General features: G+C 72.9%; 49 protein-coding genes (1 of these 49 running past the window's edge). 28 read left to right on the forward strand and 21 right to left on the reverse strand.

Translation table 11 applies throughout. The annotated features are described in order from the left end of the window. Nucleotides 1–230 precede the first annotated feature (230 nt). Together ACFYE3_RS04735 and ACFYE3_RS04740 are read right to left on the reverse strand one after the other, a co-directional pair. The gene (locus ACFYE3_RS04735) at nt 231–1,352 is read right to left on the reverse strand and encodes a glycosyltransferase family 4 protein (protein WP_387606530.1); all 1,122 of its coding nucleotides are present in this window, start codon (nt 1,350–1,352) and stop codon (nt 231–233) included. Beyond that, the gene (locus ACFYE3_RS04740; protein ID WP_387606532.1) at nt 1,349–2,497 is read right to left on the reverse strand and encodes an alpha/beta fold hydrolase; all 1,149 of its coding nucleotides are present in this window, start codon (nt 2,495–2,497) and stop codon (nt 1,349–1,351) included. The genes ACFYE3_RS04735 and ACFYE3_RS04740 overlap by 4 nt, the downstream gene beginning before the upstream one ends. Nucleotides 2,498–2,719: 222 nt before the next feature. Between ACFYE3_RS04740 and leuS the strand changes: the two genes are divergently transcribed. The 3 genes from leuS to ACFYE3_RS04755 all read left to right on the forward strand — a co-directional run bounded on the left by leuS (nt 2,720) and on the right by ACFYE3_RS04755 (nt 9,015). Continuing rightward, entirely contained in the window at nt 2,720–5,212 is a 2,493-nt protein-coding gene (leuS, locus tag ACFYE3_RS04745; protein WP_387606535.1) for a leucine--tRNA ligase, read from the forward strand. A gap of 195 nt (nt 5,213–5,407) precedes the next feature. Beyond that, a complete protein-coding gene (locus tag ACFYE3_RS04750) occupies nt 5,408–6,439 on the forward strand; it encodes a helix-hairpin-helix domain-containing protein (RefSeq protein ID WP_387606538.1) in 1,032 nt (343 codons plus the stop codon). Beyond that, nucleotides 6,436–9,015: a ComEC/Rec2 family competence protein gene (locus tag ACFYE3_RS04755; RefSeq protein ID WP_387606540.1), complete on the forward strand. Its 2,580-nt coding sequence runs from the start codon at nt 6,436–6,438 to the stop codon at nt 9,013–9,015. The genes ACFYE3_RS04750 and ACFYE3_RS04755 overlap by 4 nt, the downstream gene beginning before the upstream one ends. On the opposite strand, the gene ACFYE3_RS04760 is transcribed toward ACFYE3_RS04755, so the two are convergent. Further along, nucleotides 9,012–11,771 (reverse strand): cation-translocating P-type ATPase, encoded by a 2,760-nt coding sequence (locus ACFYE3_RS04760; protein ID WP_387606543.1) that lies wholly within the window; start codon nt 11,769–11,771, stop codon nt 9,012–9,014. The two genes, ACFYE3_RS04755 and ACFYE3_RS04760, sit on opposite strands and share 4 nt — an antisense overlap. Before the next feature lie 263 nt (nt 11,772–12,034). Then, entirely contained in the window at nt 12,035–12,283 is a 249-nt protein-coding gene (locus ACFYE3_RS04765; protein ID WP_387606546.1) for a hypothetical protein, read from the reverse strand. 222 nt (nt 12,284–12,505) lie between these two features. On the opposite strand from ACFYE3_RS04765, the gene holA reads away from it, so the two are divergent. After that, nucleotides 12,506–13,507, forward strand: a complete 1,002-nt coding sequence (gene holA, locus ACFYE3_RS04770; protein ID WP_387606548.1) for a DNA polymerase III subunit delta — start codon at nt 12,506–12,508, stop codon at nt 13,505–13,507. 120 nt (nt 13,508–13,627) lie between these two features. Here the strand turns inward: holA and rpsT are convergent, their stop codons facing one another. Together rpsT and ACFYE3_RS04780 are read right to left on the reverse strand one after the other, a co-directional pair. Next, nucleotides 13,628–13,888 (reverse strand): 30S ribosomal protein S20, encoded by a 261-nt coding sequence (rpsT, locus tag ACFYE3_RS04775; protein WP_017833968.1) that lies wholly within the window; start codon nt 13,886–13,888, stop codon nt 13,628–13,630. Nucleotides 13,889–14,089: 201 nt separating this feature from the next. Beyond that, nucleotides 14,090–14,665, reverse strand: a complete 576-nt coding sequence (locus tag ACFYE3_RS04780; protein ID WP_387606551.1) for a type II toxin-antitoxin system PemK/MazF family toxin — start codon at nt 14,663–14,665, stop codon at nt 14,090–14,092. Nucleotides 14,666–14,833: 168 nt separating this feature from the next. Between ACFYE3_RS04780 and lepA the strand changes: the two genes are divergently transcribed. Both lepA and hemW read left to right on the forward strand, forming a co-directional pair. Further along, entirely contained in the window at nt 14,834–16,690 is a 1,857-nt protein-coding gene (gene lepA, locus ACFYE3_RS04785) for a translation elongation factor 4 (RefSeq protein WP_387606554.1), read from the forward strand. Further along, entirely contained in the window at nt 16,690–17,934 is a 1,245-nt protein-coding gene (gene hemW / locus ACFYE3_RS04790; protein WP_387606556.1) for a radical SAM family heme chaperone HemW, read from the forward strand. Before lepA ends, hemW begins: the two co-directional genes overlap by 1 nt. A 107-nt stretch (nt 17,935–18,041) precedes the next feature. On the opposite strand, the gene ACFYE3_RS04795 is transcribed toward hemW, so the two are convergent. Continuing rightward, nucleotides 18,042–18,506, reverse strand: a complete 465-nt coding sequence (locus tag ACFYE3_RS04795) for a DUF4870 domain-containing protein (protein WP_387606558.1) — start codon at nt 18,504–18,506, stop codon at nt 18,042–18,044. Between the two features lie 155 nt (nt 18,507–18,661). Further along, nucleotides 18,662–19,525: a DUF3097 domain-containing protein gene (locus ACFYE3_RS04800; RefSeq protein WP_368831019.1), complete on the reverse strand. Its 864-nt coding sequence runs from the start codon at nt 19,523–19,525 to the stop codon at nt 18,662–18,664. Nucleotides 19,526–19,700: 175 nt separating this feature from the next. Here ACFYE3_RS04800 and hrcA point away from each other — a divergent pair, with 175 nt between their 5' ends. From hrcA to ACFYE3_RS04815, 3 genes are all read left to right on the forward strand, one after another. After that, on the forward strand, nt 19,701–20,708 hold the full coding sequence (gene hrcA, locus ACFYE3_RS04805) for a heat-inducible transcriptional repressor HrcA (protein WP_387606559.1): 1,008 nt from the start codon (nt 19,701–19,703) through the stop codon (nt 20,706–20,708). 72 nt (nt 20,709–20,780) lie between these two features. Then, on the forward strand, nt 20,781–21,932 hold the full coding sequence (gene dnaJ / locus ACFYE3_RS04810) for a molecular chaperone DnaJ (protein WP_387606561.1): 1,152 nt from the start codon (nt 20,781–20,783) through the stop codon (nt 21,930–21,932). Beyond that, nucleotides 21,929–22,708, forward strand: a complete 780-nt coding sequence (locus ACFYE3_RS04815) for a 16S rRNA (uracil(1498)-N(3))-methyltransferase (protein ID WP_387606564.1) — start codon at nt 21,929–21,931, stop codon at nt 22,706–22,708. Before dnaJ ends, ACFYE3_RS04815 begins: the two co-directional genes overlap by 4 nt. A 34-nt stretch (nt 22,709–22,742) precedes the next feature. Here the strand turns inward: ACFYE3_RS04815 and ACFYE3_RS04820 are convergent, their stop codons facing one another. Further along, nucleotides 22,743–23,669: a GerMN domain-containing protein gene (locus ACFYE3_RS04820; RefSeq protein WP_387606566.1), complete on the reverse strand. Its 927-nt coding sequence runs from the start codon at nt 23,667–23,669 to the stop codon at nt 22,743–22,745. A gap of 289 nt (nt 23,670–23,958) precedes the next feature. Here ACFYE3_RS04820 and ACFYE3_RS04825 point away from each other — a divergent pair, with 289 nt between their 5' ends. The 8 genes from ACFYE3_RS04825 (at nt 23,959) to ACFYE3_RS04860 (ending at nt 33,171) form a co-directional block, all read left to right on the forward strand. Further along, nucleotides 23,959–25,044 carry a PhoH family protein gene (locus ACFYE3_RS04825; protein WP_387606568.1) on the forward strand — a complete coding sequence of 362 codons (1,086 nt, stop codon included), beginning with the start codon at nt 23,959–23,961 and terminating at the stop codon, nt 25,042–25,044. Beyond that, on the forward strand, nt 25,044–25,550 hold the full coding sequence (gene ybeY / locus ACFYE3_RS04830) for an rRNA maturation RNase YbeY (protein WP_387606571.1): 507 nt from the start codon (nt 25,044–25,046) through the stop codon (nt 25,548–25,550). Before ACFYE3_RS04825 ends, ybeY begins: the two co-directional genes overlap by 1 nt. A gap of 9 nt (nt 25,551–25,559) precedes the next feature. Further along, a complete protein-coding gene (locus tag ACFYE3_RS04835) occupies nt 25,560–26,888 on the forward strand; it encodes a hemolysin family protein (RefSeq protein ID WP_387606994.1) in 1,329 nt (442 codons plus the stop codon). Further along, entirely contained in the window at nt 26,881–27,957 is a 1,077-nt protein-coding gene (locus ACFYE3_RS04840) for a GTPase Era (RefSeq protein ID WP_387606573.1), read from the forward strand. Before ACFYE3_RS04835 ends, ACFYE3_RS04840 begins: the two co-directional genes overlap by 8 nt. A 150-nt stretch (nt 27,958–28,107) precedes the next feature. Continuing rightward, the gene (locus ACFYE3_RS04845; RefSeq protein ID WP_387606576.1) at nt 28,108–29,571 is read left to right on the forward strand and encodes an LCP family protein; all 1,464 of its coding nucleotides are present in this window, start codon (nt 28,108–28,110) and stop codon (nt 29,569–29,571) included. A 177-nt stretch (nt 29,572–29,748) separates the two neighbouring features. Further along, nucleotides 29,749–31,494, forward strand: coding sequence for a 2-isopropylmalate synthase (gene leuA / locus ACFYE3_RS04850; RefSeq protein WP_387606578.1), 1,746 nt, complete (start codon nt 29,749–29,751; stop codon nt 31,492–31,494). A 127-nt stretch (nt 31,495–31,621) separates the two neighbouring features. Beyond that, the gene (recO, locus tag ACFYE3_RS04855; RefSeq protein WP_387606579.1) at nt 31,622–32,374 is read left to right on the forward strand and encodes a DNA repair protein RecO; all 753 of its coding nucleotides are present in this window, start codon (nt 31,622–31,624) and stop codon (nt 32,372–32,374) included. Nucleotides 32,375–32,376: 2 nt separating this feature from the next. After that, on the forward strand, nt 32,377–33,171 hold the full coding sequence (locus ACFYE3_RS04860; protein ID WP_387606582.1) for an isoprenyl transferase: 795 nt from the start codon (nt 32,377–32,379) through the stop codon (nt 33,169–33,171). Here ACFYE3_RS04860 and ACFYE3_RS04865 read toward each other — a convergent pair. Beyond that, nucleotides 33,102–34,181, reverse strand: a complete 1,080-nt coding sequence (locus ACFYE3_RS04865) for an alpha/beta hydrolase (protein ID WP_387606584.1) — start codon at nt 34,179–34,181, stop codon at nt 33,102–33,104. The genes ACFYE3_RS04860 and ACFYE3_RS04865 overlap by 70 nt on opposite strands. A 93-nt stretch (nt 34,182–34,274) precedes the next feature. On the opposite strand from ACFYE3_RS04865, the gene ACFYE3_RS04870 reads away from it, so the two are divergent. Beyond that, nucleotides 34,275–35,360: a quinone-dependent dihydroorotate dehydrogenase gene (locus tag ACFYE3_RS04870; protein ID WP_387606587.1), complete on the forward strand. Its 1,086-nt coding sequence runs from the start codon at nt 34,275–34,277 to the stop codon at nt 35,358–35,360. Between the two features lie 111 nt (nt 35,361–35,471). Here the strand turns inward: ACFYE3_RS04870 and ACFYE3_RS04875 are convergent, their stop codons facing one another. Further along, entirely contained in the window at nt 35,472–36,032 is a 561-nt protein-coding gene (locus ACFYE3_RS04875; RefSeq protein WP_387606589.1) for a DUF3043 domain-containing protein, read from the reverse strand. Nucleotides 36,033–36,139: 107 nt separating this feature from the next. Between ACFYE3_RS04875 and ACFYE3_RS04880 the strand changes: the two genes are divergently transcribed. The 5 genes from ACFYE3_RS04880 to ACFYE3_RS04900 all read left to right on the forward strand — a co-directional run bounded on the left by ACFYE3_RS04880 (nt 36,140) and on the right by ACFYE3_RS04900 (nt 41,279). Further along, nucleotides 36,140–37,561, forward strand: a complete 1,422-nt coding sequence (locus ACFYE3_RS04880; protein WP_387606592.1) for a dipeptidase — start codon at nt 36,140–36,142, stop codon at nt 37,559–37,561. 84 nt (nt 37,562–37,645) lie between these two features. Beyond that, complete coding sequence (locus ACFYE3_RS04885; RefSeq protein ID WP_368831036.1) at nt 37,646–38,017, forward strand: HesB/IscA family protein; 372 nt, start codon at nt 37,646–37,648, stop codon at nt 38,015–38,017. 251 nt (nt 38,018–38,268) lie between these two features. Then, nucleotides 38,269–39,150 carry an aa3-type cytochrome oxidase subunit II gene (gene ctaC, locus ACFYE3_RS04890; protein ID WP_387606594.1) on the forward strand — a complete coding sequence of 294 codons (882 nt, stop codon included), beginning with the start codon at nt 38,269–38,271 and terminating at the stop codon, nt 39,148–39,150. A 9-nt stretch (nt 39,151–39,159) separates the two neighbouring features. Further along, nucleotides 39,160–40,872: an aa3-type cytochrome oxidase subunit I gene (gene ctaD, locus ACFYE3_RS04895; RefSeq protein ID WP_387606596.1), complete on the forward strand. Its 1,713-nt coding sequence runs from the start codon at nt 39,160–39,162 to the stop codon at nt 40,870–40,872. Between the two features lie 2 nt (nt 40,873–40,874). Continuing rightward, the gene (locus tag ACFYE3_RS04900; protein WP_368831039.1) at nt 40,875–41,279 is read left to right on the forward strand and encodes a cytochrome c oxidase subunit 4; all 405 of its coding nucleotides are present in this window, start codon (nt 40,875–40,877) and stop codon (nt 41,277–41,279) included. A gap of 1,029 nt (nt 41,280–42,308) precedes the next feature. Here the strand turns inward: ACFYE3_RS04900 and qcrB are convergent. The 4 genes from qcrB to ctaE all read right to left on the reverse strand — a co-directional run bounded on the left by qcrB (nt 42,309) and on the right by ctaE (nt 46,627). Further along, nucleotides 42,309–43,970, reverse strand: coding sequence for a cytochrome bc1 complex cytochrome b subunit (qcrB, locus tag ACFYE3_RS04905; RefSeq protein ID WP_387606599.1), 1,662 nt, complete (start codon nt 43,968–43,970; stop codon nt 42,309–42,311). Continuing rightward, a complete protein-coding gene (qcrA, locus tag ACFYE3_RS04910; RefSeq protein WP_387606601.1) occupies nt 43,970–45,064 on the reverse strand; it encodes a cytochrome bc1 complex Rieske iron-sulfur subunit in 1,095 nt (364 codons plus the stop codon). Before qcrA ends, qcrB begins: the two co-directional genes overlap by 1 nt. 73 nt (nt 45,065–45,137) lie before the next feature. Then, nucleotides 45,138–45,929: a cytochrome bc1 complex diheme cytochrome c subunit gene (gene qcrC, locus ACFYE3_RS04915; protein ID WP_387606604.1), complete on the reverse strand. Its 792-nt coding sequence runs from the start codon at nt 45,927–45,929 to the stop codon at nt 45,138–45,140. Nucleotides 45,930–45,988: 59 nt separating this feature from the next. Further along, on the reverse strand, nt 45,989–46,627 hold the full coding sequence (gene ctaE, locus ACFYE3_RS04920) for an aa3-type cytochrome oxidase subunit III (RefSeq protein ID WP_387606606.1): 639 nt from the start codon (nt 46,625–46,627) through the stop codon (nt 45,989–45,991). A 249-nt stretch (nt 46,628–46,876) separates the two neighbouring features. Between ctaE and trpD the strand changes: the two genes are divergently transcribed. Continuing rightward, on the forward strand, nt 46,877–47,935 hold the full coding sequence (trpD, locus tag ACFYE3_RS04925) for an anthranilate phosphoribosyltransferase (RefSeq protein WP_387606609.1): 1,059 nt from the start codon (nt 46,877–46,879) through the stop codon (nt 47,933–47,935). A gap of 142 nt (nt 47,936–48,077) precedes the next feature. Here trpD and ACFYE3_RS04930 read toward each other — a convergent pair whose 3' ends face one another. Then, nucleotides 48,078–48,356 (reverse strand): Lrp/AsnC family transcriptional regulator, encoded by a 279-nt coding sequence (locus tag ACFYE3_RS04930; protein WP_017833527.1) that lies wholly within the window; start codon nt 48,354–48,356, stop codon nt 48,078–48,080. 51 nt (nt 48,357–48,407) lie between these two features. Beyond that, nucleotides 48,408–48,824: a DUF3054 domain-containing protein gene (locus tag ACFYE3_RS04935; protein ID WP_387606613.1), complete on the reverse strand. Its 417-nt coding sequence runs from the start codon at nt 48,822–48,824 to the stop codon at nt 48,408–48,410. Nucleotides 48,825–49,613: 789 nt separating this feature from the next. On the opposite strand from ACFYE3_RS04935, the gene ACFYE3_RS04940 reads away from it, so the two are divergent. Then, nucleotides 49,614–51,059 carry an alanine racemase gene (locus ACFYE3_RS04940; RefSeq protein WP_387606615.1) on the forward strand — a complete coding sequence of 482 codons (1,446 nt, stop codon included), beginning with the start codon at nt 49,614–49,616 and terminating at the stop codon, nt 51,057–51,059. A 10-nt stretch (nt 51,060–51,069) separates the two neighbouring features. On the opposite strand, the gene ACFYE3_RS04945 is transcribed toward ACFYE3_RS04940, so the two are convergent. Further along, nucleotides 51,070–51,444 (reverse strand): hypothetical protein, encoded by a 375-nt coding sequence (locus ACFYE3_RS04945; RefSeq protein WP_387606618.1) that lies wholly within the window; start codon nt 51,442–51,444, stop codon nt 51,070–51,072. 271 nt (nt 51,445–51,715) lie between these two features. Here ACFYE3_RS04945 and ACFYE3_RS04950 point away from each other — a divergent pair, with 271 nt between their 5' ends. From ACFYE3_RS04950 to ACFYE3_RS04960, 3 genes are all read left to right on the forward strand, one after another. Further along, entirely contained in the window at nt 51,716–52,207 is a 492-nt protein-coding gene (locus ACFYE3_RS04950; protein WP_368831048.1) for an NfeD family protein, read from the forward strand. A gap of 63 nt (nt 52,208–52,270) precedes the next feature. After that, the gene (locus ACFYE3_RS04955) at nt 52,271–53,392 is read left to right on the forward strand and encodes an SPFH domain-containing protein (RefSeq protein ID WP_387606620.1); all 1,122 of its coding nucleotides are present in this window, start codon (nt 52,271–52,273) and stop codon (nt 53,390–53,392) included. Nucleotides 53,393–53,535: 143 nt separating this feature from the next. Further along, nucleotides 53,536–53,871 (forward strand): RNA polymerase-binding protein RbpA, encoded by a 336-nt coding sequence (locus tag ACFYE3_RS04960; protein ID WP_031283042.1) that lies wholly within the window; start codon nt 53,536–53,538, stop codon nt 53,869–53,871. 84 nt (nt 53,872–53,955) lie between these two features. On the opposite strand, the gene ACFYE3_RS04965 is transcribed toward ACFYE3_RS04960, so the two are convergent. From ACFYE3_RS04965 to ACFYE3_RS04975, 3 genes are all read right to left on the reverse strand, one after another. After that, the gene (locus ACFYE3_RS04965) at nt 53,956–54,693 is read right to left on the reverse strand and encodes a polyprenol monophosphomannose synthase (protein ID WP_387606623.1); all 738 of its coding nucleotides are present in this window, start codon (nt 54,691–54,693) and stop codon (nt 53,956–53,958) included. Nucleotides 54,694–54,888: 195 nt separating this feature from the next. Next, nucleotides 54,889–56,577 carry an amidohydrolase gene (locus ACFYE3_RS04970; RefSeq protein WP_387606625.1) on the reverse strand — a complete coding sequence of 563 codons (1,689 nt, stop codon included), beginning with the start codon at nt 56,575–56,577 and terminating at the stop codon, nt 54,889–54,891. Between the two features lie 92 nt (nt 56,578–56,669). Continuing rightward, nucleotides 56,670–57,356 carry the 3' portion of a DEAD/DEAH box helicase gene (locus ACFYE3_RS04975; protein WP_387606627.1) on the reverse strand. It continues 2,151 nt past the right edge of the window, so 687 of the gene's 2,838 nt are visible here — the last part of the coding sequence; its start codon lies off the right edge, out of view; its stop codon occupies nt 56,670–56,672.

Here is a 57,356-nt window from a genome sequence, read left to right on the forward strand (position 1 = left end):
CTGCCACGGCCAGTAGGTGCCCGGGCGAAGTGACGGGCATGAGCGATTCCAGGACCAGGGGGCGTTCTTCAGACGGTATGCCGCGGCAGCGGCGGGCAGGGCCACCTCGGTCACCTCGAGCATGTCGGTGCACCGGCGCACCGTGGGCCCCTCTCCGTCGCGGAACGATCCGTCCGCCCGGACTCCGTGGCGCGCTCACCGGCGGGGTGGGTGCCCCATACAGGGGCGGGTCAAGGACAGCGGCGGCGGGCGCGGCGCTCGTGCACCCCGCGGGCGACTGCGAGCAGCTCCCGCGCCGAGGCCTCCCACGAGTAGGCCCGGGCCCGCTCGAGCCCGTCCAGCACCTGGGTCCGGGCCCGGGCCGGGTCCTCGAGCGCGCGCACGGCGGCGGCGAACCCGGCGTCGTCGTCGGGTGCGGCGTAGCCGGCGGCGCCCCCGGTGACCTCCCGGAAGATCGGCAGGTCGCTGCACACCACGGGGGTGCCCGCCGCGAGCGCCTCCACGAGCGGCAGCCCGTAGCCCTCGGCCCGTGAGGCGTGCACCAGGGCGGCGGCCTCGGCGAGCAGGGCGGAGTACTCGGCCTCGTCCACCCCGTCGTGGAACACGACCCGCGCCCCGTCCGGGACGAGGGTCTCCAGCTGGGCGCGGCGGGCGGGGGAGATCCGGGAGAGCAGGTGCAGTTCGTGGTCCGGGAGCCGCCCGGCCACGCGCAGCAGGGTCTCCACGTTCTTGTAGGGCAGGAAGGAGCCCATGTAGAGCAGCGTCCGGCCGCGCCGGGGCAGCCGCTCCAGCGCCTCCGCGGTGGGGAGCACGGAGCCGGGCTGCGGGGCATTGGGCACCACGTGCACGGGGCGGCGGGTGAGCCGGTGGGCGGCGATGAGCTCACGGGTGGTGTGCGAGACGGTCACCACGGCGTCGGCGCGGTCCAGCAGGACCCGCTGGGGCCACCAGGCCCGGTGGTAGAGCCGCCAGCCCGCGCGCACGGCGGCGGGCAGGTCCGCGGGCGGCTGCGGGTGGTCGTAGTAGATGAGGTCGTGCAGGGTGAGGATCAGCCCGTGCCGGCGGCCTGCGGAGCCCATGGTCTGCATGGGGGAGAACACGACGTCGGGCGCGTACCGGTTGAGCACCAGCGCCGTGGCCGCCTCGGCGGCCGACACGGGGGAGGGGCCGGTGACGTGGGGGACGTCCGGCAGCAGCGCGAGCTGGCGGGGATCGCTGACGAGCACGGCCACGTCCAGGCCGGGGATCCCGTCGGCGAGACCGGCCACGGCCTCGGCCAGGCTCGCCCCGTAGCGGCTGATCCCGTCGTGGCGGTCGAGACGGGTGTAGCGGGCGTCCAGGAGCAGCCTCACCGGCGGTGTCCGCGTCGGTGTTCCTGGCGTCCGCGGCGCACGATGCGCTGCAGCCCGGTGAACGGGGTGGTGTCGGGGGCGGGGGCGTCGGCGGGGGGCGCCTGCGCGTGCAGCGCAGGCGGCGGCCCGTCCGGTCCGGGGATCGGCCCGGGGAGCTGCCCGGGGAGCGGCTCGGGGGCGGGGGAGGAGAGGAACTCGTGGACCAGCTCGGCGGTGCGCCCGGGGGCCTCGTAGTGGATGAGGTGGCCCACGTCGTCGAGGACCTCGAGGCGGTGGCGGGGGATCCAGGAGGCCATGGTCCGCTGCGCGGCGAGCGAGCCCAGCTCGTCCTGCGCGCCCACGACCAGCAGGGTCGGCATGGTCAGCTGCATCGCGACCTCCGCGACGGTGTGCGAGATCGAGGACTCGTAGGCCTCCAGCAGCACGTCCCGGTCCGCGAAGGCCGAGAAGTACGCGCGGTGCTGGTGGCGGACGTAGCCGCGGACCCGGGGGTCCTGGGACTTGGTCATGACCCTGCTCATCGCGTCCGTGACGGACCAGCTGGAGAGCAGCCGGTGGCCCAGTCGCCGGGGCAGGATCCGGCCCAGCCGGTAGTAGCCCACCGTCAGGCGGCTCAGCAGCGCCTGCCCGCCCTCCAGGGCGGGCTCGCAGATCGGGTTGACGAGCACCAGCCGCTCGACCATCGCCGGGTGGGCGGCGGCGAAGTGCGCGGCGACCACGGAGCCGAAGGAGTGGCCCAGGACGGCGGCACCGTGCGGGGCGCCGTCGTGCACCGCGCCGTCGGTGAGGGTCTCCACGAAGCCGCGCAGGAAGTCCGCGTACCCGGCGATGTCGTGGGGCCGGTCGGGGAAGGGCTCGGAGCGGCCGAAGCCGGGCAGGTCGGGGACGACGACGTGGTAGCGCTCGCGGAGCCGGTCGGCGATCAGCTGCAGGCCGTGGTGGTCGCCGCGGAAGCCGTGCACCAGCACGAGCAGGGGCTTGGGGGCCCGGTCGACGTCGTAGAACCAGTAGCGCACCTTGTGCCCGTCCAGGACCATGCTGCGCCGCTCGGCCCAGGGGTTCTGCACCGCGCTGTCGGGCACGTCGGCGTCGTGCCCCGTGCCGGTGGTCGCGCCGCCGTGCGGTGCGCCGGCCGCAGCCGCCATGGTTCCTCCCTGCGGGCCCGCCGGACGCCCGGTGCGTCCCGGCCCGCTGTCGATGCTAGCGCCTGCGGGCGGGGGCGCCGGGCGGCCCTGGGCTAGGATGGGAGGGATTCCACCACCGTCGGCGCACCGCCGGGCATCCGTGATGCCCGGGTGCCGCCCACGCGACCGCGCGCCGCCCGTTCCGAGGGCCGGCGGCGGTCCACCACCGCGAAGGCGAGGACCGTGACCGAACAGCAGCACACGACCGAGACCACCGGGTACGACTTCCGCGCCATCGAGGCGGCGTGGCCGTCGTTCTGGGCGGAGCAGCAGGTCTACGCGCCCGTCGACGACGGCTCGCGGGAGCGTCGCTACGTGCTGGACATGTTCCCGTACCCCTCGGGCGACCTGCACATGGGGCACGCGGAGGCCTTCGCGATGGGTGACGTGGTGGCCCGGTACTGGCGCCAGTGCGGCTACGACGTGCTGCACCCGATCGGCTGGGACTCCTTCGGCCTGCCGGCGGAGAACGCGGCGATCAAGCGCGACGCCCACCCGGCGGAGTGGACCTACGCCAACATCGCGACGCAGAAGGCCTCCTTCCAGCGCTACGCGATCAGCGCGGACTGGTCCCGGGAGATCCACACCTCGGATCCCGAGTACTACCGGTGGACGCAGTGGCTGTTCCTGCAGTTCCACCGCAAGGGCCTGGCGTACCGCAAGAACTCGCCGGTCAACTGGTGCCCCAAGGACCAGACGGTGCTCGCCAACGAGCAGGTCGTCAACGGGGCGTGCGAGCGCTGCCACACCCCGGTGACGAAGAAGGCTCTGAACCAGTGGTACTTCAAGATCACCGACTACGCCGATCGGCTGCTCGAGGACATGGCCGCGCTCGAGGGGCACTGGCCCGAGCGCGTGCTGGCCATGCAGCGCAACTGGATCGGGCGCTCCGAGGGCGCCCACGTGCGCTTCGCCATCGAGGGTGCCGGCGCGGGCGGGACGGACCGGGAGGTCACCGTGTTCACGACCCGCCCCGACACCCTCTACGGCGCCACGTTCTTCGTGGTCGCCGCGGACGCGGAGCTGGCCGGGGAGATCGTCGCCCCGGAGCACGCCGAGGAGCTGTCCGCCTACCGCGAGCAGGTCAAGGCGCTGTCCGACATCGAGCGCCAGGCCACCGACCGGCAGAAGACCGGGGTGTTCCTGGGCCGCCACGCCGTCAACCCGCTCAACGGCGAGAAGCTGCCCGTGTGGGCCGCGGACTACGTGCTGGCCGACTACGGCACCGGCGCGATCATGGCCGTGCCCGCCCACGACCAGCGCGACCTCGACTTCGCCCGCACCTTCGGCCTGCCCGTGCGCGCGGTGCTGGACACCGGGGAGGAGGATCCCGCCGTCACCGGGACCGCCACCACGGGCGAGGGCACCCTGATCAACTCCGGCGAGCTGTCCGGGCTGGAGAAGACCGAGGCCATCGAGCGCGCCATCGGCCTGGTCGAGGCCGCAGGCACCGGCAACCGCCAGGTCAACTTCCGGCTGCGCGACTGGCTGCTGTCCCGGCAGCGCTTCTGGGGCGCCCCGATCCCGATCGTGCACTGCGGTGCCTGCGGCGAGGTCCCGGTGCCGGAGGAGCAGCTGCCGGTGCGGCTGCCCGACGACCTGCGCGGGGAGCAGCTGGCCCCCAAGGGCCAGTCGCCCCTCGCCGCGGTCGAGTCCTGGGTGCACGTGAACTGCCCGTCCTGCGACGGCCCCGCGCTGCGGGACACCGACACCATGGACACCTTCGTGGACTCCTCCTGGTACTACCTGCGCTTCGTCTCCCCCAACGACGAGAACGCCGCGTTCGACCTCGAGGAGACCCGCAAGTGGTTGCCCGTGGACCAGTACGTGGGCGGCGTGGAGCACGCGATCCTGCACCTCCTCTACTCGCGGTTCTTCACCAAGGTGCTCTTCGACCTGGGGCTCGTGGACTTCACCGAGCCGTTCAAGGCGCTGCTGAACCAGGGCCAGGTGCTCAACGGGGGCCGGGCGATGTCCAAGTCCCTGGGCAACGGCGTGGACCTGGGCGAGCAGCTCGACCGGTTCGGGGTGGACGCCGTGCGCCTGACCATGGTCTTCGCCTCCCCGCCCGAGGACGACGTGGACTGGGCCGACGTGTCCCCGCAGGGCTCCCAGAAGTTCCTGGCCCGGGCCTGGCGCCTGGCCCAGGACGTGGCCTGCGCCCCCGGGGCCGACCCGGCCGCCGGGGACCTGTCCGTGCGGCGGGCGACCCACCGGGCCGTCGACGACTCCGCCCAGCTGCTCGACGCCGCGAAGTTCAACGTGGTGATCGCCAAGACCATGGAGCTGGTCAACGTGGTCCGCAAGGCCATCGACTCCGGCTGCGGGCCCGCCGACCCCGCCGTGCGCGAGGCCGTCGAGGTCGTCGCGGTCCTGCTGTCGCTGGTCGCCCCGTACACGGCCGAGGACATGTGGCACGCGCTGGGGCACGAGGGCTCCGTCGTCGTCGCCGGCTGGCCCGCGGTCGACCCGGAGCTGCTGGTGGACGACACCGTCACCGCCGTGGTGCAGATCAAGGGCAAGGTCCGGGACCGGCTCGAGGTGCCCGCCGACATCGGCGAGGACGCCCTGCGCGAGCTGGCCCTGGGCTCGGAGACGATCCGCCGCCAGCTGGGTGGCGCCGAGATCCGCAAGGTGATCGTGCGCGCGCCCAAGCTCGTCAACATCGTGGCCTGAGCCGGCGCTCCCGCAGCAGGGAGCACGACGACGACGCCCCGCCGGCTCCGGGTCCCGTCCCGGATCCCGGGTCGGTCATCGGAGCCGGGGGCCGGGCCGGTGCCCGGGCTCCACAGGCGCCCTCCGGGGCCGCCCGCGTCCCCAGCGGGGTCCCCGCCGGAGCACGGGCCCGCCCGGCCGGGGTGAGCTGGGACCATGACCGGTACCGTGCCGCGCGCCCGACGGCGAGCGACCTCCACCCCGCCCGCGACCTCCACCTCGCCCGGGCCCGCCGCGGAGGGCAGCCCCGGCGGCGCGGCAGCGCCCGGTGCTCCGCCACCGGCCGAACGGCTGGCGGCGCTGCTGGCCGAGGCCCGTGCCGAGCCCATCGCCCCCGGGACGGTGCCCTCGCCCGCGGACCAGCCGTCGGGGCCGGTCCCCGCCCACCGTCGGCAGGTCGCCGCCCGGACCCGGGTGCCGGCCTCGCTGCTGCTGATCGGCCTGGCCGCGCTCGCCTGGCCGGCCTGGACGGTGCTGGGGCCCGCGGAGGACGGCGGCGGCGCCCCCGAGACCGCCGGCCGCCCCGTCCTTGCCGAGGCGGATCTGGGCGGCGACACCGAGCGAGGCACCGCGCCGGGCACCGGCCACGACACCGACCACGACACCGGGGACGGTGACCTGTCCGGCGCGGACGCGGGGACGGAGACCGGACCCGGGACGGTTCCGCCGGGGCCACCCACCGCGCCGACGCCTTCGGCGGGTCCGACGCTGTACGTGCACGTGACCGGGGAGGTGGCCCGCCCCGGTGTCGTGTCCGTCGAGAACGGGGCCCGCGTCGTGGACGCGGTCGAGGCCGCCGGAGGGCTCACGGAGGCCGCCGTGACGGACACCGTGAACCTGGCCGCCCCCGTCACGGACGGTCAGCAGGTGCTCGTCCCGGACAGCGCGACGGCACCCGTCCCGGCGCCCGGAGCCCCGGTCGCTCTCGGGACCCCGGGAGCCGGGACCGCGGGAGCGCCGCCCGGGACCGGGGGGCCGGACGGGGCGGTTCCGGGCGGGACGCTGAACCTCAACACGGCCACCGCGGCCGAACTGGACACCCTTCCGCGGGTCGGCCCGGTACTGGCCGGCCGGATCGTGGAGTTCCGGCAGGAGCACGGCGGGTTCGCCGCCGTCGCCGATCTCGACGCCGTGCCGGGGATCGGTCCCGCCCTGATGGAGGCCCTCGGCCCGCTGGTGACCGTGTGAAGCACCCCGCCGTCTGGTGGGCCGGCGCCCTGGAGCACCAGGAGCACCGCGACGCCCGTGCGCCGGGCCGCACCTGGGACCTGCGGCTCGTCCCCGCCGCCCTGGGCGCGTGGCTCACCGGCCTGCTCACCGGGCACCTGCCCCTCGACCGGGTCGCGGCCGCCGGGGCCCTCTACCTGGCCGCGCTGGTGCTCGGCGCCGCCCTGGTCCTCCTCGTGGCCCGCGCCCTCCGCGGGAAGGAGTCCCCCGGAGGGCGGCCCCGCGCCCCCGGGGTGCGGCGGGCCCTGCCGTGGTCGGCCGTGGCCCTGAGCGCCCTCGCGGTCACGGCCGTGCTGCTGAGCGCCGCGGCCGCCCAGCGCGACACCTTCCACGGCCCGCTCGGGGAGGCGCTGGCCGGGGGCGGGACGCTCGCCGTCACGGCGGAGGTGGCCGAACCGCCCCGGCGGTGGACGGCGCCCGCCCCCGAGCCGGCACACGAGGGCGAGGACCGCTCGGGCGTGGTCCTCGTGCTGCGCCTCGAACGGGTCACCCACGAGGGCGGCGGCGGACCCGTCGACGTCACGGCCACGGTCTTCGCGGACGGGCCGGCGTGGGAGGGGCTGGTCCCGGGGCAACGGATCACCGCGGTGCTCACCGCCGGCCCGCCGTCCCCCGGACCCCCGGTGCTGCGCGCCGCCGCCCTGCCGGTGGACCTCCCGGCGCGGGAGCCCGCCCGGCGGGAGCAGGTCCGCGAGCGCTTCGTGCTCGCCACGGCCGGACTGGGCCCCGACGCCGCGGGGCTGCTGCCCGGGATGACCTTCGGCGAGCGCGCCGGGATCGGACCGGAGCTCGAGCAGGCCATGCGCGACACCGGGCTGACCCACCTGACGGCCGTCTCCGGCGCCAACTGCGCCCTCGTCACGGCCCTGGCGGGGCACGCGGCCCTGTCCGTGGGCGCCGGACGGCGCACCTGCCTGGCGGCCGGTCTCGGCGCCCTGGCCGCGTTCGTGGCCCTCGTCGGTCCCGACCCGTCCGTGCTCCGCGCCGCCGTGATGGGAGGACTCGCCGCCCTCAGCCTCCTCACGGGACGCACCGCCGTGTCCCTGGCCACCCTCTCGGGTGCCGTGATCGCCCTCGTCGTCGCCCGGCCCGCGCTCGCCGCCGAGTACGGCTTCGTCCTGTCGGTGCTGGCCACCGCGGGGATCGTGGTCAGCGGACGGCCGCTGACCCGGTGGCTGGGCACCCGGGTCCCGGAGGTGCTCGCCGTGGCGGTCGCGATCCCTGCGGCCGCCCAGCTGTGGTGCGCCCCGGTGCTCGTGCTCCTCCAGCCCGACGTGCCCGTGTACTCCCTGCCGGCCAACGTCCTCGCCGCCCCGCTGGTGCCGGTGGTGACCGTGTGCGGCCTCGCGGGACTGCTGCTGCTGAACGTGCCCGACGGGGTGGGAGCCGCGGCGGCCGTGCCGCCCCTGGGAGTGGGCGCGCTGGGGGCGCGCCTCGTCGCCGGCACCGCCCGGGCGCTGGCCGGAGCCCCGGGGGCCCTGGCCCCGTGGCCCCAGGGCCTGCCGGGCGTGCTGCTGATGACCCTGGCGAGCGCGGCGGCCCTGCTCGCCGTGCACGCCCTCGACGTTCGCCGCCGGCGGCCAGCGCCGACCGCCGGGACCCTGCACGAGGGCCTCGCCCCGGCCCCCGTCCCGGAGGAGCACTGGCGGGTGCAGGCACGCCGGCGCCGGCGCCGGCGCACGGAGGCCGCCGCCGTCGTGCTGCTCGTCGTCGTGCTGCTCGCCGTCCGCGCCGCCGTGGACGCACGCCGCCCGCCGCCGGCGTGGGAGGCCGTGCTGTGCGACGTGGGCCAGGGCGACGCGGTGCTCCTGCGCACGGCGCCCGGGCGGGCCGTCCTGGTGGACACCGGCCCCGACCCGGAGGCCCTGGCACGGTGCCTGCGGCGCAGCGGGGTCGAGCACCTGGACCTCGTGGTCCTCAGCCACGCCCACGCCGACCACACCGGCGGACTGCCCGCCCTCGCCGGGCACGGGAGCATCGGCGAGATCTGGTACGCCACGGCGGCCGCGGCGCCGCCGGACGAGCTGACCGATGCCCTGCCCGGCACCCCGGCCCGCCGCCCGGCCCCGGGGGAGACCCTGACCCTGGGCGGACTGCGCCTGACCGTCCTCGCCCCGGAGCCGACCGCACCGGGGCGCTGGAGCGACCCGTCTTCCTCCGACGAGAACAATGCCTCCCTGGTGCTGCGTGCTGAGCTCACCGGAGAGGACGGCGGGACCCACTCCTGGCTGCTCACCGGTGACCTCGAGGAGGACGGCGCCCGCGCCCTGCTGCGCACGGCCGGTGCGCTCGTCGACGTCGACGTCCTCAAGGTCTCCCACCACGGCGCCCGCAACGGCGGCACCGCGATCCTCGACGCGGCCGGCCCCCGGCTGGCCCTCGTCTCCGTCGGCCGGGGCAACGACTACGGTCACCCCCACCCCCGGATCCTCGCCCACCTGGAGCGCAGCGGGGTGCCGCTGCTGCGCACCGACGAGCACGGCGGTGTGGCGATCGTCCGACAGGAGCAGCGCCTTGTCGCCGTGCCCCTGGGCTAGCGGAGCCGCCGGGGCACCGGTCGTGCCCGTGCACCGGCCGGTCGGCGCCGCGTCCGCCCGATGAGCTTGCGCAACTCCTCGGCCCACAGGACCGTGGACCCGATCGTCACGGCCACGAGCCACTGGGCGCCCGTGAGGGCGGTGGTGTCGAACACGCCCTGCAGGAAGGGGGCGTGCACCACCGCGACCTGCAGGACCACGACCGCGGCCAGGGCCGCCCAGACGGCTCGGTTGGTGAACGTCCGCCGGCTGAACACGGTGCGGGACTCGGAGCGGACATTGAGCAGATTGAAGACCTGGAAGAAGACGAAGGTGGTGAACGCCAGGGCCGTGGCACCGGCCGCGGAGATGCCGGGGAACCACCTGTCGTCCACCAGCAGCACCGCCAGGGTGCCCGCGGTCATCACGGTGGCGGCCAGGAGGATGCGCGCCACCCGCCGCCTCGTCAGCAGGGCCTCGCCGGGCGGGCGCGGAGGCCGGCGCATCACCTCGGGATCGGTGGGATCCACCCCCAGGGCCAAGGCGGGAGGACCGTCCATGATGATGTTCACCCACAGGATCTGCAGGGCAGTGAACGGTGCCCCGCCGGCGAGCCCGGTGACCCCGCAGATCAGGAAGATCATGACGAACCCCCAGGTCGTGGAGAGCTGGAAGCGCACGAACTTGAGGATGTTGTCGTAGATGCCGCGTCCTTCCTCGACCGCGGCCACGATGGTGGCGAAGTTGTCGTCGGTGAGGATCATCCGCGCCGCGCCCTTGGCCACGTCGGTGCCGGTGATGCCCATGGCGATGCCGATGTCGGCCTGCTTCAGGGCCGGGGCGTCGTTGACCCCGTCGCCGGTCATCGCCACCACCTCCCCGTTCGTCTGCAGAGCGCGCACGAACCGGATCTTGTGCTCGGGGGCGACCCGGGCCAGCACCCCGTACCCGGCGGCACGGTCGGCGAGCTCGGTGTCGTCCAGCGCGTCGAGGTCCGCTCCTGACGCGGCCTCGGCGGGGATCCCGAGCGACTGGGCGATGGCCGAGGCGGTGCGCAGGTGGTCCCCGGTGATCATGTGCACCGCGATGCCCGCCCCGTGGGCCGCGGCAATGGCATCGGCGGCCTCCGGCCGCGGCGGATCCATGATGCCCACGAGGCAGTACAGGGTCAGACGCGTCACGAGGCCCCGCAGCTGCGCCCCGTCGTCGGGCAGCGGACCCGCGCCCGGTCCACCGCTGTCGAGGCGTCCGCCGGCGATCAGCAGGGTGCGCAGTCCCTGGCCGGCCAGCTCGTCGACGCCGGCGAGGATGCGGGTGGAGTCCTGGGCCGTCAGGGGCCGGGGGCCCTCGGCGGTGAGGACGGAGTCGGCGCGGTCCAGCAGCACGCCCGGGGCACCCTTGACGAACATCTGGTAACCGGCCGTCGTGGTGGTCCCGAGGGCGGTGGTCCGTTCGTGGAAGGTGGCGTGGAACTTGTAGTCGGAGTCGAAGGGCACCTCCGCCACGCGCGGATGCTCCTGACGGGCTCCCTCGACGTCCATGCCGCCCTTGCCGGCCAGCACCACCAGGGCGCCTTCCGTAGGATCGCCCATCGTCTGCCCGTCCCGCACGGTGGCGTTGCTGCACAGCGCCATCGCGAGGAGGACGTCGGGCGAGGGCCGGACCGGGGCGTCGTCGGGACCGATGATGCGCCCCTCCGTGGAGTACCCCTCACCGGTGACGCGGTACGCGGAGCCGTCCAGGACCAGCCTCCGCACCGTCATCTCGTTGAGGGTGAGAGTGCCGGTCTTGTCCGTGGCGATGTGCGTGGTGGACCCCAGGGTCTCCACCGCCGACAGCTGCTTGATGATCACCCCGCGCCGGGCCAGACGGTGGGCGCCCATCGCCAGGGTGAAGGCGACGACCGCGGGCAGCCCTTCGGGCATGGTGGCCACCGCCAGGGACACCGCCGTCAGCATCAGCTCGGTCCAGGGCTGCCCGCGCACCAGGCCGAGGACGACGACGATGCCCACGACCACGAAGGCGATGAGGGTCAGCAGACGGGCCAGGCGGTCGATCCGGCGCTGCAGGGGAGTCCGGGCCTCGCCGGCGGACTCGAGCATCCCGGCGATCGATCCCATCTGCGTGGCCGCTCCCGTGCCGGTGACCACGGCGACGCCGCGCCCGCGGGTGACCTCGGTGCCCATGAAGACCAGGTTGGACCGGTCTCCGAGAGGCACGTCCGGATCGGGAACCGCGGCAGTGTTCTTGTCCACCGGTTGGGACTCCCCGGTGAGAGCCGCCTCGGCGACCTGCAGCTGTGCCGCCTCGAGCACCCGGGCGTCGGCCGGGACCAGGTCCCCGGCTTCGAGCCGCACGATGTCCCCGGGCACCAGGTCGGCCTGGTCCACCTCCACGTCGCGCCCGTCCCGGCGCACCCGCGCGGTGATCACGGACATCTTGCGCAGCGCCGCCAGGGAGGACTCGGCCCGCGCCTGCTGGACGTAGTTGAGCACCGTGTTGAAGCCGACCACCAGCAGGATCACCACCGGCGTCTTCCACTCCCGGGACACGAGCGCGGAGACGACCGCCGCGACCAGCAGCACGATCGTCATCCGGTCCGAGAGCAGGCCCAGGACCTTGCGCCAGACCGGCACCCCGGCGGCCTCGGCCAGCACGTTGGGGCCGTGGCGCCGGGCTCGCTCCGCGACCTGCTCGCCAGACAGCCCCTGCACCGGATCCACGTCGAGAGCTCCGGTGACGTCCGCGGCGGGACGGGTGTGCCAAGGAATACTCACGAGGGCCTCGCTTGCTCGACAGTGCCCTCAGACTAGCGCCGACGGTCGTGGCCGGTCGGAGCGAGACGGCACGGTGACGACACCTGTCGCCATCGGTTCCCCGACCCTCCCCGACAGGGAAGCGGGCGACCCCGGAGGTGCTGCGGTTCCGTGCCGCCGGTCCGCGCGCTCCCTGCGTCCCGTCACGGTGGTCCGCCCGTCGGCGGAGGGGCCGGGACGCACGTCACCGGTGGCTGGGCCGGGAGGACCCCCGAGGCGGTGTGTCAGCAGGTGCCGCTGCGGCGCCGCGCCACGACGGCGGAGCCGACCACGGCCAGCACACCCGCCCCGGCCACGGCGTAGCCCGGGGCGCCGGACGTGGCGGCGGGCGCGGTCTCGGCGACAGAGCCGGTGACGGGACCGGCGGCGGGACCGGTGACGGGCCCGGTCTGGTCGGCCCCCGCGGGGGAGACGGCCATGCCCAGGACGCCCAGGGCGAGTGCCGGGACAGCGAGGCGGGGAAGCACGGTCATGGGAATCCTCCGAGGGGGGTGACGGGTCTCACATGCCGTTCCCGACCGTACAGGAGGCCGGCGGTCCGTTCCACCGTCCTCCGGGACCGGCGAGCCCCCGCGCCGTCCCGCCCGGCCGCCGACCGGGGGCCCGCCACCACATGTCGCCCGGACGTGGGAAGCTGGAACCCACCCCGCCCAGCACGCGGCCCGACCCGGCCGCCACGACAGGAGGACGCGGCCATGACCCCACCGCGGCGCCCCACACCCACCGCCGGACCCACCTGGCGCGACGTCGAGCCCACCCCGCTCATCCTGCTCACCGGCCCCGAGGACTACCTCGCCGCCCGCGCCCGCGACCGTGTCCGCACGGTCCTCAAGGACCGGCGCGGCCCCGTCGAGCTCTCCACCGTCGACGCCGCCGCCTACGCCCCCGGGCAGCTCGCGGCGCTCGCCAGCCCCTCCCTGTTCGACGACGCCAAGCTCCTCCACGTCACCAACCTCGCCGCCATGAACGACGACTGCCTCGCCGACGGCCTCGCCTACGTCCAGGCGCCCGACCCGGACGTCGTCGTGCTCTGGGAGCACAGCGGCGGCAACCGCGGCAAGAAGCTCCTGGACGCCCTCAAGGCCGCCGGCGCCGCCGTCGTGGAGTGCAAGCCCCTCAAGAACGACCGCGACAAGACCGACTTCATCGTCACCGAGTTCCGCACCCACCGGCGCCGCATCGACCCCGACGCCGCCCGCGCGCTCGCGGCGGCCGTGGGCAGCAGCACGGCGGAGCTCGCCGCCGCGTGCGCCCAGCTGCTCTCCGACGGCCCCGAGAGCATCAGCTTCGACGACGTCGAGAAGTACTACGGCGGGCGCGTGGAGGCCACCGCGTTCAAGGTCGCGGACGCCGCGCTGGCCGGACGCGCCGAGACCGCCCTCAAGCTGTGGCGCCAGGCCCTCGACACCGGGGTGGACCCCGTCCCGATGGTCGGGGCGCTGGCCGCCAAGCTGCGCACGATCGCCCAGGTGCACGGGACCCGCGGCGGGGTGGGCCAGCTCGCCCAGCGCATCGGGGCGGCGCCGTGGCAGGTGGAGCGGGCGCAGGAGGAGTCCCGGCGCTTCTCCGAGGCGGACCTCGTGCGGGCGCTGCGGGCGCTGGCCGAGGCCGACGCGCAGGTCAAGGGCGAGGGCCGGGACCCCGCCTACGCGGTGGAGCGGGCCATCACGACCATCGCCCTGTACGGCCGCCGCTGAGCGCTGTCCGTCCGCGGTCGGACGGGGTCCCCCGGGCACGACGGAGGCCCCGTCCCTGAGCGGGACGGGGCCTCCGTGCGGCCCGCCGGTGCGGCGGGCGCGGTTCGCGGGGAACCGGGATCAGATTTTGGCGACCAGCTTGGCCAGACCGGACTTCTTGTTGGCCGCGTTGTTCTTGTGCAGGACGCCCTTGCTGACGGCCTTGTCGAGCTTGCGGGAGACGACGCGCAGGGCGTCCTGGGCGGTCTCCTTGTCGGAGGCGCCGACGGCCTCGTCGACGCGGCGGACCAGCGTCTTCAGCTCGGACTTGTACGCGTTGTTGCGCAGACGCGACTTCTCGTTCGTGAGGTTGCGCTTCTTCTGGGACTTGATGTTGGCCACGTGTCACTCCTTGGCGATGGGTGCGGAATTCGGTCAGTGAGGGCAAACAGGACAGCCATGTGACTGAGTGGGAGTGGGGACGCCCGTGTGGCGACCGCCCTGCAGTGCCCGACGACCAGCGCGGACACACAGCAGAAAAGTCTAGCAGACCACGCCCCGCCGCCGGACAGCGCCGACACGGAGCGCGCCGGCCCCGCCTGCTCAGCCGCGCAGGCGGTGGAGCCGTCCGGCCACCCGGTCGAAGAGGTGCTCCGGCAGGACCGCGCCCTCCCGCCGGACGTCCGCGGGCAGCACCTGGACCACACGGTCGAGCTTGACCTCGGACGGCCGGCCCCGGTGATCCCACGCACCCGTCCCGACGTCCACGTAGTCGGGGTCCTGCGCCGGCCCGTCGCCGCGGTCCCGGGAGGTGAGCATCAGGCACAGCAGGTGGTCCCCGGCCCGGTCCACGACCAGCACGGGCCGGTCCTTGCCGCGGCGGTGGTCCTCCTCGAAGGGCACCCAGGTCCACACGATCTCGCCGGGATCGGCCTCGCCGTCGGACAGGGGGCGGTAGACAGGCCGGACCGGCCCGGTCCAGTCCCCGGGGTAGGGGCGGGAGAGCCCCTCGGGGCGGCCGTCGCCGGCCCTGGACGGCACGGTGGGCCCGGGCCGGGCGGAGGGGGACGCGGCGCGTCGACCCGGACGGGGCTCCTCCGGGCGGCCCCGTCCGGAGCGCTGGTAGACGTCCACGGCGCGGGCGGCGAGACGGGCCAGGGTGCCGAGGTTCAGCTTCATGCGCCCACTCTAGGCAGGGACCGCCCGGCGTCGTCGGGCCCGTACGGAGCAAAATGGCTCTCCATGACCGAACGTGGGAAACTGGACAGTTGAATCCCCGGCGCGGTCCGCCCGCCGGTAGCCCCAGCACCTGCCGGAAGCGACGTTCTCCCGGAGAAAGGACCGCCCGTGTCACCGCTGGCCGTCAATGCCCCGGTTCCCGCCTCGACCGACCCGTCGATCCTCCGCAACTTCTGCATCATCGCCCACATCGACCACGGGAAGTCCACGCTCGCGGACCGGATGCTGCAGGCCACCGGCGTGGTCACCACGCGCGAGATGAAGGCCCAGTACCTGGACCGGATGGACATCGAGCGCGAGCGCGGGATCACCATCAAGTCCCAGGCGGTGCGGATGCCCTGGGGCGTGGCGGGCACGGACTACGCCCTGAACATGATCGACACCCCGGGGCACGTGGATTTCACCTACGAGGTCTCCCGGTCCCTGGCCGCCTGCGAGGGCGCCCTGCTCCTGGTGGACGCCGCGCAGGGCATCGAGGCGCAGACCCTGGCCAACCTCTACCTGGCCATGGAGAACGACCTCACGATCATCCCGGTGCTGAACAAGATCGACCTGCCCGCGGCCCAGCCGGAGAAGTACGCCCGGGAGCTCGGCAACCTCATCGGCGTGGACCCCGAGGACGTGCTGCGGGTCTCCGGCAAGACCGGGGAGGGCGTCGAGGCCCTGCTCGACCGGATCGTGGAGCTGGTCCCCGCCCCGCAGGGCGACGCGGACGCGCCGTCGCGGGCCATGATCTTCGACTCGGTCTACGACACCTACCGCGGCGTGGTCACCTACGTCCGCGTGGTCGACGGCCGGCTGACCCCGCGCGAGCGGATCCGCATGATGTCCACCGGCGCGCAGCACGAGCTGCTGGAGATCGGGGTCATCTCGCCCGAGCCGAAGCCCACGGAGGGACTGGGCGTGGGCGAGGTCGGCTACCTCATCACCGGGGTCAAGGACGTGCGCCAGTCCCGGGTGGGGGACACCGTGACCAACCACCAGCGGCCGGCGACCGAGGACCTGGGCGGCTACGAGGACCCCAAGCCGATGGTCTTCTCGGGGCTGTTCCCCATCGACGGCTCCGACTACCCGGTCCTGCGCGACGCCCTGGACAAGCTCCAGCTCAACGACGCCGCCCTGGTCTACGAGCCCGAGAACTCCGCGGCCCTGGGCTTCGGCTTCCGCTGCGGGTTCCTGGGCCTGCTCCACCTCGAGATCGTCCGGGAGCGCCTCGAGCGCGAGTTCAACCTCGACCTGATCTCCACCGCGCCCTCCGTGAGCTACAACGTCACCCTCGAGGACCGTTCCGAGCGGATGGTCACGAACCCGTCCGAGTTCCCCGAGGGGAAGATCGCCGAGATCCGCGAGCCCATGGTCGCCGCGACGGTGCTGGCCCCGTCCGAGTTCATCGGCGCGATCATGGAGCTGTGCCAGTCCAAGCGCGGTCAGCTCAAGGGCATGGACTACCTCTCCGAGGACCGGGTGGAGCTGCGCTACCGGCTGCCCCTGGCCGAGATCGTCTTCGACTTCTTCGACCAGCTGAAGTCCCGCACCAAGGGCTACGCGTCCCTGGACTGGAAGGCCGAGGGCGAGGAGGCCGCGGACCTCGTCAAGGTGGACATCCTCCTGCAGGGCGAGCCGGTGGACGCCTTCAGCGCGATCACCCACCGGGACAAGGCGTACGCCTACGGGGTGATGATGACCGGCAAGCTGCGCGAACTCATCCCTCGCCAGCAGTTCGAGGTCCCCATCCAAGCGGCCATCGGCTCCCGGGTGATCGCCCGCGAGAACATCCGGGCGATCCGCAAGGACGTGCTCTCCAAGTGCTACGGCGGCGACATCTCGCGCAAGCGCAAGCTGCTCGAGAAGCAGAAGGAGGGCAAGAAGCGGATGAAGATGGTGGGCCGCGTGGAGGTCCCCCAGGAGGCGTTCGTCGCGGCGCTGTCCTCCGACGAGGCCGGGGCGAAGGACAAGAAGAAGTAGTGGCCCCCGCCCAGCCGGAGGGCCTGCCCGGCCCGCTCGACGGACTGCTGCCGCCCTCCGCCGCCGAGGGCTCCGCAGACCGCACGCTCAGCCTCTACGTGCACGTGCCGTTCTGCGCGGTCCGGTGCGGCTACTGCGACTTCAACACCTACACGGCCGTGGAGCTCGGGCCCGGGGTGTCCCAGGACGCCTACGCCGGCGACGCCGCGGCGGAGGTCCGCTGGGCGCGCCGGGTGCTCGAGGACTCCGGGGCCGCCCCCCGCCGGCTGCACAGCGTGTTCTTCGGCGGCGGCACCCCCACGCTGCTCCCCGCCGAGGACCTCGCCGCGGTCCTGGTGCAGGCCCGGGAGAGCTTCGGGCTCGCCGCGGGCGCGGAGGTGACCACCGAGGCCAATCCGGACTCCGTGACGCCCGAGTCCCTGGCGGTGCTCGCGGCCGCGGGGGTGACCCGGGTGTCCTTCGGGATGCAGTCCGCCGTCCCGCACGTGCTCGCCGTCCTGGACCGCACGCACGACCCCGACAACGTGCCGCGCGCCGTCCGGTGGGCCCGCGAGGCGGGCCTGGGCGTCAGCGTGGACCTGATCTACGGCACCCCGGGGGAGTCCCTCGCCGACTGGGAGCACTCCGTGCGCACGGCCGTGGGCTACGAGCCCGATCACGTCTCCGCGTACTCGCTGATCATCGAGGACGGCACGAAGCTCGCGGCGCGGATGCGGCGCGGTGAGGTCCCGCCGATCGACGAGGACGACCAGGCCGACAAGTACGAGCTCGCGGACCGGGTGCTCGCGGAGGCCGGCTTCGAGTGGTACGAGGTGAGCAACTGGGCCCGGCCCGCCGGCGGCGCGGACGCCGGGGCCCACCGCAGCCGGCACAACCTCGCGTACTGGCGCAACCAGGACTGGTGGGGGATCGGCCCCGGGGCGCACTCGCACGTGGGGGGGACGCGCTGGTGGAACCTCAAGCACCCCGTGCCCTACACGAACCGGGTGCGCGCGCGGCAGTCGCCCGCGGCCGGGCGCGAGATCCTCGACGCGGGGACCCGGCACCTCGAGCGCGTGATGCTCGAGGCCCGGATCCGGGACGGACTGCCCACGGCCGCCCTGGCCGACGACGGGCGTGCGGCGGTGGCCGGGCTGATCGCCGACGGTCTGGTGGAGCCCGCGGCGGCGCTGCGCGGCACGGTGGTGCTGACGCTGCGGGGCCGGCTCCTGGGCGACGCCGTGGTGCGGCGGCTGCTCACCTGACGAGGGCACCCCGTCGGGAGAGCCTGTTCGAGGACCGACCGACCCGGTCACGACCACGTGCGCGGGGATCGGACGCCCCGGCAGGAGCGCCCCGGCGGGGAACGGTGTCAGCCGCGCGCGGCGCGCGCCCGGGACCGCTCGCGGAGGCGGTCGGCCAGCCGGTCGTAGAGCCGGGTGTTGAAGCGGTACAGGTGCGGCTCGCCGCCGTTGACCCGGACCCCGCCGATGAGGGAGCCGACCGCGAGCAGCAGCCACGCTGCGGCCGCGGCGAGCGCGAAGAACCACCCGATGAACGGCACCGGGGCGAGCAGGATCCCGGCCACCACCACGAGGGTCGGCAGCAGGGTGAAGTTCATGGCCTCCCTCGACTCCTGCTCGGTGAACGGGCCGCGCCCGCGGAAGACGCGGTGGACGAGGAACGAGGGGAGGAAGCCGACGACGCCGCCGAAGTGCGCCAGGGTCGCCCACTGGTGGTCCTCGGAGACGGTCAGCGGCTGGGCCACGGGGGAGAGGCCCTCGAACGGGGCCCCGGCGTTGTCGCGGCTCGATCGGGGGTCGGTCTGCACGGGCACGGATGTCCTTCGGCGGTGGGACCGCGGCGGGGCCGCGGACAGTGGGTGGGACACGACCATCCTACCGACCGGTCCGGACGGCCGGGGATCGCGCCCGCGCACGTGTGCCTTTGTGACGCCCCCGGTCGTGCCCCGGGCGCGGTGAGGGGACCGGGTCAGGCCCCGGGCGCGGTGAGGAAGTCGATGAGCTCCTCCACCCGGCCCAGCAGGGACGGCTCGAGATCGGCGTAGCTGTCCACGCGGGAGAGGATGTGCTGCCAGGCCCGTCCCAGGTCGCCGGGGGTGCGGTGCGGCCACCCGAGGGCGGCGGCGGTGCCGGTCTTCCAGTCGGTGCCCCGCGGGACCACGGGCCAGCCGTCGATGCCCAGCGTGCGCGGCTTGACCGCCTGCCAGATGTCGACGTACGGGTGGCCCAGCACCAGGACGTTGCCCGCGGCGCCGGGCAGGCGCATGGTCTCCGCGGCGATCCTGGACTCCTTGGAACCGGCCACGAGGTGGTCGACGAGGACGCCGAGCCGCCGCCCGGGGCCCGGCCCGAACTCCCGCACGGCGGCGGGCAGGTCGTCGATGCCGTGCAGCGGCTCCACGACGACGCCCTCGACCGCCAGGTCGTGCCCCCAGACCTTGGCCACCAGCTCGGCGTCGTGGTAGCCCTCGACCCACACGCGGGAGGCCTTCGCGGTGCTCGCGCGCAGCCCCTCGACGGCCACGGACCCCGAGCGCGTGCGGGAAGGCTTCTTCGCGGCGGGGGCCCGTCGGGGCTCGACGACGACCACGGGATCGCCCTCGAGCAGGAAGCCCGGTCCCAGGGGGAACGCCTTGACCCGCCCCCTCCGGTCCTCGAGGCCCATCACGCGCATGCCGCCGATGGTCTCCAGGGACACGACGGCGCCGACCCAGCCGGTCGTGACGTCCTCCAGCAGCATGCCCGGGGCGACCGGGACCTCCGCGGAGACCGGCCGGCGGCGGGCGAGGGCGTCGTCGTCGAGGCTGCGCGGCCCCCAGCCGTGGTCGCTCATGGTCGTCCTCCCGGGTCGCGGTGCCGCGCGTCCGGCGCGGATCAGCCGGAAGCGTACCAAACCGCGGGCGGCGGACCGGCCGTCGGACACGGGGGCTACACTGGACGGCGTTGGCACTGTGCCCACCCGAGTGCCAGGACGGGTCGGGGACGAGGACGAACCGGGGAGGAGCGACGTGAACCATCCGAGACGACTGCAGATCCTGCAGGCCATCGTGGAGGACTACGTGCACTTCCGCGAGCCCGTGGGCTCCAAGGCCCTCGTGGACCGGCACCGGCTCGGCGTCTCCTCGGCCACCGTGCGCAACGACATGGCCGCGCTCGAGGAGGAGGGCCTGATCACGGCCCCCCACACGAGCTCGGGCCGGATCCCCACGGACAAGGGGTACCGCACGTTCGTCGACCAGATCGCGGCCGTCAAGCCGCTCTCGGGCCCGGAACGACGGGCCATCCAGCGGCTGCTCGACGACGCCGCCGACATCGACGACGTCATGGAGCGCACCGTGCGGCTGCTCGCGCAGCTCACCCAGCAGGTCGCGGTCGTGCAGTACCCGCACGCCTCCGGCGTCACCGTGCGCCACGTCGAGGTCGTGGACCTCGGGGGCGGCCGGGTGCTCGTGGTGCTCATCCCCACCAACGGCCGGGTGGCCCAGCGCGTCGCCGTGCTGCGGGCGCCCCTCGAGGAGTCCCAGCTGCTCGAGCTGCGCGCTCGGGTGCTGGCCGCCGTGGTCGGGCGCTCCCTGACCGCGGTGCCGGACGCCCTCGCGGTGATGGCGGCGGGCACCGCCCCGCCGCTGCAGCCGGACGCCGCCGCCGTGGGGGAGGCCGTCGGCGCCCTCGCCGCCGGGGGTGCCGAGCACCGGATGGTCATGGCCGGCACCGCCAACCTCGCCCGCTCCACCGGGGACTTCCACCTGAGCATCGGCCCGGTCCTCGAGGCCCTCGAGGAGCAGGTGGTGATGCTCCGGCTGCTGTCCGAGATGGAGCAGGACGCCCGCGGGGTGGCCGTGCGGATCGGCACGGAGAACGCCGAGGGCCCCCTGTCCGAGGCCGCCGTCGTCGCCACCGGCTACGGGCCGCAGTCGAAGGTGGGGGTCGTGGGCCCCATGCGCATGGACTACCCGTCCACGATGGCCGCCGTGCGCGCCGTCGCCCGCTACCTCTCCCGTATCCTCGGGGGCTGAGCCCCCGCGGGCCCCGTTCCCCGGGGCCCTCCAGCGAAACCCACCACAGACCTCTCGACAGAACGGACCACGGTGAGCGATCACTACGAGACCCTGGGCGTGTCCCGGGATGCCAGCCAGGAAGAGATCAAGAAGGCCTACCGCAAGAAGGCCCGCCGGCTGCACCCCGACGTCAACTCCGGCCCCGAGGCCGCCGAGGACTTCAAGCGCCTCTCCCACGCCAACGACGTCCTCTCCGACCCGGAGAAGCGGCGCGTCTACGACGCGACCGGCAACGAGAACGGCACCGACACCGGCTTCGGCGGAGGGTTCCCCGGCACGGGCTTCGGCTTCGCCGACATCTTCGACACGTTCTTCCAGGGCGCCGGCGGCGCCGGCTCCGGCCGGCGCGGCCCCGCGTCCCGCACGCGCCAGGGCCAGGACGCCCTGATCAACGTCCGGGTCTCCCTCAGGGACGCTGTCTTCGGCACGGAGAAGAAGATCACGGTGGACACGGCCGTGGTCTGCCCCACCTGCGACGGCACCTGCTGCCAGGCGGGCACCCAGCCCGAGACCTGCGACGTCTGCCACGGATCCGGCCAGGTGCAGCGCCAGGTCCAGTCGATCCTCGGCACCGTGGTCACGGCGGCGCCGTGCGCCACCTGCCAGGGTTTCGGCACCGTCATCAAGCACCCGTGCCACGAGTGCTACGGCGAGGGCCGCGTGCGCGACCGCCGCCCGCTGACCGTCAAGATCCCCGCCGGCGTCTCGACCGGCAACCGCATCCGCCTCTCGGGGCAGGGCGAGGCCGGCACCGCCGGCGGACCGAACGGCGACCTCTACGTCGAGCTCAAGGTCGACCCCGACCCCACGTTCGAGCGCCAGGGCGACGACCTGCACGCCCGCGTCCGGGTGCCCATGACCTCCGCGGCCCTCGGCACCACCGTGACCCTCGAGACCTTCGACGGCGAGCGCGAGGTGCCCGTGGGCCCCGGCACGCAGACCGGCCACACCGTGACCCTGCACGAGCTCGGGGCCACCCGGCTGCGCGGCGGCGGCCGGGGCGAGCTGTTCGTCCACCTCGAGGTCGAGACCCCCACGGCCCTCGACGACGAGCAGCGCGAGCTGCTCGAGCAGCTGTCCCGGCTGCGCGGCGAGGACCAGTCCACCGGCACCACCCTGAACTCCCCGGCCGGCTCCGGCGGCTTCTTCTCCCGGCTCAAGGACAGGTTCTCCGACCTGTGAGCCGGCCGGTGTTCAAGGTCGAGCCGGGCCGGCTCACCGGCCTCGGCCCCGGGGCGGCGATCACCGTCACCGGCCCGGAGGCCCGGCACGCCGTCACCGTGCGCCGTCTCGCGCCCGGTGAGCTCCTCGAGCTTGTCGACGGCGCGGGGACCCGGGCCACCGGGGAGCTGCGCACGGGGGACCGGGACAGCATGGAGGTCGGCGTCGTCTCGGTGACCACCGATCCCGCCCGCACCCCCCGGCTCGTCCTCGCCCAGGCCCTCGCGAAGGGCGAGCGGGACCTGCTGGCCGTGGAGACGGCCACCGAGCTGGGCGTCGACGCCGTGGTGCCCTGGCAGGCCGACCGCTCGATCGTGCGGTGGAAGAAGGAGCGCGCCGCCAAGAGCCACGAGAAGTGGGTGCACACCGTCGCGGCCGCCGCGAAGCAGTCCCGGCGGGCGGCCTGGCCCGAGGTGCTGCCCCTGTGCACCACCCGCGAGCTCGCCCGCCTGCTCGGGGAGCCGGGGACCCGGGGCCTGGTCCTGCACGAGGAGGCGCGCGACTCCCTCGCGGAACTGCCGGGCGCCGCCGGGGCTCCCTGGGCGGGCGCCGAGCGGATCGTCCTGGTCGTGGGTCCCGAGGGGGGCATCGCGCCCGCGGAGCTCGAGGCCCTGGCCGGAGCGGGGGCCGGCGCCGTGCGGCTCGGCCCGGAGGTGCTGCGCAGCTCCACGGCCGGCCCGGCCGCGCTGGCGGTGCTCAGCGCCGCCCTCGGCCGCTGGGCCTCCGGGTCCCGCTGAGCTCGGCGCGGCCGGTTCAGCCGCTTCGGCCGGTTCAGCCGGCGAGGACCTCCACGTCCTTGTCGTCGCGCACGGTCCCGCCCTCGGCGTCCCGGCCGACGACCGTCACCACGTACTCGCCCGGCTCCAGCTCGAGCTCGGCCCGGAACCCGACGGTCCCGTCGCCCCGCGGGACCACGGCCGCCGCACCGCTGGAGACGCGCTGCCCGTCCGGTCCGGCCACGGTCCACCGGCAGCCCCGGACGCCGTCCAGTGCCCGTCCCGAGAGGGCCAGGGTCCCCTCGGACCGCTCGTCCTGCCGCGGTTCGTCGAGCCAGATCGGCGCCGTCATCCCCTCGTCGGGCCGGAGGGGGCCGTCGAGGCGCACGGACCCGAAGACCTTCTCGTCGGGCCGGCCGTCCACGAGCACCACCACCTCGGTCTCCGAGCCCTCGGGCAGCAGCCCAGCCGTGGCCGCCGTGGCGGTCACCGTGTGCGCGAGCTGCTGGAGGGCCAGCCGCCCCTCACGGTCGTCCAGGTCCGGGCGGAAGGCTTCGGACGGCAGGTCCACGGTGATGGTCCCTCCGGGGGCCGTCGAGGCGCCGACCCGGTCCACCGGGGACCACAGGGTCCGGTAGTCCGGGTCCTCGGGGGTCGCCCCGGTCATCAGCGCCGCCGCCGCCGCGATGGGGTCCACGGCCGCGCCCGCCTCGGAGGCGTCCCGGAACTCCCGGAACAGCCGCTCCTCCCCGTCCGCGCGGCCCACCCAGTAGACGGGAAGCTTCGTGGTGGCCACCCGGCCGTCGGCGGTGCTGGCCGTGGTCGACGAGGCCGGCGCCGTGCCCGGCGTGGTGACCGTGCCGTCGAGGGCGGGCTCCGGACCGGTGCCGCACGCGCCGAGGACGAGGACGCCCACGGCGGTCAGCGCGAGCACGGGGAACCGGCCGCGGGCGGGCTCGGGCCGGGAACGGGCAGTGGCCATCGGGGGACGCGCACCTCGGCTTTCCGGGATCGGACGGGGGGGCGGTGCCGGCACCGGGGGAGGCCGCACCTGTCCCCCTGCCGGAGGACCGGACCATTCCAGCACAGCGGCCGGGGCGTCCCCAGCCGAGGAGCCCCGGGGGCCGTGACCGATACCAAATCGGAATGTGCGCCCGGCGACCGCCGGCCCCGGAGCCGCGCGGTACCCTGGAGGGAGGACGAGTCCCGTCCGCCGCCCCTTCCCCGGCGACCCACGAGAGAGCGAGAGCACGGCCCGCGCGGCCGGACCCATGACTGAGACGCTGCCCGGCACCACGCACCCCCTGACGGCCCGCACCGTCATCACCTTCCCCGACCGCGAGACGATGGTCCGGTGCCTCGGCTCCGGGGACGACACCCTGCGCCAGGTGGAGACGGCGTTCCCGGGCCTCACGACCAGCCCGCGGGGTCTCGAGCTCGGGATCGAGGGCCCGAGCGGCCCCGTGCAGATCGTCGCCACCCTCTTCGACGAGCTGAAGGTCCTGGCCGGCCGCGAGACCGCGGTCACCCCCCAGGTCATCACCCAGCTGCTCGAGCTGATCGGCCGGGACCTCACCGCCCGTCCCAGCGGTGCCCTGACCCAGAACATCCTCTCCAGCCGCGGCCGCAAGATCCGCCCGAAGACCCTCCATCAGAAGACCTACGTCGACGCCATCGACGAGCACACCGTGGTCTTCGGCATCGGTCCCGCCGGCACGGGCAAGACCTATCTCGCCATGGCCAAGGCGGTCCAGGCGCTGCAGGCCAAGGAGGTGTCCCGGATCATCCTCACGCGCCCGGCCGTGGAGGCGGGGGAGCGGCTCGGCTTCCTGCCCGGCACGCTCAGCGAGAAGATCGACCCGTACCTGCGACCGCTCTACGACGCGCTGCACGACATGATGGACCCGGACTCGATCCCCCGCCTCATGGAGGCGGGCACCATCGAGGTCGCCCCCCTCGCCTACATGCGCGGCCGGACCCTCAACGACGCGTTCATCATCCTCGACGAGGCGCAGAACACCACGCCCGAGCAGATGAAGATGTTCCTCACCCGGCTCGGCTTCGGCTCCAAGATGGTCGTCACCGGCGACGTCACCCAGGTGGACCTGCCGGGGAGCGCGGCCTCCGGCCTGCGCCAGGTCCAGCACGTGCTCGGCGGCGTCCAGGACGTCGCGTTCACGGAGATGACCGCGGAGGACGTCGTGCGCCACGAGCTGGTCAGCCGGATCGTCAGCGCCTACGACGCCTTCGACACGACCAACCGGCACCGCAACGAGCGGCGCCGGCGCAAGGACGACGCCCGTGCCGCCCGCGACGCCGCGCCGTCGGCTCCGGACGCGGACGGGGCGGAGGCCTGATGGCCGTCGAGTTCGACCTGCAGGTCGACCCGCAGGACGTCCCCGCCGGGGAGCGCGCGGCCTACGACGCGGTCGACGTCGAGCTGCTGGGCCGGCTCGCGGACCACGTCCTGGCGCGCCTGCACGTCCACCCCGACGCGGAGCTGTCGATCGCGGTGGTCGACGAGGACGAGATGGCGCGCCTGCACGTCGAGTGGATGGACCTGCCCGGTCCCACGGACGTCCTGTCCTTCCCCATGGACGAGCTGCGCCCGGGGACCCCGGAGGAGCCCGCGGAGGGCACGCTGGGCGACATCGTGCTGTGCCCCCCGGTAGCCCGCCGGCAGGCCGAGGCCGCCGGGCACTCCGTCGCGGACGAGCTGTGCCTGCTCACCACCCACGGCCTCCTGCACCTGCTGGGGCACGACCACGCCGAGCCCGGGGAGCGGCAGGTCATGTTCGCTCTCCAGCGGGACCTGCTCACCGACTTCCTCGGCCGCCCCGCGCCGGTCGAGACCATGGAGTAGCGCCCCATGATGACCACCGCGGTCCTCGTCGTCGCGGCGATCGTGTTCCTGGGCACGGCCTTCGTCCTCACGGCCGCCGAGACCGGCCTCACCTACCTGCCCCGCGCGGACGCCGAGGCCATCGCCCGGGACGCCCCCGACTCCTCCGCCGCGAGGATCCTGGCGACGCCCACGGCCCACCTGCAGGCCCTGCGCTTCTGGAGCGTCTGGTTCGAGACGGCCTCCGCCGTGGCGGTCGCCCTCGCGATGTTCGACGGCCTCGACGACGTATGGCTCGCCGGGCTCCTGGCCACCGTGGTGATGGCCGCCGTCGGCTTCGTCCTCACCGGGGTCTCGCCCCGCCAGGTCGGGCGCAGCAACGCCGCCGGCACCGTCCGGGCCACCGCCGGCCTCGTGCGCGTGCTGCGCATCGTGCTCGGGCCGGTCCCCGGGATGCTCGTGCGCCTGGGCTCGTCGGTCGCCCGGGACCCGGAGCGCACCGCCCCCGGCTACCTGACCGAGGAGGAGCTGCTCGAGTTCGTGGACCGCTCCACGGGCCAGGCCCTCATCGAGGACAACGAGGCGGAGCTGCTGCACTCGGTCTTCGACCTGGACGACACCAACGTCCGGGCCGTCATGGTGCCCCGCACCGACATGGTCTCCGTCGACGACGACGACACCGTGGACAACGCCCTGAACCTCTTCTTCCGGTCCGGCTACTCCCGCATCCCGGTGATCGGGGAGAGCGCCGACGACGTCCTCGGCATCCTGTACCAGAAGGACCTCGCGGAGCGGGTGCACCGCCTGGGCACCGGGCTGCGGCTCGCCGGGCTGTCCGAGCTCGCCCGGGAGGTCCGCTACGTGCCCGAGTCGAAGAAGGTCAACGAGCTGCTGCGCGAGATGCAGCTCGAGTCGATCCACGTGGCGATCGTCGTCGACGAGTACGGCGGCACCGCCGGGCTCGTGACCCTGGAGGACCTCATCGAGGAGCTGCTCGGGGAGATCGTCGACGAGTACGACCGGGAGAAGCCCGAGGTCGCCGAGGTCGGCGACGGCCGCTACCGCGTCTCCGCCCGGCTCGGCGTCGAGGACCTGGGCGACCTGTTCGGCGTCGACCTCGAGGACGACGAGGTGGACACGGCCGGCGGGCTGCTCGCCAAGTCCATCGGCCGGGTGCCCATCGTGGGCTCCCGCGCCACCGTCGAGGGCATCGTCCTCGAGGCCGTCACCCTGGAGGGACGGCGCAACCGGGTGGGCCAGCTCGAGGTCCGACGGGACCCCGACTGGGTCCCCCCGGGCTCCACGGCCGTGGAGCCCGCCGCCCAGGAGTCCGAGGAGGAGTCCCACCACCATGTCTGAGCCCACACCCGCCGTTCCCGCCGGAGCGGGCGAGCCCGCCGCCGGGGAGCCCGTCCCGTTCCGCGCGGGGTTCGCCGTGCTGGTCGGCCGCCCCAACGCCGGGAAGTCCACGCTCACCAACGCCCTGGTCGGGCAGAAGGTCGCGATCACCTCCAGCCGGCCGCAGACCACGCGGCACACCATCCGGGGCATCGTGCACCGGCCCGAGGGCCAGCTCGTGCTCGTGGACACCCCGGGCCTGCACCGGCCGCGGACGCTGCTCGGCGAGCGGCTCAACGACCTCGTGGCCGACACCCTCGCCGAGGTCGACGTCATCGGCTTCTGCGTGCCCGCCGACGAGAAGATCGGTCCCGGGGACCGGTTCATCGCCCAGCAGCTCGCGGCCTCCGGGAACAAGCCGGTCGTGGCGATCGTCACGAAGACGGACACCGTCTCCCGCGCCGAGCTCGCCGAGCAGCTGCTGGCGGTCACCGAGCTGGGCCGCTCCGTCATGGAGGCCGAGCACCGGGTCCGCGCCGAGCGCGCCGAACGGGCCGCCCGCAAGCCCCGCCACCGCGCCACGGCCGCGCACGCGCCCCGTCCGGACTCCGACGACCCGGGCTGGGCCGACGTCATCCCCGTCTCCGCCGTGGACGGCTTCCAGGTCGAGGCCCTCGCCGGCCTGCTCATCGACAGGATGCCGGAGTCCCCGGCCCTGTACCCGGACGGCGAGCTGACCGACGAGCCCGAGATGACGATGGTCGCCGAGCTCGTCCGGGAGGCCGCCCTGGAAGGGGTGCGGGACGAGCTGCCGCACTCCCTCGCGGTCGTGGTCGAGGAGATGGTGCCCCGCGAGGGCCGCCCCGCGGACCGCCCGCTGCTGGACGTGCGCGTCAACGTCTACGTCGAGCGGTCGTCGCAAAAGGCCATCATCATCGGCAAGGGCGGCGCGCGGCTGCGCGAGATCGGCACCCGGTCCCGGACCGCCATCGAGGCGCTGCTGGGCACGAAGGTCTACCTCGACCTGCACGTGAAGATCGCCAAGGAGTGGCAGCGCGACCCCAAGCAGCTCTCCCGCCTGGGCTTCTGAGCCGCGGGCGCCCCGAACGCGCCCGCCCCCGCCGCGTCGCCCGCCCCGAGCCCCGGGGCGGGCGACTAGCATGACACCCGGCGCCCCGGCCGGGCGCCGTCCCCCCGACCCCGTGCCCCGTGCCCGGGAGCCTGCCAGGAGAGAGTCACCGTGTCCTCAACGCCCCCCGACGCCCACGGACGCCACCGCGCCCCCCGATGGTCCCGGAAGCGCTGGGCCGCCGTCGCGCTGGTCGTCGTCCTGCTCGCGGTCCTCGGGGCCGGCGTGGCCGCGACCTGGCGGCTGCAGTCCAACCTGGACACCTCCCCGCTCGACCTGGGCGACGGGACCGGGCCCGAGTCCGGTCCGCTGGACATCCTCGTGATGGGCACGGACACCCGCGACGGCGAGGGCAACGACCGGTACGGCGACGACGAGGACAGCGCGGGGGCCGGCCTGACCGACGTCATGATGCTGGTGCACGTGAGCGAGGACCGCAGCGGCGTGACCGTGGTGTCCCTGCCGCGCGACCTGGTCGCCGACATCCCGCGCTGCACGGACCCCGAGTCCGGCGAGGTCCACCCGGCGGAGGAGGACGCGATGCTGAACTCGGCGATCGCCAACGGCGGTCCCGGATGCACGGTCGCGACCGTCAACGAGATGACCGGCCTCAAGATCGACCACTTCATGCTCGCCGACTTCAACGCCGTCAAGGAGCTCTCCTCGACCGTGGGAGGCGTCGAGGTGTGCGTCAACGACGCCGTCGACGACCCGAAGTCGGGGCTGGAGCTGCCCGCCGGCGTGTCCTCCGTGGAGGGCGAGCAGGCCCTGGCGTTCCTGCGCAGCCGTGCCGCCTTCGGCGACGGCGGGGACACGAGCCGGATCCGGTCGCAGCAGTCGTTCCTCGCGTCCCTGGCTCGCAAGATCAAGGACGAGGGCACGCTGTGGGACCTGCCGAAGCTGTACGAGATCGCCGACGTGGCCACGCGCAACCTGCACGTCGACGAGGGGCTGAGCTCCGTCCCGACGGTGGTGGGCCTCGGCACGGCCGTCCGGGGGATCGACCTCGGCAGCATGGTCTTCGTGACGGCGCCCACCGAGCCCTCCGTGCTGGACCCCAACCGGCTCCAGCTCGACGAGGAGCCGGCCGAGCACCTCTTCGAGGCCCTGCGCGAGGACCGGCCGCTCACCTCGCCGTCCGCGGAGCCGACCGGCGCCCCGTCCTCCTCGGCGAGCCCGTCGCCCGACGCCGCGGTCCCGAGCGTCGACCCGGCCACGGTCCCGCTCACGGTCGCGAACGTCTCCGGCGTCGACGGGCGGGACGCGGACATCGCCGACGTGCTCGAGGAGGAGGGCTACACCGCCGTCGAGTCCGGCCCACAGGCCACCGAGCTGCCGGGCACGCAGGTCTTCTTCGGCGCGGGCTGGTACGGGGCGGCCATCGAGGTCGCCGAGCTGCTCGGCGTCCCCTCCTCGCAGATCGTGCCCGCCACGGACGTCGTGGGGGTGTTCGTCTCGGTGGGCCAGGATTTCCGGGAGGGGGACCGTCTCGAGCTCGGCCCGTCGCTGCCCGGGGAGCTCAACGGGCAGACCGCCGAGCAGTACACCTGCCAGCAGGCGGCCGGTGACTGGTGAGAACGCGACCCGGCGCGCCGGACGCCCCGTGATAGGTTGGACACATGCGGACCGGGACGCTCCTCCTCCTTACGTGCCGCAACGGGGCCTGACCCGTCGACGAATGGCCGGCCTCCCGTTGCGGAGTTTCTCATGCCCGGCCCCCCGCAGACGTCTCGAGCAGAACAGGTCCCTCCCATGCGCAACTACCAGCAGCCCTCCGGCATGCCGATCCACAAGTACGTCCCGTACCAGCAGCAGTTCCCCTTCGACCTCGCCGACCGCACCTGGCCGGACCGGGTCATCACCGAGGCCCCCCGCTGGTGCGCCGTGGACCTGCGCGACGGCAACCAGGCGCTGATCGACCCCATGAACTCCGACCGCAAGCTCAAGATGTTCGAGCTGCTGGTGCGGATGGGCTACAAGGAGATCGAGGTCGGGTTCCCCTCGGCCTCCCAGACCGACTTCGACTTCGTGCGCCGGCTCATCGAGGAGGACCGCATCCCGGACGACGTCACCATCCAGGTCCTGACGCAGTCCCGCGAGCACCTCATCGAGCGCACCTACGAGGCCATCGACGGCGCCGACAAGGCGATCGTGCATCTCTACAACGCGACCTCCACGCTGCAGCGGCGCGTGGTGTTCGACCAGGACATGGACGGGATCGTGGACATCGCCCTCACCGGGGCGCGGCTGTGCCTGAAGTACGAGGAGCAGCTGAAGAACACCTCCGTGACCTACGAGTACTCCCCGGAGTCCTACACCGGCACGGAGCTCGAGTTCGCCGCGCGGATCGCCAACGCCGTGGCCGAGACCTTCGAGATCGGCGGGGACCGGGAGATGATCCTCAACCTGCCCGCCACCGTCGAGATGGCGACCCCCAACGTCTACGCCGACTCCATCGAGTGGATGTGCCGCAACCTCTACAACCGGGACGCCACCGTGCTGTCCCTGCACCCGCACAACGACCGCGGCACCGGAGTGGCCGCGGCCGAGCTGGGCTACCTGGCCGGCGCCGACCGCATCGAGGGCTGCCTGTTCGGAAACGGTGAGCGGACCGGCAACGTGGACCTCGTGACCCTGGGCCTGAACCTGCTGACCCAGGGCGTGGACCCGCAGATCGACTTCTCCGACATCGACGACATCCGCCGGACCGTGGAGTACTGCAACCAGCTGCCCGTCCCCGAGCGGGCGCCCTACGGCGGGGACCTCGTGTTCACGGCCTTCTCCGGCTCCCACCAGGACGCCATCAAGAAGGGCTTCGACCGGATGGCCCGGGACGCGCAGGAACAGGGCCGGAGCGTCGACGAGCTGGTGTGGGCCGTGCCCTACCTGCCCATCGACCCCAAGGACCTGGGCCGCACCTACGAGGCCGTCATCCGCGTGAACTCGCAGTCCGGCAAGGGCGGGGTCGCCTACCTGCTCGCCAACGAGCACGGGCTGGACCTGCCGCGGCGCGCGCAGATCGAGTTCTCCCGGGTGGTGCAGGAGCACACCGACACCTCCGGCGGCGAGGTCTCCGGCGCGGAGCTGTGGAAGGTGTTCGCGGACGAGTACCTGCCCACCGTCCAGGACGGGGACGCCGGGCGCTGGGGCCGGTACCGGATCACCAACATCACCACGACCTCCGAGGAGGACGGGGAGAGCACCCTCGAGATCGGCCTGGACGTCGACGGCGTCCAGCACCACCGGACGGCGCAGGGCAACGGTCCCATCGAGGCGCTGCTGGCGATCTTCGCGTCCGAGGGCGTCGACGTGCGCGTGCTCGACTACAGCGAGCACGCCCTGTCGGCCGGCGGCGACGCCCAGGCCGCGAGCTACGTCGAGGCCGCCGTGGGGGACCGGGTCCTGTGGGGCGTCGGCATCGACGCGAACACCACCCGCGCCTCCCTGAAGGCCGTCGTCTCGGCGGTGAACCGGGCCGTGCGGGACGCCCAGGACTGAGCGCCCGGCGGAGCTGCGCGGCGGCGGGCCACCCCGGCACAGGGGCGGCCCGCCGTCGTCGTCCCGGGGCGCACGTCCGGCTGCGCCGACCGCCTGAGCCGTCCGCCCGGCGTGGGACAATGGGCCGGTGGCCAGGACGACGTTCGCATCACGCAGCTACCGGGACGACGCCGTCGTGCTGCGCACCTACAAGCTCGGCGAGGCCGACCGCATCGTCGTGCTCCTGACCCGGGACCACGGGCAGGTGCGGGCCGTCGCCAAGGGCGTGCGGCGCACGACCTCCCGCTTCGGCTCCCGGCTCGAGCCCTTCAACGTGGCCGAGCTGCAGCTCGTCACCGGCCGCAACCTCGACATCGTCTCCCAGGCGCTGGGCAAGCGCGGCTACGGGTCGGTCATCGCCGCGGACTACGCCAAGTACACCGCCGCCGCCGCCATGACCGAGGCCGCGGAGAAGTTCACGGAGAACGACGACGAGTCCGCGGCTCAGCAGTACCGGCTGCTCGTGGGCGCCCTGTCCGCCCTGGCCCGCGGGCTGCACGAACCGGGGGCGGTCCTGGACTCCTACCTGCTGCGCGCCGTGTCGACGGCCGGGTGGGCCCCGAGCTTCACCGACTGCGCCCGGTGCGGCGCCCCCGGGCCGCACGAGGCGTTCTCGGCCCCGCTCGGCGGCGCCGTCTGCGCCACCTGTCGCCCGCCCGGGGCCGCCGCTCCCGATCCCGCGACCGTCGAGCACCTCTCCGCGCTGCTCACCGGGGCGTGGGAGCGGATCGACGCGGTGGAGCCCCGCACGTCCCGGGCCGCCGCCGGCATCGTGGCCACCTACGTACAGTGGCACCTGGAGAGGGCCGTCCGGTCCCTGAACCTCGTGGAACGGAGCTGACCATGCCCGGCTTTGCCGCCCCGCCCGCTCATCCCAGCGGCGCCTGCGCCCCGCCGATCCCGCGGCCGTTCGTGCCCCGGCACGTGGCCGTGGTCATGGACGGGAACGGGCGGTGGGCGAACCAGCGCGGCCTGGCGCGCAACGAGGGCCACAAGGCGGGGGAGGCGGCCCTGATCGAGGTGATGGCCGGCGCCATCGAGATGGGCATCCCGTACGTCAGCGCCTACGCCTTCTCCACCGAGAACTGGAAGCGCTCCCTGGACGAGGTGACCTTCCTGATGAACTACACCGCCGACGTCATGGAGCGCCAGCTGCCCACCTTCCAGGAGTGGGGCATCCGGATCCGGTGGGCCGGGCGCAAGCCCCGCCTGTGGCGATCCGTCATCAACCGCCTGGAGGAGGCGGAGCGGGCCACCCGCGACAACGACGTCGTCACCCTCACCATGTGCGTGAACTACGGGGGACGGGCCGAGATCGCCGACGCCGCGGCGGCCATGGCGGCCGACGCCCGCGCGGGCACCCTGAACCCGCGCAGCATCGACGAGAAGACCGTCCAGCGCTACCTCGACGAGCCGGACCTGCCGGACGTCGACCTCTTCCTGCGCTCCTCCGGGGAGCAGCGGATCTCGAACTTCCTCCTCTGGCAGTCCGCCTACGCCGAGCTCGTCTTCCAGGACGTCCTCTGGCCGGACGTCGACCGCCGCACCCTGTGGGAAGCCGTCGAGGTCTACGCGCGGCGGGACCGGCGGTACGGCGGGGCCGTCGACCGCGTGGCCGGTCCCGGCGCCTCCGCCTGAGACCGGCGCCGCGGCAGGCCCCGCAGCCAGGCCGCGAGATCCCGCTGCGCGGCCCGCCGCACGGCCTTCCGGGAGAGGTGGACGTCGTGGACGGCGCCCTCGTAGGAGCGCAGCGTCACGTCGGTGCCCAGGTCGGACGCGTGCCGGCGGATCTGCCGGACGTCCAGCACGGTGTCGGCCGAACGCATCTGCTCCGTCCACCACGGGCGGATGCACGAGCGGGCCGAGGTCTGCACCAGTACCGGAAGGTGAAGGTCCAACCCCTTCGCGACCTCACCCTGAGCCTGAAGGACAGCGTTGAGCCAGCCCGGGGTGATGTCGAAGCTGGTCTCGGGGCGCCAGCGGGAGTCGATCGGCCATTCGCCCTCGGCGTGCTCGCTGATCACCCGGTAGTAGTGGCTGCGCAGCCGGGCCCGCACCGGGTGGTCCGGGCGCTGCTCGGCGAGCCGGGCCACCAGGGGGCGCAGGGCGGCGCCCACGGCGTCCGAGCCGTGGCTGCCGATCCAGGGGGCGTTGAGCGCCAGGCCGTCGAGCCGGCCGGGGTGCCGTGAGGCCCACATCGCCGCGGTGAGGCCTCCGGTGGAGTGACCCATGAGCACGAGCCGCCCGCGGGGACCGGGAAGACCGTCCTCGGCGAGCACGTCGAGCGCGGCGGCGATGTCGTCGTCGTAGTCCGCGAGGTCCGTGGTGTGCCCCGGGCGGCCGTTCTCCACGGCGAGCACCTCGTCGGTGAGGTTCCGGCCGTAGCCGTGCAGGTCCAGGGCGTAGAACGCGTATCCCGCGGCCGCGCACGTCCGGGCCAGCTCGGCGTTGAAGAAGTAGTCCGACCAGCCGTGCAGGTACAGCACGGCTCCGCGCAGGCCGCCCCGCGCAGGCGGCACGTCCCCCGGCCGGTAGCGGACCACCGTGGCGGTGGAGTGGGGCGCGGAGCCGGGGTCCAGGTCCACGGTCCGCGCGCTGAAGCCCGGTCCCAGCACGTCGGGAACCCACGGGTCCGGGGGAGCGCCCATGCCCTCACCTCGCGGGCGGTCCGTCGGGGCGCCGGCCCGGAAGCCCCTCCGCGACCGCCCGGCCGGAGGAGTGCCCTGTGGAAGACTGGGGCCATGCGCTTCTACCCTACGTTCTTCACGGCCGTCTTCTCCCGGATGGACCCCGAGAAGGCCCACCAGGTCGGCTTCCTCGGGATCCGGGCGGCGCGGGCCGCAAGGATCAGCACGGCGCTGCGGGTGTACACCCGGCCCGATCCCGCGCTCGGGGTGGAGGCGCTGGGACTGCGGTTCCCGTCCCCGTTCGGGCTGGCGGCGGGGTTCGACAAGGGCGGCGAAGGGATCGGCGCCCTCACCGACCTCGGCTTCGGCCACGTCGAGATCGGCACCGTCACCGCCCAGGCGCAGCCGGGCAATCCCCGGCCCCGCCTCTTCCGGCTCGTCCGGGACCGGGCCGTGATCAACCGGATGGGCTTCAACAACGAGGGGGCGGCGACCGTGGCCCCGCGCCTCGCACAGGCGCGCCGGGAGCTCGAGGCGGACCACCGCGGCCGCGCCCGTCCCGTGCTCGGCGTCAACATCGGCAAGACCAAGGCGGTGCCGCTGGATGACGCGGTGGACGACTACCTGCAGAGCGCCCGGACCCTCGCCCCGCTGGCGGACTACCTCGTGGTCAACGTGTCCTCGCCCAACACCCCGGGGCTGCGCCAGCTGCAGGAGATCGAGAGCCTGCGGCCGCTGCTGAGCGCGGTGGGCCGCACGGCCGACGAGTCCGCGGCCCGGCACGTCCCCCTGCTCGTGAAGATCGCCCCCGACCTGTCGGACGAGGACGTGCTGGCCGTCGCGGACCTGGCCCTCGATCTCGGCCTGGACGGCATCGTGGCCACCAACACGACCGTCGCCCGGGAGGGACTGGGGCTGGTCTCCGACCCCGCCGAGATCGAGGCCCACGGCGCCGGCGGGCTCTCCGGCGCCCCGCTGCGGCGGCGCTCCCTCGAGGTGCTGCGGCTGCTGCGCGAGCGCGTGGGGGACCGGCTCACCCTGGTCTCCGTGGGCGGTGTGACCACGGCCGAGGACGTCCGGGAGCGGCTCGACGCCGGTGCCACGCTCGTGCAGGGCTACACCGCTTTCCTCTACGAGGGCCCCTTCTGGGCGCGCCGCATCAACCAGGACCTGGCCCGGGCAGGGCGGGCCCTGCGCTGACGGCCGCCACGGAGCGGGAACAGCACTGCCCCCGGACCACTGGGTCCGGGGGCAGTGCTGCCGGGGCCGGGCCCGGCGTCCGTGGCGGACGCGGGCCGGGTCCTGCGGGGCTCAGGAGGGGCGCTCACCCCGCGCGACCCGGGGCTTGGGCAGACGGAGACGGCGCATCGTGAAGGAGCGCATCGCGGCGTACCAGCGCACGCCCCGCTCCGCGGTCCCGAACTTCGCCTGCATCGCCTTCTTCATCCGGGCCGTCGACAGCACGGCGTCCACGATGCCCACGATCATCAGCGCCCAGATGAGGTACACGCCGTAGGTGGCCACCTCCTGGACGGGGAAGAACAGGATGACGAGCGCGAGCAGCGCCACGACCATGAGGTACTCGCCGACGTTGATCCGCGAGTCCACCCAGTCCCGCGCGAACCGGCGCTGCGGACCGCGGTCCCGCGGCCCGAGGAACCGCTCGTCCCCGGCAGCCATGCCCGCCTGCGCGCGCACCCGCTGCTCGCGCGCGGCGTCACGGGACTGCGCCTTCGCGGCCTTGCGGTCCTCCGGGACCAGGGGCCGGCGCCGGGCCGCCTCCTGCTGCCGGCGGCTGGGCGTGGGCCGGCCCTTGCCCGGGGTCTGCCGGGGGGCGGCCGACGGTTCCGTGGGGGCGGGCGCAGCGGTCACCGACGTGGACCCTGCGCGGTCTGCTTCCTTCTTGCGTCCAAACACCCGTCAAGGATAGCCGACGGACCTGCCGGTCCCCGCCGGGCCCCGGACATAGGGTGGGTGCCATGACCGAGCCCTGTGCCCCGACCGTTCCCGTTCCCGTCGACGCCGTGCGCGCGGCCGTGCGCGAGGACCTGCCGCGGACCCTCGAGCAGCTCGTCGAGCTGGTCGCGATCCCGGGCATCGCCTGGGAGTCGTTCGACGCCGCGCAGCTCGAGCGCAGCGCGGTGGCCGTGGCCGGCGTCCTCTCGGAGGCCGGACTGGGCGAGGTGGAGATCCTTCGCGTGCCCCTCGGGGACGGGCCGGGCCACCCCGCCGTCGTGGCCCACCGCCGGCCCGCGCCCGGACATCCCACCGTGCTCCTCTACGCCCACCACGACGTCCAGCCCCCGGGCCGGCGCGAGCTGTGGGACTCGGAGCCGTTCGCCGCCGAGGAGCGCGACGGCCGCCTCTACGGGCGGGGCGCGGCCGACGACAAGGCCGGGATCATGGCCCACGTCGGCGCCCTGCGCGCCGCGACCGCCCTCCGCGGGGACGGTTTCGGCCTCGGCGTGACCGTCTTCGCGGAGGGGGAGGAGGAGGCCGGCTCCCCGTCCTTCCGGGACTTCCTGGGGGCCCACCGGGACCGGCTGGCCGCCGACGTCATCGTGATCGCGGACTCCTCCAACTGGGAGGTCGGCGTGCCCGCCCTGACCACGAGTCTGCGCGGCATGGTCGGCGCCGTCGTGGAGCTGTCCGTGCTCGAGCACGCCGTCCACTCGGGCATGTACGGCGGACCGGTCCTGGACGCTCCCACGCTGCTCGCCCGCCTCATCGCCACCCTGCACGACGACGACGGCGCCGTCGCGGTCGAGGGGCTGCTCGCCGAGGACCGCACCGACCTGGTCTACGACGAGCAGCGGTTCCGCGCCGACGCCGCGGTCCGGGACGGCGTCCGGCTGGCCGGCCGCGGCTCGATCGCCTCCCGGCTCTGGACGCAGCCGGCCCTGTCCGTCACCGGCATGGACGTCACGCCCGTGGACATCGCCTCCAACACCATCGCCCCCTCGGCCCGGGTGAAGCTGAGCCTGCGCACGGCGCCCGGGCAGGACCCCGCCGAGGCTGCGGAGGCGCTCCGGCGCCACATCGAGGAGCACGCGCCGTTCGGGGCGCACGTGCGCTTCGAACTCGAGGAGACGGGCCAGTCCTTCCGCACCGACATGGGCTCGGAGGCCGCCCGGATCGCCCGGTGGGCTCTGGGGGAGTCGTGGGGCCGGCCCGCAGTGGAGACGGGGATCGGCGGCTCCATCCCCTTCACCGCGGACCTCATGGAGGTCTATCCGGACGCCGGCATCCTCATCACGGGCGTCGAGGACCCCGACTCCCGCGCGCACAGCGCCAACGAGTCCCTCCACCTGGCCGAGTTCGAGCGCGCGGTGGTCGCGGAGACGCTCATGCTGCTCGCCCTCGACGACACCGCGCGTTCCACGCCGCGGCCTCGGGAATGAACCCGGACGCCCATCCGTTGTGCCCGTGACAGACCCGCCGCCGGCCCGACCCCGTGCGGCACCCCTCCACAGAAAGTGAGCATCATGAGCGTCTCGACCGAGAACGGCGCCGCAGTGGACGGCCTGCCCACCCACGGCGTCGAACTGACCGAGGTCGCGTCCCAGAAGGTCCGCGCCCTGCTCGAGCAGGAGGGCCGCACCGACCTCCGGCTGCGCGTGGCGGTGCAGCCCGGCGGCTGCTCCGGCCTCATCTACCAGCTGTACTTCGACGAGCGCATCCTGGACGGGGACTCCGTGCGGGACTTCGGCGGCGTCGAGGTCGTCGTGGACAAGATGAGCGTGCCCTACCTCGAGGGCTCGACCGTCGACTTCGAGGACACGATCTCCAAGCAGGGGTTCTCGATCGACAACCCCAACGCGGGAGGATCCTGCGCCTGCGGCGACTCCTTCCACTGAGTCCGCCCGCTCTCCTCGGAGAGGCCCGCCGTCCGTCCGGACGGCGGGCCTCTCTGCCTTCCGGAGGGCACCCGCAGACCGCTCCCGGAGGGCTCTCCGAGCGCCGCGCGGAAGCTGACACTGTGTCACCAGATGTCAGCGACACGGGGTAAGCTCGAAGGGAAACATTCCACCTGACTGTGTCCGGGCTCTTCGAATCGGGGCCTTCGGCGCGCAGACGACGAGCACGAGAAGACAAGGAAGGGCCGTCTGTGAGTTCGCACACACGAACCGACAGCCTCCGGCGCCGCACGGCGAAGGTGTCTGCGGTAGCAGTCCTGGCAGCAACCGCGCTGACGGGTTGCTCGGAAGAGGCGAAGCTCGGCTGGATGCCCACCGAGCGTGGCACCACCGACAACGCCGACATGATCCTCGACCTGTGGATCGGCTCCTGGATCGCGGCCCTCGCCGTGGGCTTGGTGACCTGGGGCCTCATGCTCTGGTGCATGATCGCCTACCGCCGGCGCAAGTACGAGACCGGCTATCCGCGCCAGGTCGCGTACCACGCCCCCCTCGAGGTCTTCTACACGATCGTCCCGATCGCCCTGATCATGTCCTTGTTCTTCTTCACCGAGCGGACGCAGGCCGACATCGTCGCCGTGGAGGACAACCCGGACGTGACCGTCCAGGTCTACGGCAAGCAGTGGGCCTGGGACTTCAATTACCTGAGCGACGACGTCTGGGACACCGGCATCCAGGGCCACCTGGACGGCGAGGAGGGCGTCCCCGAGCGGGTGGCCACCCTGTACCTGCCCGTCGACAGCAGCGTCGAGCTGCAGGTCACCTCCCGCGACGTCATCCACTCCTTCTGGGTCCCCGCCTTCCTCGAGAAGCGGGACATGTTCCCGGGACGCACCAACAACATCAGCATCACCACGGGCCGCGAGGGCGAGTACTTCGGCAAGTGCGCCGAGTTCTGCGGCGAGTACCACTCCGAGATGCTGTTCAACGTCAACGTGGTCAGCCAGGCCGAGTACGACGCCCACATCCAGTCCTTGCGCGACGCCGGCCAGACCGGGGCCCTGGGCGAGGAGTACAGCCGCGACTCCTACCCGGGCGCGGACGACCAGCAGCAAGAATCTTTTAACAACTAAGGAGTACCGGTGTCCACACTCGAGTATTCACGGGACGAGGCAGCCACGGTCGCTCCGCGCGTGGTGCCCCGCTCCAAGGGACGGATGGTCGTCAGCTGGATCACGTCCACCGACCACAAGACGATCGGGTACATGTACCTGATCTCCTCCTTCGCCTTCTTCTGCGTCGCCGGTGTCATGGCACTGCTGATCCGCGCCGAGCTCTTCCAGCCGGGCATGCAGATCCTGGAGACCAAGGAGCAGTACAACCAGCTGTTCACGATGCACGGCACGCTGATGCTGCTGATGTTCGGCACCCCGCTGTTCGTCGGCTTCGCCAACGTCATCGTCCCGCTGCAGATCGGCGCCCCCGACGTCGCGTTCCCGCGACTGAACGCCCTGGCGTTCTGGTTCTTCCTGTTCGGTTCGCTGATCGCGACCGCCGGCTTCCTCACCCCGCAGGGTGCGGCCTCATTCGGCTGGACGGCCTACACCCCACTGAGCAACGCCTCGTTCACGCCCGGTGTGGGCGGAGACCTGTGGGTGTTCGGCCTGGCGCTGTCCGGCTTCGGCACCATCATGGGCGGTGTCAATTTCATCACCACCATCATTGCGATGCGCGCCCCGGGCATGACCGTGTGGCGGATGGGTCTCTTCACCTGGAACGTGCTCATCACCTCGTTGCTCGTGATCATGGCGTTCCCGCCGCTGGCGGCCGCGCTGTTCGCGCTGGGCATGGACCGCACGCTGGGCGGGCACATCTTCGACCCGGCCAACGGGGGGGCGGTGCTGTGGCAACACCTGTTCTGGTTCTTCGGCCACCCCGAGGTGTACATCCTGGCCCTGCCGTTCTTCGGCATCGTGTCCGAGATCATCCCGGTCTTCTCCCGCAAGCCGCTGTTCGGCTACAAGGGCCTGGTCTTCGCCACGATCGCCATCGCGTCGCTGTCCGTGACCGTGTGGGCCCACCACATGTACGTCACTGGTGCCGTGATGCTGAGCTTCTTCGCGTTCATGACGATGATGATCGCGGTGCCCACCGGGGTGAAGTTCTTCAACTGGATCGGCACGATGTGGCAGGGCTCGATCACCTTCGAGACCCCCATGCTGTGGGTCCTGGGCTTCATGTTCACGTTCCTGTTCGGCGGCCTCACCGGCGTGATCCTGGCCACCCCGCCGCTGGACTTCCACGTCTCGGACTCGTACTTCGTGGTCGCCCACTTCCACTACGTGATCTTCGGCACGGTGGTGTTCGGGATGTTCGCCGGGTTCTACTTCTGGTGGCCGAAATTCACCGGCTACATGCTCAACGAGCGGATCGGCAAGATCCACTTCTGGCTGTTGTTCCTCGGCTTCCACATGACCTTCCTGATCCAGCACTGGCTGGGCGTGGACGGCATGCCGCGCCGCTACGCGGACTACCTGCCAGAGGACAACTTCACCTGGATGAACCAGATCTCCACGGTCGGGGCGATGCTCCTGGGCGTGTCGATGATCCCGTGGTTCTGGAACGTGTACACGACCTGGCGCAACGGCACCAAGGTCGAGGTCGACGATCCCTGGGGCTTCGGCGGATCGCTGGAGTGGGCCACGTCCTGCCCGCCGCCGCGGCACAACTTCACCTCGCTGCCGCGCATCCGATCCGAGCGGCCGGCACTGGACCTGCACCACCCGGAGCTGGCCGCGGAGTCCCCGCAGCAGTCCCCGGTCGACGACGGCGCCATCGCCACGCGGAAGGGCTGAGCATGAAACTGACCATCAAACTGATGCTCCTCTTGGGCGCTTTCAGCCTCCTGGCGGGCGTTGTCTACGGCTTCCTGACCCGGTTCGACGAGCTCGTGGGTTTTCCCGGTCTGCTGGCCGTGGGCATCATGTCCTTCATGCTGGCGGTCTACCTGTGGCTCGTGGACCGCAACACCGGCGGCGTCCTCCCCGAGGACAAGCTCGACGGCGAGATCGTCGAGTCCGCCGGCGAGTACGGTCACTTCTCCCCGTGGAGCTGGTGGCCCCTCCTGCTCGGCATCGGTTGCGCCCTGGCGTTCACCGCGCTGGCCATGGGCTGGTGGATCCTCGGACTGGCCGTCCCCGTGGCGGTACTCGGCCTGCTGGGCCTGATCTTCGAGCATTCCCGCGGCGACCACGCCCACTGATCCGGGCGGCTGAACGCTGCTCCTCGACGAGGCCCCGGACACCCTTGGTGTCCGGGGCCTCTCGCGTACCCGCGCACGGCAGGGGACTGTTCCCGCGCTCGTCCCGTCCGTCCAGAACCTGTGGGATGCACTGTGCTTCCCCCGGCCACGGCATTTCCCCGTAGTGCACCGGGGTCCGGGTCGGATCGGGGGCGGGTCTCCACTGACCAGGAGCCGGCTCCGTCCACCGAGCCGACCGACGAGGGGAGAGGCTTCCACCGCCGGCTCAGGCCCGGCCACGACGGGCAGCCCGGCGGGGCTGTCCCTGCCGGTCGAGTCGATCCTGTCCTCACACCCGGCCCGGCGGCTCCGGCCCACCGCGATGGGCACCCGGCCCCTCGACCCAGCGGTCCGGTGCGCACCGTCGTCCTACCCCTTCCGCTCCGACTGAGCGACCGGGCGCCGTCGCAGCCCGCGGACCACAAGCGCGGACCCCGGCGCGGACCCGACGAGGCTGCTGGAGCCCGGACTCACGGCAGGACGGGTCCATACGGGAACGAGGCGGTGTCAACGACGGTCGACAATCGTGCGTCGTCCACCCTCCGTGCCGAGCAGTCCGGTAGCGTGGTGTCGCCGGAAGACGGCAGGCGTGGGCCGCCCGTGAGGCATGTGCCGAGGACGTCGTGGCGGCGGGCGTGAGCCGTCCGGTTCGTTCTGCCCGTGGCGCGCCGCGGTGTCGACCTCCCACGCCTGCTGCGGGGCGGCGACGGGAGGCGTCCAGTCCAGGGCGTAGGACTCCACCCGGAGTCGTCCTTTACATGGACGAGGGATCCGGACCGGAGGCCCTGGGAGCGTTTCTGCGGGCCCGGGGAGGCGAGACCCTCCGGGGGTACTCGTCCCGTTCTTCCGGCCCTGGCGGAACGGCGCTGAGGCCCCCGCACGGGTCCACCGCACCCGTGCGGGGGGTTCCTCCGCCGCGAACGAGACGCAGATGCGACAGGGCCCCGAAAGGATTGCTCCTCTCGGGGCCCTGTCAGGCTCGATCCCGGCTCAGCGCACGAGCTCCCGGTCCTGGGAACCCGTGGTCAGGGCGTCGGCCTCGTGGTGGTGGTGCGCCGCCTCGAGCTCGGCGGGGGTGACGGGCGCGACACGGTCCTCGAAGAAGAACCGGCTGACCCGCTCGCGCGCCTTCTCGGAGCGCGTGATCTTGCCCTTGCCGTTCGGCTGCGCCGGCTCCACCTGGTAGTCGGGCATGTTGACCAGACGGTAGCGCTTGTACTCGTCGAGCGGCTCGTGCACCTCGATGTACTCCCCGTGGGGGAGCTGCTGCACGCGCCCGGTCTCACGACCGTGGAGGACGATCTCGCGGTCCTTGCGCTGCAGCGCCAGGCAGATCCGCCGGGTGATCGCGAAGGCCAGGATCGGGCCGAGGAAGTACAGGGCACGCAGCCAGTACAGGACGTCGTTGACCGCCAGGTTGAAGTGCGTGGCGATGAGGTCACCGCTGGCCGCGACCAGCTGGATCGTGTAGAACGTCACGCCGGCGGCACCCATGGCGGTGCGGAAAGGCGCGTTGCGGGGTCGGTCGAGGATGTGGTGCTCCCGGTCGTCCTTCGTCACCCACCGCTCGATCCACGGCCACGCGGACATCAGACCGAACAGCACCGCGAGGGGCGCCATCGGCAGCAGCACGTTCATCGGGACCGACATGCCCCAGAAGGTCCACTCCCAGTTGAAGGGCCAGGTGCCGGGCATGAGACGCACGGCGCCGTCGGTGAAGCCCATGTACCAGTCGGGCTGGGAGCCGGCCTGGACCGGAGAGGGATCGTACGGGCCGTAGTTCCAGATCGCATTGATGGTCGTGGTGCCCGCCATGAGCGCCATGATGCCGAACACGATGAAGAAGAACCCGCCGGCCTTCGCCGCGTAGATCGGCCCCACGGGGAAGCCGACGACATTGTTCTCGGTGCGGCCCGGGCCGGGGAACTGGGTGTGCTTGTGCACGACGACCATGAACAGGTGGACCACGATCAGCATCAGGATGATGGCCGGGATCACGAGCACATGGAGGATGTAGAGGCGCGCGATGATGTCGTGCCCGGGGAACTCGCCGCCGAACAGGAACATCGACAGGTACGCGCCCACGATGGGCATCGCCTTCAGGATCGCGTCGGCGATGCGCAGGCCGTTGCCGGAGAGCACGTCGTCGGGAAGGGAGTAGCCGGTGAAGCCGGCAACGATCGCGAGCAGGAAGAGCGCGACGCCGACGAGCCAGTTCAGCTCGCGCGGCCGCCGGAAGGCACCGGTGAAGAACACGCGGAGCATGTGCACGGACACGGCGGCGGCGAAGACCAGCGCGGACCAGTGGTGGATCTGGCGCAGGAAGAGACCGCCGCGGATGTCGAACGAGATGTCGAGGGAGGACGCGTAGGCCGCGGACATCTCGACGCCCTGCATCGGGACGTAGGAGCCCTCGTACTCCAGGGCCGCCATCGACGGCTCGAACCACAGGGCCAGGAACGTGCCCGAGAGCAACAGGATGACGAAGGTGTACAGCGCCACCTCGCCGAACATGAAGGACCAGTGGTCGGGGAAGATCTTCCGGCCGAACTCCTTGACGATCGGCGACATGCCGACACGGGTGTCGACGAAGTTCGCGATCCGGCCGGTGCCCGTCTGGGGCTTGTACTCGAAATCAGTGGACGTGGACATCAGTTCGCCTCACCCTGCATCTCCTCGACATGGGTACCGCGCTGCGAGTAGGTCGGACCGACCGGCTCGTGGAAACCGCTGCGGGCCACGAGGTAGCCCTCGTCGTCCACAGTGATGGGCAGCTGGGGAAGGGGCCGGGCGGCCGGCCCGAAGATGACCTCGCACTCGTTGGTGAGGTCGAACGTGGACTGGTGGCACGGGCACAGCAGGTGGTGCGTCTGCTGCTCGTAGAGCGCGACCGGGCAGCCGACGTGGGTGCACACCTTCGAGTAGGCGAAGATCCCGTCGACGTTCCAGTCGGCCCGCTCCGGGGAGACGTTGACGGACTCCGGGTCGAGGCGCATGAGCAGCACGACGGCCTTGGCCTTCTCGTCGAGGTAGCCCTCGTTGTGCCCGATGGTGTTCAGGTTCTCGGGGACCACGTGGAAGGTCGAGCCGAGCGTGACGTCCGAGGCCTTGATGGGCGTGCCGGAGGGATCGCGCACCAGACGGATCCCCTCGTCCCACAGGGTCTCCTTGAGGACGTCCAGGTCCGTCGGGCCGAGGTCCCGCAGCAGTCCGACGAACGGCAGGGGAGCGAGCACGGCCGCACCGATGAGGGTGTTGCGCAGCAGCGGCCGGCGCTTGATCCCGGACTCGTCGTAGATCGTGGTCAGGATGCTCTGCGCCTCGGCGCGCTGCTCCTCCGTGCGCACCGCGTGCCGGTTCTCGACCAGCTCGTGGTCCGGCATGAGGGTGCGGGCCCAGTGGACGACGCCGAGGCCGATGCCGAACATGCCCAGGGCGATGCCCAGGCCGAGCAGCAGGTTCTGCAGCTGCAGGGCTCGCGTGGGCTCGGTGTTCGTGACGTCGTAGATCGGGCCGTCGACGCGGATGCCGAAGTACCCGACGAAGAACAGGATCGATCCGACGATCGAGAGCAGGAACAGCAGGACGACCTGCCGTTCGGCGCGCTTGGCGGCCGACGAGTCGACGTCCGTCAGGCGCGGGCGGTGCGGGGGCAGTCCGGGGTCGGGGAAACGCTCCATTGCCGTGGTGCCCGTGGTGGCAACGGTTCCCGACTGGTGGGGAGTGCCGTCACTGTGGCTTCCCATGTGGTCCCTCATTCTTCTCTTGGTGCAGTTGATCGTAGCTTCGGGGTCCGACATCCGCTGCCGGCACGGAGCGTCAGGCGGAGCGCGAGGTGAGCCAGACGGTGAACCCGATGATGACGGCGAGTCCGATGGTCCAGACGAACAGGCCCTCCGACACCGGGCCGAGGGCGCCGAGCCCGAATCCACCGGGGTTGGGGTTGTCCTCGAGGGTCTTCAGGTAGGTGATGACGTCGCGCTTCTCCTCGGGGGTGATGTTCGCGTCGTTGAACACCGGCATGTTCTGCGGCCCGGTCTGCATGGCCTCGTAGATGTGCTTCTCCTCGACGTCCATCACCGAGGGGGCGTACTTGCCGCGGGTCAGCGCGCCGCCGGCACCGGCGGCGTTGTGGCACATGGCGCAGTTCGCGAGGAAGACCTTCGCACCGTTGGCGGCATTGCCCTGGGAAACGTCCAGGTACTGCTCCTCGGGGATGCCCGGACCGGCGCCGAGGGTCGCCACGTAGGCGGAGAACTGGCGGACCTGCTCGTCGTTGAACTGGACCGCCTTCTGCTCGGCCTGGGGGCCGTTCGCCTGCATGGGCATGCGGCCGGTGCCGACCTGGAAGTCGACGGCGGCGGCACCGACGCCGACGAGCGAGGGACCGGAGGGGGTCCCGGCGCCGTCGAGGCCGTGGCAGGTGGAGCAGTTCGCGACGAACAGCTTCTCGCCCTCCTCGATGTCCTGCGCGGTGTAGGACTCGGTCTGGGCCTTGGCCTCGTTGGTGGTGGTGGCGACTGCGTAGAGCCCACCGCTGAGGAGCAGGGCCAGGACCATCAGTACCAGGACGGCCAGAGGGTGGCGCCGCTGCTGCGAAAGTGCCTTCACGTCAAACGTTCCTTTAACTCGGTGTTGGTTTGCTTGGTGCGTCCTCCGGACGGCGCGGTCTACCGGAGGAAGTAGACCACGAGGAACAGCACGATCCAGACGACGTCCACGAAGTGCCAGTAGTAGGACACGACGATCGCCGAGGTGGCCTCGAAGTGGCCGAAGCGCTTGGCGACGAAGGCGCGGCCCATGATGAACAGGAACGCGATGAGACCACCGGTCACGTGCAGGGCGTGGAAGCCCGTGGTGATGTAGAAGGCGGAGCCGTAGGAGTTGGCCGGGATGCTGATGCCGTGGGCGACCAGCTCGGCGTACTCGAAGGACTGCACCGCCACGAAGGTCGCGCCCATGATGAAGGTCAGGGCGAACCATTCGATCATGCCCCACCGCTTGACGTCGAACACACCGCCGGCCCGGCGGGGCTGGAGGCGCTCCGCCGCGAAGACGCCGAACTGGCAGGTCACCGAGCTCAGCACCAGGACGATGGTGTTGGCGAGGGCGAGCGGGATGTTGAGCTTGGCGGACTCCTCGGCCCAGAGCTCCGGAGCGGTGGAGCGCAGGGTGAAGTACATGGCAAAGAGGCCGGCGAAGAACATCACCTCGGAGGCGAGCCACACGATGGTGCCCACTGAGGTGAGGTTGGGTCGGTTGATCGACCCGCCTACCGGCTTGGCTGGGGTATGGGTTGCAGTCGTCACAGAGACATTATGTCGCCAAAACTGCCGGTGGACCAACCACGAGGGGCACCGGGCGGTTCGCGGGTCCGGATGCCCGCCGCCGTCCGCGGCGACGGGTGCTGTCTCCTCGTGCCGCGGGGCGCGCGGGGACGCTGGTGTGGGTGCTCGTGCGGCGCGGATGCGATCCCTGTCACATGTCCTCCGCCCGGGCCGCCGCGCCACCCGGCAGCGCGCTCCGGTCGGTCCGGCGGCGGACGATACGATCAGGGCGTGAACACGACGACACCGACGACCGCACCGCACTTCGAGTGGCCGGACCTGATCACCGCCCTGATCTCCGGCGCCGACCTGACCCGCGACCAGGCCTACTGGGCCATGGACACGATCATGTCGGGAGAGGTGTCCGACGTCGTCATCGCCGGTTTCCTCGTGGCCCTGCGTGCGAAGGGGGAGACGGTCGACGAGCTGACCGGGCTGGCCGACGCCATGGTGGGCAACGCGCGGCCGGTCGACATCCCCGGCCCGGCCCTGGACGTCGTCGGGACCGGCGGCGACCGGCTCTCCAGCGTGAACATCTCCACGATGTCGGCCCTCGTGTGCGCCGGCGCCGGGGCGAAGGTCGTGAAGCACGGCAACCGCGCGTCGTCGTCGAAGTCGGGCTCCGCCGACGTCCTGGAGGTGCTCGGGGTCCGGCTGGACCTTCCGGTCGAGATGGTCGAGTCCGCGGCCCGGCACGTGGGCATCACGTTCCTCTTCGCCCAGACCTTCCACCCGTCGATGCGCTTCGCCGCGGCGGCCCGGGCGCAGCTGCGCGTGGCCACCGCCTTCAACTTCCTGGGTCCGATCACGAACCCGGCGCGGGTCGAGGCCTCGGCCATCGGTGTGGCCGACCGCGCGCTGGCGCCGCTGATCGCGGGCGTCTTCGCGGCCCGCGGCGACCGCGCCCTCGTCTTCAGGGGCGGTGACGGCCTCGACGAGCTCACCGTGACGGCACCCTCCGAGGTGTGGGAGGTCCGCGACGGGCGGATCGACCACCACGACCTCGAGCCGCTCGACCTCGGCATGCCCCGGGCCACCATCGAGGACCTCCGGGGCCAGGACGCCCGGTACAACGCAGGCGTCGTCGAGCGGGTCCTGGCGGGGGAGAAGGGGCACGTGCGCAACGCCGTGCTGCTCAACTCCGCCGCCGGGCTCGTGGCCTTCGACCCCGGTGCCGAGGGGTCGTTCCACGAGCGCATGGCCGCGGCGGTGCGCCGCGCCGAGGAGTCGGTGGACAGCGGCGCGGCCCGCGCCGTCCTGGACCGCTGGATCGCCCACACCGCGCGCTGAGGCGCCGCGCCGGCGGAGGGCCGACGACGGAGGCCGGTGGGGCACTGCCGCACCGGCCTCCTGCTGTCCGCGCCCGATCACCGCGCGGGCGCCGGTCCGGTCGGTCGCTCCTGGTCGGTCGATGCCGGTCAGTCGATCCCGGTCAGTCGATGCCGAGCGAGAAGGCGGCCTCCAGGTCGTGCTTGCTGTAGGTCCGGAAGGCGATGTTGGTGTTCGTGCCCACGACGCCCTCGACCTTGGAGAGCCGGTCGGCGATGACGTCCGCGAGGTCCTCGTGCCGGTGCACGCGCACCATCGCGATGAGGTCCCAGTCACCGGTCACGGAGTACACCTCGCTGATGCCGGGGATGTCGGAGATCTGCTCGGCGACCTCGGGGATCCGGTCGGCGGAGGTCTTGATGAGGACGATGGCGGTGAGCATGGAGCACCTTTCTCGGAGACGGGGCCGGTGGGTCCGGCGGGACGGGGAGGATCAGCCCGGGCGGCGGGATCGGTTCGCGCGCAGCGCCGTGACCAGGACCCGAGGGCCCAGCAGGAAGACGCCGAGCACCACGAGCGTGACGAGGACGAAGCTCGGCGCCGTGCCCTCACCGACGACCAGGCGCAGGCCCATGCCCACAGCCACGGTCGTCGCCCACAGCGCGACGCCCAGGGGCCGGACGGCGAACGGGGCGCGGCGCACCCGCCACACGAGCCAGCCCAGCAGGAGCCCGGTCAGGAACGGCCACGCCGTGACCAGCAGGCCGGTGGCGTCCAGGGCGTGGGTGCTGCGGCCGAGCCCGGCGAACAACAGGACGAGCAGCACGTCCACGGTCAGCGCCGCGACCCAGGCGCCGGTCCCCGCGGTGCGTTCCTCGGGGAGGGCAGTGAGGAAGGCGGACGTGTGCATGCTCGCAGTCTAGTGCGGCGTCGGCGGGCGGCGATCCGGGCCCGGAAGAGCTTCAGGTACACCTTGAGAGTTGAGAGCTCCAGGACGGAAAAGTCTCAACCTTCCACCAGGAGTCGATGGTGCGGGCCGGGTGCGGCGGATGGCTCCGGTGGTCCTGGGGTCTTGGACGAGATCCGCGTCGGCACGGGCGGTCACGCAGAACTGGGTGCGCCTGCAGGCCTCATGGCGGTCCGGCCCAGGAGCGGGACCAGTGTGCACCGGTCGTGTTCGTGATGCGCGACGTGTCGACGTGGTACATAAGGGCAGCACGGGGCCCGAGGGGAGCTCTGGTTCCGTTCTACTTTACATAATGTCGATTATCGGCGTTGTGGGAAGGGGTGCTCAAGGGCCGTCTTGCCGCCTGCCGGCAGCACATTCCTGTCTCCCGGAGTTTTCCCCTCATGGTGCTCGCTCATGGTGCTCGCCGAGCGGCCGCCGGTCATCAGCCGGCCGGGATGCGCCGCGCACGCGGGCGACGCCGTCGTGACGACGCCGACAGGTGACGGCGTGATGTGCTGCCCCTGCGCGCTGCACCGATGCGCCGCGGGCCGCACTCGCCTGCGAGGAGTTGTCGTGAGGAGACGTCCTCCAGGTGTGGATCTCGAAATGTTGCGCCGCCGCGACGTCGTCCTGTGGTCACTTGTGGGGAGATCCTCCCGCCACCGCGACCGGGCGGCCGGTCATCGATACGCTCGCTGTTGCCGACGGGAATTCGCATCGGCAAATTCGGGGTTCAAGGGGAGGAAATCCGTGGGACGACAGAACGGTGTGACGGCGACGGACGGCCGGTGGCGCCGGCTGGTGACGCCGGTGGTGGTCCTGTCGGTGCTGGCTCTGGCAGGCTGCGCGCAGGACGGCGGCTCGGACGCACCCCCCGCGGTGGCCTCCGGCTCGGTCGTCCTCTCCCCCTCGCGCGGCGGACTCCAGGGCGGGAATCTGGTCCTGGCGGACACCGGCGGGGAGACCGACGGCCCGGTCACGGTCCGTTTCGGCGAGACGGAGGTCGAGTGCGAGTTCGACGACCGCTCCGCACGGCACGCCTGCGTGGCTCCGGCCCGCGGGACCCCGGGCACCGTCGAGGTCTCCTTCGCCTCCGGCGGGAACGACGTCGGGGAGAAGACCGCCTACACGTACACGACGCAGGGCACGCAGGACATCCCGGTCCTGACGGTGAACACGGAGACCGTGCGGCGCAACGCCGAGGAGATCCGGGCCGACTTCCCGCGGGGCGTCCAGCTGGGAGCAGTGCTCGAGAACGGCGAGCCCGTGGACGTGTTCGGGAAGGTCATCGAGGACGCGGCCGACGTCGACTACGTCTTCGTGCCGATGCTGGACGACGCCATCGCCCTGCGGGAGGCCGGCGTCGAGGCGAAGATCGCCGTGCTCTACGTGGCCCAGGTCGAGGACATCCCCCTGCTGATGCACTACGACGTCGAGGTCGCCGCGACGGACCCCGCCTGGGTCGAGGCAGCGGAGCGGGTGCTGTCCACCACGGGCGGGACGCTGAAGGTCCATCTCTGGGTCGACACGGGCATGGGTCGCGAGGGCGTGGTCCCGGACGAGGCACTCCCCCTGGCCCGGGCCGTCGAGGACGCCCCGCACCTCGACCTCGCGGGCATCGCCACGCACTTCTCCACGATCACCGAGGGGGACGCGGCCGCCATCGAGAGCAACGACGAAACCAGCACCACGGTGGCGCAGAAGAACCGCTTCGACGGCGCGGTGGCCGCGATCCGGGACGCCGGCCTCGGCAAGGACGCCCTGATCCACGCCGGCACCAGTGACGTGCTCGACGAGGAGATCGAGCCGCTGTACTACGACCTCCTGCGGATCGAGGACATGTTCTTCGGCGCCGACGCGCCGGAGGACCGGGTCTACTCCTGGACCACGGAGCTGAGCCAGGTCAAGACGCTCCCGGCGGGGTGGTGCATCGACTACGGGTGCACCGACCCGATCAAGGAGCCCCAGAAGGTGGGACTGGTCAACCACATCCCGTCCCGGGAGAACGAGCTGACGTACACGGTCGGCGGCCAGCAGGTGCCGGTGCTGCTGGACCACGGCACCGTCCTGACCCTCGACCTGTCGGGGGTGCCGGAGGCGGCCGCCGGGGACGAGGTCGTCATCGACTTCAGCGCGGACACCTTCCACATGCTCGACGCGACCGCGCCCCTGCCGGTGACGACCACCGGCGGGTGACCGGCGCCGCTCAGGGACGCCCGGCCGCGCCCTCGGCGTCGTGGTCCAGGACGAGGTCGGCGTGGAAGTTCCGCGCCAGCTCACGGGTGCGGGTGGCCTCTCGCGCGGAGGCGCCCGGCCGGACGGTGAGGTCCACGTAGACGACGGGCCGGCCGGACGACACCTCGAGCCGGTCCCGCAGCGCCTCCGCGCGGTCGTCGTCGGGCGCGCGGTGCCCCGTGCCGAGCAGGACGAAGGCGCGGTCGAAGTCGGGCTCGGCGGTCAGGCCCCGCGCGATCATGGCGGGCAGCCGCGACTGCAGCGCGGAGAGGGCGACCACGGCGGTCGCCGTCCCGGCGAACCAGGCACCGGCGGCGGAGACCGCCACCGAGGTGATGAGTTTCATGGATCTCCTCCTCCCGCGGACCGGGGGTCGATGGGTTCGGGCCGGCACCGGGTGCCGGGCGGATCGGGGGGCGGTGGCGTCCTGCGGTCCCCCGAGGAATCCGGTGCCACCACCGTAGGGATCTCAACGCCCGCGGAACAGCGCCTATTCCGGGGACGCCCGCCGGTGGCCTGGCGCCACGCCGTTCCAGCGTCCTGTCAGGGCCGTGGGGCACAATGGAATCCAGGCGAGGGCGCCCTCGCGGAGGCGGATCGAGAGGCCGGGGACGGACATGTGGGAGTGGCTGGTCGAGAACTCGTGGGTCCTGTGGCTGATCGTGGTGATCGTGCTGGCCGCCATCGAGATGCTCACGCTGGACTTCCTCTTCCTGATGATGTCCGCCGCCGCGCTGCTGGCGTTCGCGGTGAGCTGGGTGACGGACAACTTCGTGCTCCAGGTGGTGACGTTCGCCCTCGCCTCGGTGCTGCTCATCTTCGTGGTGAGACCGGTGGCCCTGCGCCGCATCAACCGGTCCTCCCCGGAGACCGCGTCCAACGCCGCCCGGCTCATCGGCCTCCCCTGCCAGGTCCTGGACCCGGTGACCGGCCGCAGCGGCCTGGTGCGGCTGGAGGGCGACACCTGGAGCGCCCGCTCGGTCACCGGTGAGCAGCTGCCCCCCGGCACCGACGTCTTCGTCCACGACATCGAGGGCGCCACCGTCCTCGTGGCCCCGCACCCGGCCCCGGCCGCCGGCGGCGGGCCGGCACCGCGCCCGTCCTTCTGACCCACCGCCCGCACCGCCCCGGAGTCGTCGACGTCCGGGGCGGCCCCACCGAGAGAGGCACCCGTGGACCTAGCCGTCATCGTCCTGCTCGTCATCCTGGTCGTCCTGGTCTTCATCATCCTGCTGAGGTCGGTGCGGATCATCCCGCAGGCCCGGGCGGGGATCGTCGAGCGCCTCGGCAAGTACCAGAGTACCCTCACTCCGGGCCTGCACTTCCTCATCCCGTTCGTGGACCGGCTCCTGCCCCTGATCGACCTGCGCGAGCAGGTCCAGTCCTTCCCGGCGCAGTCCGTGATCACCGAGGACAACCTCGTGGTCGGCATCGACACCGTCGTCTACTTCCAGGTCATGGACCCGAGGGCCGCGACCTACGAGATCGTCGACTACATCCAGGCCGCCGACCAGCTGACCTCGGCGACCCTGCGCAACGTCGTGGGCGGGCTGAACCTCGAGGAGGCGCTGACCTCCCGCGACAAGATCAACGCCGAGCTGCGCGGGGTCCTGGACTCCACCACGGGACGCTGGGGCATCCGGGTGTCGAGGGTGGACATCAAGGAGATCACTCCCCCGCCGTCCATCCAGGACTCGATGGAGAAGCAGATGCGCGCCGAGCGGGAGCGCCGTGCGGTGATCCTCACGGCCGAGGGCGACAAGCAGTCGCGGATCCTCATGGCCGAGGGCCAGCGGCAGGCGGCCATCCTGTCCGCGGAGGGCGAGGCGAAGGCCGCGATCCTGCGCGCCGACGGCGAGGCCCAGGCCATCCGGAAGGTCTTCGACTCGATCCACCGGGCCCGGCCGACCCAGAAGCTGCTGGCCTACCAGTACATCCAGACCCTGCCCAAGGTCGCCGAGGGCAGCGCCAACAAGGTGTGGATGATCCCCGCCGAGCTCGGCGACGCCCTGCGCGGCGTGGGCGACTTCCTCTCGCGGCCGGACGAGGACGGCCAGGGTCCCGGCCGGACCTGGTCGGACGCCGACGACGAGCCGGAGCCCGAGCCCGCGGACGAGCCCCTCGTGACGCCCGACGCCGTCCGGGTGACGGAGGAGGACCTCCAGCCGAACCTGGAGCGCACCACGGTCGACCCGGACGAGTTCACCATTCCCCGGCCCTCGACCATCGACCCGGACGCTCCCGTGCGCCTCGAGGACCGGATGCCCCCGCGGGACGGTCCGGCCCCCCGCTGACCCGGCAGGCCCGCCCGCGGGTCCCGGGGAACAACCCCGGGGGCCCGCACGTTGCACCCAACGGATCCCGGGTCCACGACCCGCCGTCAGCCCGAGCGTGCGCCACGGCCGTGGCCACCGTCAGTTATGGAGGAACCACCACAATGAGCGACCGCAGTCTCAGGGGAATGCGTCTGGGCTCCCAGTCCATGGAGACGGAGGCCGGTGTCGAGCCGGCCCCGCGCCAGCGCGTCGAGTACCGCACCGCGGACGGCGAGAAGGTCACGGTGACTTTCGCGGCGGAGGCGGAGATCCCGCCGGTGTGGGTGTCGAAGACCGGCAAGGAAGCGATCATCGTCAACGGCGAGAAGCCGGTGAACCCCAACGAGAAGCACCAGCGCACGCACTGGGACATGCTCCTGGAGCGGCGCAGCACGGACGAGCTGGAGGAGATCCTCGCCCAGCGCGTGGAGTTCTACCGGGAGAAGCACGCGATCTGAGTCCGCTCCCCGGCACGTGCGGAGGGCCCCACCCGAACCGGGTGGGGCCCTCCGCACGTGCCGGGCGGTGCGCCGGCCGGGAGCTCAGCGCCGGGTGAGCTTGCCCGCCAGGGTCTTCGCGCGGGCCGTGAGCCCCCACTGGGCGACGCGCACGACGGCCTCGCGGGTCACGTCCGGGCTCATCTTGGACTCGCCCTCGGCGCGCTCCACGAAGGTGATCGGCACCTCGACGACGCTCAGGCCGGCGCGCTCGGTGCGCCAGCCGAGATCGATCTGGAAGCAGTAGCCCTTGGAGTCCACGGTCTCGAGACCGATCCGCTCGAGGGTCTCGCGGCGGAAGGCGCGGTAGCCGGCGGTGATGTCGTGGATCCGTGAGCCCAGGAGCGTCCGGGCGTAGAGGTTGCCGCCGCGCGAGAGCAGCTGGCGCTGCACGGGCCAGTTCACGGTGCGCCCGCCCGGGACGTAGCGGGAGCCGATGGCGAGGTCGGCACCGCGCTCCATGGCGTCCAGCAGCAGCGGGAGCTGCTCGGGCTGGTGGGAGCAGTCGGCGTCCATCTCGACCAGGACGTCGTAGTCCCGGGCCAGCCCCCAACGGAAGCCGGCGATGTACGCGGCGCCGAGGCCTTCCTTGCTGGTGCGGTGCAGGACGTGGATGTTCCCGTCCGCGGCCGCCATCTCGTCGGCGAGGCGACCGGTCCCGTCCGGGCTGTTGTCGTCCACCACCAGCACGTGCCCGTCCGGGACGGACTGGCGGAGCCGGTCCATCACGGTCGGCAACGACTCGTGTTCGTTGTAGGTGGGGATGACGGTCAGTACGCGCACCGGGTCGTTCCTTTCGAGGTCTGCCTGCCGCACCACGGGGCGAGCTCCCTCGCCTTCGGACCAGTCCGGCCCTGAGGGGATGCCGGCCTGTTTTCTAAGGACGAGCGAGCCCGCCCGGCAGCAGTTGTCCAGCCTATCCTGCCCCATGCCTGCGACCAAGATCGCGCGGCACGGGCCGGCGGCCCGCCCCGCGGCTCAGAACCCGGCGGAGCGGTACAGCTCCACGCCGTCGAGCACGGTCTGACGGCACACGGGCACGGACGCGCCGTCGAGCGCGGGCAGCAGGGGGGTGCGGGCCCGCGGGTCGGTGCTCCAGGCGGACCCGGTCCCCTCGGCCTGCTGCACCATCAGGGCCTCGACGTCCCAGACGGCGAACGTGGCCGGGGTGCCCGGTGCGAGCTGGCCCTGCATGGGGTCGGGGTGCCGGGCGGCGCGCCACGCGCCCCGGGTGGAGGCGAGGAACGCGGCCCGCGCGGAGATCCGCTGGTCGGGGTCGTGGTGGTGGAGGCAGGCCCGGACGGTCTCCCACGGGGACAGCGGCACCACGGGGGCGTCGCTGCCCAGCGCCACGGGGACCCCGGCACGGTAGAAGGAGGCCAGCGGGTTCATCGCGGCCGCCCGGTCGGCGCCGAGCCGCTGCTCGTAGAGCCCGCCCGGTCCGCCCCAGGCGGCGTCGAACCCCGGCTGCACGGAGACGGTCACGGCGTGCTGGGCCAGCCGCTCGATGCCCTCGGGGTCGACCATCTCGGCGTGCTCCAGGCGGTGGCCGGCGCTGTGCAGGGCCCGCTCCCCCACGAGCTTCGCCGCGCGGTCGAGGCCGTCCAGGACGATGTCCATCCCGGCGTCCCCGATGACGTGGAACCCGCCCTGCAGGCCGGCCTCCGTGGTCGCGGCGAGGTGGGCGGCCACGGAGGCGGCGTCGAGATAGCGGTTCCCGAGATGACCCGGGGCGTCGGCGTAGGGGGCGCGGAGGGCGGCGGTGCGGGAGCCGAGGGCGCCGTCGACGCACAGGTCCCCGGCGAGCCCGATGAGCGACTCCCGCCGGTCCACGGCGCGCCCCAGCAGGTCCGCCAGGGCGGCGTCGAACCGCTCCACCACCGCCCGCGCCTCCTCGGCCGTGGCCGCGAGCTCACCCCGGTAGGGCAGCACGCGGGGCGTCGGGTCCTCGGCGCCGACACCGTGGTTGGCGAGGGCCGTCAGCCGGACGAGGTCCTCGAACGGGGCGACCTGCTCGGCGTTGGCCTCGGCCAGGGCCACGTAGCCCTGGGAGGCGGCGTGCCGCAGGGCGAGCCGGTGCAGCTCGGCCCGGCGCCCGGCGCCGAAGTCGCGGGCCGCGGCGCGCACGCGGTCGTGGGCCAGGTTCTCCACCCGGCCGTCGCCGAGCCATCCCTCGACGCCGGCGAGGCCCAGCCGCCGCGCCAGGGACGAGGACACCACCCCGGAGTGGACGTCGATCCGCGTCAGGTAGACCTCGCGCCCGCCGGCGGCCCGGTCGAGCTCCTCCGCCGTCGGCGCCCGCCGCTCCGGCCACACGGACTCGTCCCAGCCGGCGCCGAGGACCGGGCCCGTGCTCGTGCGGGCGGCGCCGGCCACGGCGTCGAGCACCCCGTGCAGGGAACCGGCCGCCGTGAGGTCCAGGGTGGACAGCGCCAGGGCGGTCTCCGTCACGTGCACGTGGGAGTCCACGAACCCCGGGGCCAGCAGCCGTCCGTCCAGGTCGACCACGTCCATGGAGTGGTCCTGCAGGGACTGCGCCGCCTCCTCGGAGCCGACCCAGGCCACGCGGGCGCCGTCGACCAGCAGGGCGGTGGCGAACGGGTCGGCGGGACTGTAGACGGAGCCGTTGCGGTAGAGGACGGGTCGGGCGGGGACGGTGGTGCGCACGGGTCTCCTGTTCGGGACGGGCGTTCGAGGTGGGGGTTCTGGATGGGCGTGCCGGCGGACGGGGTGGCGCGGAGCGCGCGGGACGGCGCCGCTCAGTCCTCGAACGCGGAGTGCGCCACGACGCCGCGGCGCACCAGCGCGATCGCGCGCTGGCACTGGGCACGGGTGCCGGCGTCGAGGAGGTCGATTCCGCCGAGCTGGTCGAGCATGTCGATCACCTGCTTCGCCCAGCGCACGAAGTCGCCGGCGGCGAGCTCCGTGCCGGACAGGGCCGTGCTCAGGGTGGCGCCGCGCGCCCAGAGGTACATCGCCTCCACGAGACCGAACTCCGGCTCCGAGGTCGCGGGGAGGTGGTGCTCCTGCTCGCGGTCGGTGAGCCGGGACCAGTTGCGCACCACGGTCTGCGCGGCACGGTCCATGGCGGCCGACGGCAGGACGGGCTGGATCCCCTGCTCCTCGCGCTTGGCCTGGTAGACGAGCAGGGTCACGAGCCCCGCGGTGGCGGCGGGGTCGAGGCCGTCGAGGAAGCCGTCGCGCAGGCTCAGGGCGAGGAGCAGGTCCCGGTCCCCGTAGATCCGCCGCAGCTGCTCCCCGGCGCGGGTCGGCCGGACCTCCCCGTCCGGGAGGGTCTCGAGGTAGCCGAAGGAGCCCAGCACCTCGGAGACCCGGTCGAAGGTCTTGGCGATCGTGTTGGTGCGGCTCTCGATCTGGCGCAGCAGCCCGTCGGTGTCCCGGCGCAGCGTCCACCAGCGCTCGGCCCAGCGGGCGTGGCTCTCGCG

The organism is Kocuria arenosa, from assembly GCF_042879215.1.
In the GTDB taxonomy this organism is placed as follows: Bacteria; Actinomycetota; Actinomycetes; order Actinomycetales; family Micrococcaceae; genus Kocuria; species Kocuria arenosa.

Bases quoted from the DNA above. Each gene is read 5' to 3' on its own strand.
- ACFYE3_RS04740 (WP_387606532.1), bottom strand. From the start codon at position 2,497: ATGGCGGCTGCGGCCGGCGCACCGCACGGCGGCGCGACCACCGGCACG.
- ACFYE3_RS04750 (WP_387606538.1), top strand. From the start codon at position 5,408: ATGACCGGTACCGTGCCGCGCGCCCGACGGCGAGCGACCTCCACCCCG.
- ACFYE3_RS04765 (WP_387606546.1), bottom strand. From the start codon at position 12,283: ATGACCGTGCTTCCCCGCCTCGCTGTCCCGGCACTCGCCCTGGGCGTC.
- holA (WP_387606548.1), top strand. From the start codon at position 12,506: ATGACCCCACCGCGGCGCCCCACACCCACCGCCGGACCCACCTGGCGC.
- ACFYE3_RS04780 (WP_387606551.1), bottom strand. From the start codon at position 14,665: ATGAAGCTGAACCTCGGCACCCTGGCCCGTCTCGCCGCCCGCGCCGTG.
- ACFYE3_RS04800 (WP_368831019.1), bottom strand. From the start codon at position 19,525: ATGAGCGACCACGGCTGGGGGCCGCGCAGCCTCGACGACGACGCCCTC.
- ACFYE3_RS04820 (WP_387606566.1), bottom strand. From the start codon at position 23,669: ATGGCCACTGCCCGTTCCCGGCCCGAGCCCGCCCGCGGCCGGTTCCCC.
- ACFYE3_RS04825 (WP_387606568.1), top strand. From the start codon at position 23,959: ATGACTGAGACGCTGCCCGGCACCACGCACCCCCTGACGGCCCGCACC.
- ybeY (WP_387606571.1), top strand. From the start codon at position 25,044: ATGGCCGTCGAGTTCGACCTGCAGGTCGACCCGCAGGACGTCCCCGCC.
- ACFYE3_RS04835 (WP_387606994.1), top strand. From the start codon at position 25,560: ATGACCACCGCGGTCCTCGTCGTCGCGGCGATCGTGTTCCTGGGCACG.
- ACFYE3_RS04840 (WP_387606573.1), top strand. From the start codon at position 26,881: ATGTCTGAGCCCACACCCGCCGTTCCCGCCGGAGCGGGCGAGCCCGCC.
- leuA (WP_387606578.1), top strand. From the start codon at position 29,749: ATGCGCAACTACCAGCAGCCCTCCGGCATGCCGATCCACAAGTACGTC.
- ACFYE3_RS04860 (WP_387606582.1), top strand. From the start codon at position 32,377: ATGCCCGGCTTTGCCGCCCCGCCCGCTCATCCCAGCGGCGCCTGCGCC.
- ACFYE3_RS04865 (WP_387606584.1), bottom strand. From the start codon at position 34,181: ATGGGCGCTCCCCCGGACCCGTGGGTTCCCGACGTGCTGGGACCGGGC.
- ACFYE3_RS04870 (WP_387606587.1), top strand. From the start codon at position 34,275: ATGCGCTTCTACCCTACGTTCTTCACGGCCGTCTTCTCCCGGATGGAC.
- ACFYE3_RS04880 (WP_387606592.1), top strand. From the start codon at position 36,140: ATGACCGAGCCCTGTGCCCCGACCGTTCCCGTTCCCGTCGACGCCGTG.
- ACFYE3_RS04885 (WP_368831036.1), top strand. From the start codon at position 37,646: ATGAGCGTCTCGACCGAGAACGGCGCCGCAGTGGACGGCCTGCCCACC.
- ACFYE3_RS04900 (WP_368831039.1), top strand. From the start codon at position 40,875: ATGAAACTGACCATCAAACTGATGCTCCTCTTGGGCGCTTTCAGCCTC.
- qcrB (WP_387606599.1), bottom strand. From the start codon at position 43,970: ATGTCCACGTCCACTGATTTCGAGTACAAGCCCCAGACGGGCACCGGC.
- qcrA (WP_387606601.1), bottom strand. From the start codon at position 45,064: ATGGGAAGCCACAGTGACGGCACTCCCCACCAGTCGGGAACCGTTGCC.
- ACFYE3_RS04930 (WP_017833527.1), bottom strand. From the start codon at position 48,356: ATGCTCACCGCCATCGTCCTCATCAAGACCTCCGCCGACCGGATCCCC.
- ACFYE3_RS04935 (WP_387606613.1), bottom strand. From the start codon at position 48,824: ATGCACACGTCCGCCTTCCTCACTGCCCTCCCCGAGGAACGCACCGCG.
- ACFYE3_RS04945 (WP_387606618.1), bottom strand. From the start codon at position 51,444: ATGAAACTCATCACCTCGGTGGCGGTCTCCGCCGCCGGTGCCTGGTTC.
- ACFYE3_RS04950 (WP_368831048.1), top strand. From the start codon at position 51,716: ATGTGGGAGTGGCTGGTCGAGAACTCGTGGGTCCTGTGGCTGATCGTG.
- ACFYE3_RS04960 (WP_031283042.1), top strand. From the start codon at position 53,536: ATGAGCGACCGCAGTCTCAGGGGAATGCGTCTGGGCTCCCAGTCCATG.